Raw genomic sequence first — 57,671 nt, 5'->3', positions numbered from 1 at the left:
CCAAATGTTGGGCATATGAGGTTACTGCCAGGTTATGGTCAATTTGTATACCGAACAAATTACTCAACATGGATGGGTAGAATGCCCCCACGTGGTTGAAATCTTGTTTTAAGGATTCCGTAGAAATCTCGTAAGGGTTGGTGTTCGTTTCCTCAAAGTCGTCGGTACATGCACTGACCGCAATGAGCAGAAGCGATATATATAGATACTTTTTCATATTAATATTTTTAGAAAGTTAGTTTAAGGTTGAATCCGTACGTTCCCGTAGAAGGAAGGTTAAAGTTATCCAAACCCTGTGCATTTTGATTGGTACTAATGGCCAATTCAGGATCAAACGGTGCATCCTTGTAAAAGAAGAACAGGTTATTGCCGATAAAGGACAAACTTGCAGCCTTAATGGGAAGGTCCGTTTTTGATAAATCGAAATTGTACCCAATCGAAAGCTGGCTCAACTTGACATTTGTTCTATCGTACACATAGGCTTCCCCTATACCGTTTCTGTCACCCACGGCCCTATACCATGTTTCCGGGTCCACACTGGTAACCGCGGTTCCGGTAGACTCATCATACCCGTTTACGACTACGGCACCGGCGTCGCGGGCATCTGCCGTAACTTGGGAAACACCATAACCATCAAGCATCGATTGGGTCTGGCTGAATACTTTTCCTCCAAATTTGGCGTTGATTAAGGCGCCAAAGGTAAACCGCTTATAACTTACGCTGTTGTTCCACCCAAGACTGGCCTTCGGATCGAGATTTCCTATTAACTCAGGTAAATCGGTTTTTCTAGGGGCTCCTTCACTAAAGAGAATTCTACCTTGGTCATCCCTTAAAAACTTGTAGACATAAAGGTCGTTGAATTTACCTCCTTCGACCAAACGGGAGTAGTATCCTTCGGAAGACCCAAGGTTAAAGATGCGCTCGTCATCAGGCCCTATGTCGATTACTTCGTTTTTGTTCGAAGTGAAATTGAAAGAAGAACTCCATTCAAAATTCTCGTTTTGGACGGGAATGGTGTTTAGGGTTATTTCAACTCCTTGGTTCAATATTTCACCTGCATTTATATACTCTTGTGTATAGCCCCCTTCTCCCGATGTGGTAGGAACAGCTATATACTGGTCTTCACTCTTGATATTGTAATACGTAAAATCAAGACCTAGCCTATTCTGGAAGAAACGCAGGTCGAAACCAAATTCAGAACTGGTGATGATTTCGGGTTTGGCATCCAAGAAAGGTCTTGTGGTGTTTCGGTTAACCCCTCCATTGGCCGTTATGGTGTTCTGTGGGTTGATTCTGTTGAAAGGGACCTCGTTACCCACTTGGGTCCATGATCCCCTAAGCTTGGCAAAACTGATGGCCTCGGGCATCTCGATCATTTCGTTCAAAAGGGCCGTAACACCTATGGAAGGATAAAAGTACGAATCGTTACCTGTCAAGGCCAAGGTTGAGGCCCAGTCATTTCGTCCCGACACATCCAAGAAAAGCATTTCCTTGTATCCTAGCTGTACGTTCAGGAAAACCCCTTCCTTGATTACGGTACCACTGGTGATCGATTGTACTTGAACATTGGTGGGCAAGTTTTGAAAATAGAACTCGTTAGGGTAGAGTAGTCCCAAAGTACCCGTGTTTACTTGCACACCTATACCGTATTCTGTTTTTTGGTAACTGGCACCTAATGAGGTGTTCAGGCTAAAATCATCACTTAAAGCAGTGTTGTAATTCAAGATGGCATCGGTGTAGATCAATTTGTCCTCGTATTTCTGATAGTCCCATGCCCCGTTCGGGTGTACATTGGTAGAGTTGGAGGTGGCGGCGTGTTCCTGTGTCTTTAGCACCGTCGCGTAATCGTAATTACCCCTAACCTGAATGTTCAAGTTGTCAAGAATATCATACTTAAGACTTAGGTTGCCAATAAAGCGATCTCTTTTGTCTTTTTGGGGTTCATTGTTGATAATCCAATAGGGGTTTGATTGGTGGTGGTCGGATACAAACCAGTTTTGGGCCATTATGTTCCTCGTCTCATCGAAGACTTCGTAATTTTCCTTGTAGTCGTAGAAATTCCTGTTTCTCGGAAAGAAATACAGACCGGTCAAGGGGTTGAGGTAATACCCCGAGGGCAGTCTGTTTCTACTGCTTTCGAATGCACCTATGACATTGGAGGTTACGGTTACCTTGTCATTGAACAGTTTGGTAGATTGTTTAAAGGTGAAGTTGTTCTTAAGGTATTTGTTCAAAGGCGTAATTCCGCTGGCACTGATATTGCCATATGAGAAATAGGCCTGGGTTTTTTCGGTACCGCCACTAATGCTTACCGAGTTAAAGAAATTGTGGCCGGTTTGGAAAAAATCCTCTACGTAATCACTTGCATAGTCACCCGGTGTTGTGTCCCAACTTTCCTTGGCAGAACCAATGGCCCCGTACTTAAATTGAAGGTCGGGCAATTCTAGATAGTGTTCAAAGGTATAACTACTATTGACTGTAACCGTGGTTTTTCCTTCCTTTCCGCTTTTGGTCGTAATAAGAACCACACCGTTGGCGCCTTGGCTACCGTATAAAACCGCTGCGTTTGCCCCCCGAAGAATACTGATGCTTTCAATATCGTCCGGATTGATGGCGGAAAGACCGTCACCACTATCGGTTCCTCCCCACATTCCAGGTTGGCCTCCTTTGTTGTTGGCCATGGGAATACCGTCGATAACGAAGAGGGGGGAACTGTCCCCACTAAGTGATTTGTTACCTCTCAAAAGAATTTTGGTAGACCCTCCCGCACCTGAGCTACTTTTCTTGATTTCGACCCCCGCGGTTTTACCTGACAGGGCATTCATAAAGTTAGGGTCGCGGGTTTTGGTCAGTTCGTCCGATTTAACAGTCTGTTGTGCATAGGTCAGTGTCTTTTCTTGTCTCTTGATTCCCAAGGCCGTTACGACGACTTCGTCGAGTTGACTGGCATCTTCTTCCATGGCCACATCAATAGTGTTCGAAGCGCCTACCGTTACGCTTTGGTTTTTGGTGCCCAAATAAGAAAACACGAGCACATCGCCCTCTGCGGCCTCGATGGTGTAGTTTCCGTCAAAATCGGTTTGGGTACCGTTGGTGGTGCCCTGTACCAAAACGTTAACGCCAGGTAGGGGTCCTCCGTTTGTCGCATCCGTGACCGTACCGGTCACCGTTTTGTTCTGTGCCAATAAGGGGAAGGTCCCTAAAATCAGCACAAAACATACCATTAGTCGTTTAATCATAATGTTGGTTTTTAATGAGAAGTTAGTTTAACATTTTCTTAAGATTACGTGAATTTAAACTAAAATTTTTATTAACCAAGCAGAATGGACATAAAAATGTGTTCGAGCACACTATCTTGTAAAAAACTGTGGCTTAATATTTTAATTTGGCAAAGAAGATTTCCTACGAATTCTATTCCTCCAAATAGTAATCGACGTTCTCCGAAGTTACTATGTCTATGGGAAGGAGCATGCGTTGGGGGACCCTTTTTCCGAAGAGGAAGAACTCGGCAAAATAGCTGATACCCAAGTAGGCCTGTCTTTTGGGTTTTTGATGGATCAGAAATTCAATTTGACCGTCCCTGAGGTAGGAAATATTTTCTTTTAACAGGTCATAGCCGACCACGGCGATATCCGTATTCTTTTGTTGCAAGACTTCGATGAACCTGTGGGCCTTTGAGTTGGTAATAAAAATGGCGGAAATGTCGGGATTTTGCCTTAAAAAGTGTAAGACATCACAATTGAACTTCCGTTGGTCGGAGCTCTCAAACGATTGAATTATGAATTGTTTTTTTTCGTTGCCCCGTTCTTCAAAGTACGACATGAAGCCATTTTCCTTAAGTTGCATGTGTGCTTCCTTGTCGATGTGGACAATGGCAACCTTCGATACGCCCCGTACGGCCTTATCGATCAGTCCGCCCGCCACCTTTCCGCTTTGGTATAGGTCCTGTCCTACGAATACTTCGTCGTTTAAGGTATTGATGTAGTTGTTGAACAAGGCTGTCCTAATTTTATTCTCCCTGCATTCCTTCAATATTTTTAACGATTCGTCTTGAAAGAGGGGGGCCATGAGAACTACGTCGGGCTTCGAGGCGAGTATCTCCTTCGATTTGCTTTCAAAGGATTGCCTTTCGTGGGGGTGGTAAAGAAATTTGTCTACCAAGACCCCAAAAGGCTTAAATTCGTTTATGGCTTCGCGAATACCTTGTTCCGCCGGTTTCCAATAGGGGTCGATTCGGCAATCGGGCATAAGTACGCAAATGCGATAAATCTTGTTCTTTTTTAGGGTGCGGGCGATCGGGTTGGGTTGGAAATCGATTTCGTTCAATACACTGTTCACTTTTTTATGGGCCTCTTTGGAAACCTTGCCCCTTTTGTGAAGTACCCTGTCAACGGTTCCCTTGGAGACACCCGCCATTTGCGCGATATCCTTTATCGTGTATTTTTTTTTGGTCATCTATGGTCTGGACTGGTTAGTGTATTGAGAGCATTTGGCCTATGCCATCGACTTCCAAAGGTAATTATATATCCGTATAAAAATCAAGTTTGACAAAAACAAAAATAAATGTAGCCTTTTTTAAGGGGTTATGGGCGGTTTTCTTAAAAAGCGGTCAAATCCTTCAAAAGCCAGGGAAATAACGATGACAAGGGCCGATCCAATGAAGTTTAACCAAAGGTATCCGAGCTTTTCGTCGCCGGAGGGGTATGTAAAGATCAGCGTGTAAAACAACACGAAAATGATGAGTTGGGTCAGTATCGCGGCAAAGAAAACGGCATTGCCTTTAACAAACTTGAAGAAGAAGGCCAATAAAAAAATGCCCAAAACATTGCCGTAGAATATAGAGCCGATGATGTTTACCAATTGGATCAAATTGTCGAAAAGACTTGCAAAACTGGCGATGAATATGGCAATGAGGCCCCAGATCAAAGTAAAGAATTTGGTGGATTTAACGTAGTGGTCTTCGGGTCGTTTTTCCTTCTTGTTGCGACGGTACAGATCCAGGGCGGTAATGGTTCCCAGCGCGTTCAGCTCGGATGCCGTAGATGACATGGCTGCCGAGAGTATGACCGCCAAGAGCAGGCCGATCAAACCTTTGGGAAGGTTGTTCAGTATAAAATGGATAAAAACGTAGTCTTTGTCGTTGGTCTCGACCGAATTGTTGGCCTCCTTGATCAAGGCCCTTGCAGCGGCCCTATTGGTGCTGTCCCGCCGGTTTAACTGTATAATTTGCTGTTTGGCATCTTCCACGGCAGTGTATTCCTTGAGCTCCAAGGCGGTCGAAAATTTGTTTTGCGCTATTTTTTTTGCCTCCTCCAGTTCTTTTTGCCCATTTTGCAGTATTTCATAGTCCTTGGCAAAATCGGACCCCATCACGGCCTCGGTAGCCGCCGGGTTAAAGTTGAGGGGCGAGGGATTGTATTGGTAAAATACAAATACCATTACCCCTACCAAGAGAATGAAGAATTGCATGGGGATCTTAAAGATACCATTGAACACCAGCCCCAACTGGCTTTCACGAACCGATTTTCCCGAGAGGTACCGTTGTACCTGGCTCTGGTCCGTACCGAAATAGGCCAGGGCCAAGAAGAGCCCCCCGGTTATTCCGCTCCAGAAGGTATATCGGCTTTTGGGATCGAAACTAAAATCGACAATATTCAGCTTGTCCGTAGCCCCGGCGATCTTTAAGGCCTTGCCCAGATTGATATCGGCGGGCAAATGGCCGAGAATGAAGAAGAACGTAATGAACATGCCCGTCATGATGATGAACATTTGCTGTTTTTGGGTAACGCTAACGGCCTTTGTACCTCCGGAGACGGTATAGATGATAACCAATACCCCGATGATGATGTTCAGGGTCCGAAGGTCCCAACCCAAAACAGCGGAGAGGATAATGGAAGGGGCATAGATCGTAATGCCTGCCGCCAGGCCCCGTTGCAACAGGAATAGGATCGCCGCAAGCGAACGGGTCTTAAGATCGAAGCGGTTTTCTAGAAATTCATAGGCCGTATATACCTTCAACCGGTGGTATATGGGCACAAAGACCAGACAAATGATAACCATGGCCAAGGGCAGTCCGAAGTAGAACTGAACAAAGCCCATGCCGCTGTGAAAGGCCTGGCCGGGCGTTGACAAAAAGGTGATGGCACTCGCCTGGGTGGCCATGACCGATAGTCCGATCGTCCACCATTTGGCATCCTTGCCGCCACCGACGTAATCGCTTACGTTTTTGCTGCCACGGGTGCGCCATACCCCATAAGCCACTATAAACAGCAGGGTACCCGACAATATGATCCAATCAAGTACGCCCATTTTATTTATACGACATCATTAGGTAAATAAAGAATAGCACATATAGAACGTTCAATACGAGAACAATGGTGTATTCCTTTTTCCAATTGAATTTATCAAGCATCTCTATCCTTTTATATCGGGTTGTTCGGGGGCATCGTTTTTTCCAAGTGACAGCATATTGGCGAACAGCTTGTAGGCACCGGGAACACCGGCAGGCAGTTCCCTAAAGAAACTTAGTCCCGTATAAATGTAATATCCCTTGCCATAGGGCGCTACCAATAAGCTTCCTTTTTTAGCCTTTTCCCCGGGGTCTTTCATCGACAATATAGGGGTAAATTCCTTAGCCCACCCATTTGGGAAATAAAGCCCCCTCTCCTGTACCCATCCATCGAAATCGGATTGAGTTATGCGATTGGGGGTATTGACCAATGCATGCCTTGGGGAAATGATCTCTACCTCCGAGTTTTCATCGGTTACCCGGTCGCGCGACAAGGTCAGCGGGTAAGGGGCGATGTTTTCAAATTGTTTGGCCCATCGGCCTGCCGTGTTGTACTGTATGATAAGGTTGCCCCCCTTCTTTACATAATCAAAGAGGTAGCGCTGTTTGAACTTGAGCTCATCGACCACATTATAGGCCCGGATGCCAACCACTACGGCATCGTAAGCATCTAGGGAGCCTTCGGATATCGTTTCCGGGGCAACCGTATGTACGGCATAGCCGATCTGCTTTAGACTTTCGGGTACCTTGTCACCGGCACCGGCGATATAGCCGATATGTTCACCGGTCTTTTGAATGTTCAGGCGCACTACCTTAACCTCGGATGGGAGTAGGACACTTTGTTTGGGGATGTGGTCGTAATCGATGGTGACCAGTTCTTTGTCGATCGATTTGCCGTTGAGGTCAAGAACCGGGGTCAGGGTACCTTGGTTTTCGTTCGGCGGGGGAGTCAAATGGAAATAAAGGGTCTGGGAATCCCCTTTCTTGGCTATCTCAAAGGACTGTAGGTCCGTATCCGCTATCCAGCCCTCCGAAGCTTGTAGGCGTACCGAACCTTTGACGTTGTCGGCATGGGCCGTTACGGTAACGGGTATTTTTTTGGGTTGGTCGTCGGCATAGATCAAAACCTTATCGGAAATGGCTACCGTTGCTTCCGGTAGTACTTCAAAGGGTTGAAAGATTTCCCCTTTGTCGGGTCGGGCAAAGCGGTACTTAACCGGTTTTTCAAAAACCAGGGTGTGTTCGCCGAATTCCACTTCGAAACGGGCATACAGGGCGCGGGGCGTTTCCGGTTTCCCGATCAACGTTTGGTCCGAAACCTTGTACATTCCCAGGCTTCCCCTTTCATTGAGCCAATAGGCGTTCGTGTACGGGGTATTCGGGGGAATTTCAAGGGCTATTTCAAAATTGTTCCTCTTGTTGGGGGCAAGTGGCGCCGCAGGCCTTATTTGGGCTTCGGTAGGGGAGATGCCGACCGATTTCAACCTTATTTGGGCCCCACTTCGATTGATCGCTTCAATGCTAACTTTGATGTCGCTGCCCGGGTTGCCCGACGGAGTGCTGGCGGAGGCTTCAAGATACAGTCCCGTAACCTGGGCGATCAGCTTTCCCAGTTCTTTCGATTTCAGCTTTTTCCAATGTTCGTCGTTGAGGGTTTGGAGCAGGGCATAGGCTTCCAAAAATTGGGGAAGGTGTTGCGAGGGGTCCTTAAAATTAAAATTCTTCTCGATCGGATATAGGATGGCGCCTATGGCCTCACCTCCTTCTATGCGCGACCAAGAGGTATCGATTCCGTCAAAGATATTGTTCCTGTCCTTGGGGCGCTCCCCTTTCAAAAATTCGATGTATTCATTTTCCGACCCCCTGGTCGATAAGCGTCCGAAACCTTGGCACAGGTGCTGGCTACTGGCCAAGGCCGCAATTTCGTTGTTGGAACGGCCCAAGGTAGGATAGTAAACGCCTATATCGAGGCTTGACATGTTCGATTTGTCGGCTTTTTTGAATTTTTCCTCGCTGCCGTAAAACCACCATGAGGTATTGAAAAAAATTCTCTTGGGCTGCCAAACACCGGTGTATTTTAGCTGTTCGGAATAGGCGTCGGGGTCGCTTGCCAAATCAAAGGCCTCTACGCTTAAGATGGCCGAGGAAGTGTGGTGGCCGTGCGTGGAGCCCGGGCTCCTGTGGTCGAAACGGTTGATGATCACATCGGGTTTAAAGTTCCTGATGGCCCAGACCACATCGCCCAATACGGCTTCCTTGTTCCAGATCTTGAGGGTTTCGTCGGGGTGTTTCGAATACCCGAAATCGTTCGCCCGCGAAAAGAACTGTTCTCCCCCGTCGACCCTTCGTGCGGCCAATAGCTCCTGGGTTCGCAAGACTCCCAAAAGTTCACGTAATTCGGGACCTATGAGGTTTTGTCCCCCGTCTCCACGTGTAAGCGATAGGTAGGCGGTCCGCGCCTTTACCTCGTTGGAGAGGTAGGATATAAGCCGGGTGTTCTCGTCGTCGGGATGCGCCGCAACGTACAGTGCACTTCCCAGAAAATTCAGCTTTTGAAGCGAATGGTATATTTCCGAAGAGTTATATTGGACAGGTGCTTGGGCATGGGCGATATTTCGGGAAAATAGTATTCCGACAATGAATACCAAGAGATAGCGCATAGTGTTGGTTTTAGTAGGTCGGACCCATAAAAAAAGTATAAGGGTACATAGTCAAAGATAGAAAGTTTAAAGGGCTCATGCCTTTTTTTAAAACTTCTTTAACAAAAAATAAATAGGTGAAAATCGGGTAAAACCGCAAAGTCCTGTTAGGCTTCTTCAGTTCCGTCGGGCCCGTCTTCCGTATTATAGATCAAGGTGACAGCCTTTTGCATGATCAAATTATTCGGGTAAACCAGTAATTCCCCGTTTTCTTTTCTTAGGCTGACATGGAAGGCTTTGATGTCTTCGATCAAATAGGGTTCTTCCGATTCGATGTCCTTGTCCAAGATCTTGACACGGTCGCCGATCTTAAAGGGGAAGGAGAAAAACAGGATAACGCCGGCGGTTATATTGCTTAAAATCGACCAGCTGGCGAAGAGGGCTACACCTATCACTGCAAAAACGGAAGAAAACAGTAGTCCGATTTCCCTGTAGTTAACGCCCCAAATAAAGGAGATGGCCCCGATGCCTATCAGTGATAGCAGGGTTGAGTAGTATTTGATGATCAGTAGGGTTCGGGCCTCTACAATGTTGCTGATCTTACCGATTTTTCGAATGGCCTTGTCGCCCAAAAACTTTAAGGTCAGGACAATGATCAAGGTTATGGCCGAGGCTATGATCTCGTGCTTGTAATTATCGACAAAGTCTTCCATAGGTTACAGTCCTAAACTATCGCGCAAAGATAGGTCCTTATTTCCATTTTGCCTCCAATAAGGGGTCTTTAAAGTACTGATTTTTGTAGCCGTGGAAGTCATTTGTTTCGCGTTTTCCCCATAGCCGCTGATAAACGTTTCCGACCAACCAATGATACTGTAAGGGAAGCTACTCGAGAAGTTGATTTTAAGGGAGCGCCGTAGCTCTGGAAAATCAATTTCGTAGGCGCTTGTGCCCGAATCTTTGGTTAAAGTCAAACGGGCATCGTAGGGCTTTAGTTCTTTGTGCGACAGCCTGATGTATTCCAATGAGGGGATAACTTTATGGTTCCCGACCGGAAGGTTGTCGGGGTTGATCCTGATTTTGTTCCACAACTCGTTTTCGAGTATGGTCTTGTTTAAGGTAAAGCTTTGGTCGGCCTCATTCTCAAAATAGGAGTGCGACATTACCTCAAAGGCGTCCCTGTTGTTGATTTGTGCATAGATTTGTCCGCACCACTCTTGGGCAGAAAAGGAAACCTTTATGGCGTGGTCGTTGTCGTAGACAGGGTAAAAGGTACTGCTCATGAGGGAGTAGGGGTAGATGCCTGTCAGGTACTTTTTGGTGGCGTTCAATTTTAAGACGGGAATATTGTCCGGACCATTGCCGTCGGCCTTCACTTGCTTTTCGGGCAGAAAGGGCTCGGTGACGTAGATCAAAACGGCCTTGCCGTCCCTGGTTTCGCCATACCGGGCTTGTTGTAGGCTGTAGGAGGTGATCTCGGCCTCCCCGGCGTACCAATAGGTCTTGAACTCTTGGGACAAGGGGACTATTTGTCTTGGGGGTTCGTTTTGGGCTATTTCTGTTTCCTCTACCTTTTCTTCCTTGGGCCGCTCTTTACAGCTTAGGATCAAAAAACCGACAAGAAATAGAAAAATTGATCGATGGAACGATAGGGTTTTCATGGTGTTTGTTTTGAAGTATGTCAATAGTAATACAAATTCATGTAATCCATTGATCTGTAGTTCTTCAAAATTAACCAAAAAGAACTACTTCACCATGTTTGCAAGCGTGCTATAGACCAATTGGGTGGGGAGGCCCACCACATTGGTGTACGAGCCCCGTATCTCTTCGATACCGATCAGGCCGATCCACTCCTGTATCCCATAGGCGCCCGCCTTGTCAAAGGGCCGAAAGTTCTCGATATAGTAATCGATTTCCGCCTCCGAAAGTGCCTTGAATTTGACCTGCGTGGTCTGTCGTACGGTATTTTGGACCTGAAGGGTCGTAAAGCAGACCGAGGTAATGACCTCGTGCCAGTCGTTCGACAGGGTCATTAGCATAGATCGGGCCTCCGAGGCCTCCGCGGCTTTTGCGAGCGACTTTCCCTTGTGCCATACCACGGTATCCGAAGTGATCAATATTTCATTTTCGGCCAGTGTGTTTTTATGGGCCGAAGCCTTTAAAACAGCGAGGTAATCTGAAATGGCACCTCCTTGCAAATGTTCGGGGTAGGTTTCTTCGACGCTTTTAACCCGTATTTCGAAATCAAGTCCCATCTCCTTGAGGAACTGCTGTCTTCGAGGTGATCCGGAACCCAAGATCAAGGTGTATGGTCTTAACTTGTCCTGTAACATGGTCTAATCGTTTGCCGCGCTGAAATTGGTCAGCCAATCGCCTTTTACTTTCAACACCTGTTCGATGACGTCGCGTACGCAGCCTTCGCCGCCATTTTTATGGGACACGTATTTTGAAATGGCCTTGACCTCGGGAACCGCGTTTTGCGGGCAAGTGGGCAGGGCCACGGTTTGCATCGGGGGAATGTCGGGAATATCGTCGCCCATGTACAACATGGTTTCGGGCGATATTCCATATATGTCCATGTACTCTTCGAGGGCATCCATTTTATGGTGGGCGCCGAGGTAGATGTCGGTCACGCCAAGGGCTTTTAGCCTGCTTCGGACCCCTTCGTTGGTGCCTCCCGAAATAATACAGACCCGATACCCTTTTTGAAGTGCGGTTTTAAGGGCGTAGCCGTCCTTGACGCTCATCTTTCGGAGCATCTCGCCTTGTGTGGTTATCATTAGGGTACTGTCGGTAAAAACGCCGTCTACGTCAAAAACGAAGGTGTCGATATCGTTCAGGTATTCTTTATAACTCTTTTCCATAAGTGTTTTCTATTGATTGGCTGAGCAGTTTGTATATTTCGATTTCCACGGGTTTTTTCAGCTGTGCCAAATGGGTGTCGATGGTGGATTGGTCGCCCCTCCGTGCCGGACCCGTCTGCGCTTGGTAGGGCGTCAAGTGGCTAAGTTTGTCAACAGTTTCCCCGATCAGCGGACGGAGCAGTTCGAACGACAGCTCCTTTTCTTTACAGATCTCATGGGCCAAGTGGTAGAGGTGATTGGTAAAATTGTTGACGAAGACCGCGGCCAGATGCAGTGTTTTTCGCTGTTCGGTACTTACTTCGTAAATCCTGCCCGTAATTTTTTGTGCCAATTGTTTCAGCAGGTCCAGGTCGCTTTGGGTATTGCTTTCAAGGCAAAGCGGCACCTTGTTAAAATCCATTGGGCGGTCTTTGCTAAAACTTTGTAGGGGGTAAAAAACACCGTGGCGCGGATGGGTCGCGAGGATGTCCATGGGGGTGGCGCCCGAAGTATGTACTACGAGTTTGTTTTTCGTGTTAAGTTGCTGTGATACAGAATTTATGGCATTATCGCTTACAGCGATGATGTAGATGTCGCTATCCGCTATGTCCTTAAAATCGGAGGTGGTGCTCCGGGCTTGGTCAAAACCTTGCAAGGCCGTGGTATTCCGGCTGACTACCTGTACGATATCAATTTCCCCATTCAGGGAAAAGGCATCGTGCAGATGCTTGGCGACACGGCCCGACCCAATAATACTTACGCTAATCATGCTGCGAAAATAAGCATATATTTTAGTTCGAATATCAATTGGGTATCTATCATTGACGTCGATGGTTTAAAAACAGGATCGGTGATAATTTTTAAGAATATTGTCGGTATTTTTAAGAACAATTAACAGTTATACCGTCCCTTTGGGTCCCTTAGTTCGTATCCAAATCATAAAAAGGGCGTATTTTTGCCTGCTGAAACCAAATTCAGCTCTTCCCAATGCAAAAATTCCAGAAATTATTGTTCTCTACCCGATTGATGGCCATGCTTTTTCTCGTTTTCGCCGTTGCCATGGCCTTTGGTACCTTCATCGAGAGCAAGTACAGTACCGAAACGGCAAGAATTTGGATTTACAACGCTTGGTGGTTCGAGGCGATCATGGTTTTCTTCGTTATCAATTTTGCAGGCAATATTAAAAGATATCGACTCCTGAGATGGGAAAAATGGCCGGTATTGTTGCTTCACCTTTCGTGGATCTTGATTATTGTTGGGGCCTTTATTACCCGATATATAAGCTTTGAGGGGATGATGCCCATTCGCGAAGGGCAGACCGAAAGGATCTTTTATTCCGATAAGACCTTTTTGACGGCCTATGTCGACGGCGAAATCGATGGGCAACAAAAAAGAAAGACCTTACAGGAAGATTTGATCGTAACGGCAGAGGATATTAAGTCGAACCTGCCTTGGAACTCCGATTTTAACGGCCAGCCGTTTACGATTTCCTATGTAGGGTTTATCGATGGGGCGAAAGAGGGGCTCATTCCCGATGAAAACGGAAAGCAGTACCTTAAGATCGTTGAGGCGGGAGATGGGCAGCGCCACGAACATTTTTTGGAAGATGGCCAGGTAGCCAATATTCACAACGTACTTTTTGCCTTGAACAAGGAGACCGAGGGGGCTATCAATATCTTTGTTTCCGACAGTACCTATCAGATCAAGAGTCCGTTCGAGGGCGGTTTTATGAGGATGGCGGACCAATTGCAGGGGCAGGTGGCAAAAGACAGCCTTCAGACCTTGCAGCTGCGTTCGCTCTACAATATGGCGGGCATGCAATTTGTTATTCCCGAACCCGTGGTCAAGGGATCCTATGGGGTGGTTCAGGTGCCCAGGGAAGAGGTGACCGAAGCTAGCCTTGATGCCCTGATAGTCGAAATTTCGTCGAATGGCGAAACGGTACAAAAAAAGGTGCTGGGGGGTAAGGGCACCGCTGATTTTACCGAACGTTTCAATGTTGGGGGGCTCGACTTTATGCTGAGCTACGGCTCAAAGGTTTATGAACTTCCCTTTGGTATTAAATTGAACGACTTTATTGCCGAAAAATATCCCGGTACCGAAAAGGGCTATTCTTCCTTTATGAGCAAGGTCACCATCGAGGACGAACGTCCTTTTGACTACGATATCTACATGAACCATATTTTGGACCATAGGGGATATCGCTTTTTTCAATCGAGCTTTCACCCCGATGAAAAAGGAACGGTACTGTCGGTCAACCACGACAAATGGGGAACATGGATCACCTATATCGGTTATTTTTTGCTTTATACCGGTTTGATGGGCATTATGTTTTTCGGAAAAACCCGGTTCAAGGATTTGGGCAAAGCCTTGGAAAAGCTAAAGTCAAAAAAAGCCAAACTCACTACCGCACTTATGGTGGGCCTGATATTGAACGTATCGGGACAGCATACGGCGGACGATGGACATGACCACTCGGTCCAGATGCCGACCCAATTGCAGATCGATTCCCTGATACGTACCACGGTCGTCTCCGTGGAGCATGCCGAAAAGTTCGGAAAATTGGTAATTCAGGATGATGGGGGACGGATGAAACCGATCCATACCTTTTCCTCCGAACTGCTCCGCAAGTTAAGCTTAAAGGACAAGTTTCGCGATATGGATGCCGATCAGGTGTTCCTGTCGATGATGCTCAATCCGCCGGCCTGGTACAATGCCGAGTTCCTGGCCATCGATAAAAAAGGACAGAACGATAGCTTGCGCCATGTTATCGGGGTGCCCGAAGGGAAGGAGTACGCCAAGGCCACCGATTTTTTCGACGAAAGGGGCAATTACAAGTTGGAACCCTACCTGCGTGCCGCAACGGCTACAAACAATCCGAACCAGTTTGAGAAGGACATCAAGGAGGTTAACATACGATTGAGCCTGTTGGATCAGGCATTAAGCGGTCGTATCGTGAAAATTTTCCCTTTGCTGAACGACGAGAACAACAAGTGGATATCGGCCGTGGAGTACCGCGGAGGCCAGTACCAGGTACACGATTCCCTTTATGCGAATTTTATCAAAAATTCGATGCCGTATTATTTGATGACCCTAAGGAAGGCCATTGAGAGCGACGACTATACCGATGCCGATAAGCTGTTGGAGGCATTTAAACAAAACCAAAAAAATCACGGCAGCGAAGTCCTGCCATCCGAGGCCAAGATCAATACCGAGGTAGTCTACAACAAGTTGAACATTTTTAACCACCTGTACCGCCTTTATGCCGTTGTAGGGGTACTTATGTTCTTCGTCCTTATCTTCCGTATTTTCAAAGATCGGTCCATTTGGCGGGTGGCTACCTACTTTTTTAAGGGAACGATCATCATAATGTTCCTATGGCACACGGCCGGCTTGATCTTGCGTTGGTATATTTCAGGCCATGCACCTTGGAGCGACGCCTACGAGAGTATTCTGTACGTGTCGTGGGCGACCATGGGCATGGGACTTCTCTTTGCCCGGAAGAGCGATATGACCCTGGCGGCCTCGGCCTTTGTTACCTCGATGTTGCTGTTTATCGCGCACCAAAATTGGGTAGACCCCTCTATCTCGAACCTGGTGCCCGTACTCGATAGTTACTGGTTGATGATCCACGTTGCCGTTATTGTCGGTAGTTATGGGCCGTTGATCGTTGGGGCCATCCTTGGCTTGGTGTGTCTGCTCTTGATTATTATGACCACCAAGAAGAACAAGAAGCGAATGGAACTGAACATTCAAGAACTTACCATCATCAACGAACTGGCCCTTACGGTCGGGCTGGTAATGCTTACCATAGGAAACTTCCTCGGGGGGCAATGGGCAAACGAAAGCTGGGGCCGCTATTGGGGATGGGACCCCAAGGAAACCTGGGCGCTTATTTCCATTATGGTTTATGCCTTTGTGATCCATGCCCGGCTGGTTCCCGGTCTTAGGGGGAAATGGACCTTTAACTTTTTGAGCCTTATAGCGGTAGGAAGTATCATGATGACCTATTTTGGGGTCAATTACTATTTGGTGGGACTCCATAGTTACGGTCAAAGTGGTGCCGCGGCCATTACCCCCGATTACGTATGGTACATTGCCCTGGGTATGCTGCTTATCGGGGCGATAAGTTATTGGAGATATAGGGTGAACTACGCTAAGAAGTAAGTTATCCGTTATTCATAAAAAAACAATTGTTGTAGTCTTCTTTTTGAAAAAGAGTTGATTTCAAGTCTATTTTTTATAGATTTATCACTTGGATCAATAAGGGGATGAAGACAACTCAAGACGATATTCAACTGCTTTGCGGGCTATATGAGGGTAAGGAGGCGTCCTTTAGGGCCATCTATGACAAGTACTTTGAGTCCTTGTTCCTCTATGCCATGAAGGTGCTGAACGACCGGATCGTGTGTGAAGATATAGTTCAAGATATCTTCGTATCCTTATGGACAAAAAGGAGGGAAGCCAAAATTACCTCACTTAAACCTTATCTGTTTCAAGCGGTTAAATATCAAATCTTCAATTACTTCAGAAACAATAAGTTCTCAAGGGAAGACCTAACGCGCCTGAACATAGTCGATGTTTCGATGAATGTTATCCAAAAATTGGAATACTCCGAGCTTGATCAAATGATCAGGGATACCGTTGTCAAACTGCCTAAAAGGTGCCGTCATATTTTTGTGCTGAGCAGGTATCATCATAAATCGAATAAGGAAATTGCCGAAGAACTTGAAATATCGGTACAAGCTGTAAAGAATCAAATTTCCAAGGCACTGGCCTTTCTACGCAATAACCTTCATCATGAGGAGGCGATAACGGCACTGCTACTACTTCTGTTTTAGTCCTTGTGGGATGGCTTGAATCCTAATTTAAAGTATCTCCGAACCGAAGCGGATGGGTTGTTGTAACTCATGGATTATATTCTTTTTTTTTATCAATTTGAAAAAAAAAACTTTTTTGGCGTGTACCATCTTAATATTTTGGGTACTTAGTTGTGAATGTCATTTTTTTATTCAGACGATAATGAACGCTAAAGCCGCAAAAAAATTATTTAAGAGGTACCTTAAGAATGAATGTACTCCCGAGGAGATAGCGTTGTTGGATCGATTTTTGGAATCTTATCAGGATAAGGAGGTTTTTCTCTCCGAGTTTAAAAATGGAGAAGGACTTAAAAAAGATGTTTGGCTTAAAATCGAGTCCCGAATAGCTTCTTCGAAGTCCAAGGGTTTCAACCTATACGGTTTTTTTAAGTATGCAGCCATCTTTATCGGTGTTCTCGGCTTGGTCCTGTTGTTCGATTATCTAGGTCAAGCGGAACGAACCGATTTGATCATGGATGATGATGCCATAGTCATTAAAACGGGCGATAACGCTACCAAACAGATACTTCTGGGAGGCAAGGAAACCATAACGGACGCCAATGGCAACCTCTTGGCCTCACAAAACGATAACCAATTGGTGTATCACCAACGGGAGCTTGACGAGTTGGTCTACAATGAAATAATCATTCCAAAAGGCAAAACCTTCCAAGTCGTTCTTTCAGACGGAACCCTGGTGCATTTAAACGCAGGCTCCTCGCTGAAATACCCCGTTAGTTTTTCCCCAAGCGAAGAGCGAAAGGTTTTTCTTGAAGGAGAGGCTTATTTTGAGGTTTTCAAGGATGACGAACACCGCTTTACGGTGGTGGCCGATAAAATGGAAGTACAGGTGTTGGGAACCCATTTTAATGTGAGCTCTTATCAAAATGAGACGGCCTACACCGTACTCGCCGAAGGTAGTGTTGCCCTAAGCCTGATGGACGGCGGGGACCGACCAATAATCTTAAAGCCGGGGCAGAAAGCGGCATTGGAAGGTGAAGCCGTAAAGGTTTCCCAAGTTGACGTCAAGGATTATATGGACTGGCGTAGCGGTAGCCTGACCTTTAAAAACGAGCCGTTCAGCACAATTGTGAAGAAAATAGAGCGACGGTATAATGTAACGGTCGAAAATACGTACAAGGAACTTGATAGCATTAGGTTCAGGGGCACCTTCGGGAACGAAACCATAGAAGACCTGTTAAATACCTTTAAGGAAAGCGCTGGGTTCGAATACGAAATAAGCACCAATAAAATACTAATTAAAAAACCGTGAAGATGATATGATATAGGGTAATGAAAAGAAAGGGGAACGCGGCCACGTTCCCCCTAATAAAGTGATTTCAATTTCAGTTAAAAACCAATCAAAATCCTTTAAAAATATGGAAAAAAAAACATTGTTTTTCATTTTGGTGAAAAACATACTCAATAAGAACCGTACAGTGAAAATTTCTCTCTTATTGTTCGCGTTTGCGCTATTCAACCTTCATGCGAATTCCTACTCGCAGAACAAGAAGGTTTCCCTGACCGCCGATAACGAAACAATCGAAAGTGTTTTAAAAAAAATTGAAGACCAAAGTCGATTTCGTTTCTTTTATAAGATTGGAAAATTGGATGTTTCCAAACGGGTTTCCCTAAATATAGACAGCCGCCCGATCAAGGAAGTCTTGCCCCTTCTCTTTAACGGCGAGGTAACCTATACTTTGATAAAGAACCAAATTGTTCTAAAACCAAAACATGGGAATGGAACTATTCAAACCGTTGGGCCTAGCATTGTTCGGGAAGAACAACAAATGGTGTCGGGTACGGTTACCGATCGATCCGGTCTGCCATTGGCCGGGGCCAATGTGATCGAAAAAGGTACGACCAATGGGGTAACCACCGATTTTGACGGGAACTTTAGTTTGGAACCGACTTCGGACGATGCCGTCTTGGTAATCTCATATATCGGCTTTGCTACAAAAGAAGTACAGCTCAATGGGGAAACGACGATTAATGTTCAATTGGAGGAAAGTGCCTCCGGCCTTGAAGAAGTTGTGGTCGTAGGCTTCGGTACCCAGAAGAAGGTCAATGTTATCGGGTCGGTTTCCCAGGTATCAAGCGACGACATCGAAAATAGGCCCGTTACCCAAGTGTCCCAGGCCATTACGGGCCAAATGCCTGGGGTTACCGTAATTCAAAGGTCGGGAAGACCGGGTGAGAGCAGTGGGAATATAAGTGTACGTGGGGTAGGTTCCTTTGGGGCCACGCCCGATGCACTTGTATTGATCGATGGAATTGCAGGTACTATGAACGATATCAATCCAGATGATATCCAATCCATATCGGTACTAAAGGACGCTTCTTCCGCAGCCATATATGGGGCCCGGTCGGCAAATGGCGTTATCTTGATCACCACAAAAAACGGAAATGAAGGCAAGTTTTCCGTTAGTTACAACAGTTATGTCGGATTTAACCGGGCTACGGAGCTTCCGGAATTCGTCGATTCCTGGGAATATGCCGAAATGTACAATATCGCATCGGGAAGCAATAGTTTTTCCGCTGAGGATATTGCCAAATATAGGGCCCAGGACGACCCCGATAATTATCCGAACACTAGATTTTTGGAAGACCTTTTTTCCAAACAAGGGGTACAGACCTCACATACCTTAACGCTTAATGGAGGGGATGAGCGAAACAAGTACTATGTTTCCGCCGGAATTTTGGAGCAAGACGGTATCGTTCCCAAAAATAGTTTTAGCAGATATAATGTTCGGATGAACCTGCAGAACAAATTGGGCGATAAGTTTGAACTCAGTACCCGGATGTTCGGGGCCATAGAAGAGCGCAACGAGCCTCAGGCTACGGCCAACAAGGGGAGCGCGGCCAATAGCTTTCAGGAACAACTCATACAAAACGCGGTTAGATATCCCGCAGTCTATTTAGGCCAGGCCTCCAATGGCGATTATGGGATCGGACCCGAAAGCGGGGGTACGCCCACTTCGTGGTTGGCATCCGAATCCTATTTGGTCAACCCCCGAACCAAGGCAGGGGTCAACATGAAACTTGATTATAGGCCTAATGACAATTTGGTCTTCTCGGCAATCGGGGGCTATAATTTTTCGCTTTTCGAACAACGCTCATATCTGGCATCCCAACGACTCAACGAAGATGTCTTGTTGGCCCAATCGCAACTAGATCAATTTAGCAATAAGGAGATTTTTAAGACCCTTCAGTTTACCGGGGAGTATTCAAAGGAGTTCGGCAGTCATGATTTTAGTCTTTTGGTGGGTTATTCTTTTGAAAATGAGGAGCTTTCGTTCTTTAACGGTTACAGGCAAGATTTTCCCAGTAACGATTATACCGTATTGGACCTGGGTAGCGCCGAAAATCAGCAATCGGGAGGGTATGATGCCGAGTGGGCGCTTCAATCCTTCTTCTCACGTCTTAAGTACAGCTTTGACCAGAAGTATTTGTTTGAGGCCACATTGCGCTATGACGGTTCGTCAAGATTCCCCGAAAGCAACAAATATGCGGTCTTTCCCGCTGCTGCATTGGGATGGAGGGTTTCGCAGGAATCCTTTATGCAGGATATTCCGTGGATTTCCAATTTAAAGCTTAAGGCCTCATGGGGTATCTTAGGAAATCAGAACATTGGCAATTATCCTTATCAAACGGTATTGGCATCGGGCCGGGACTATTCCTTGGGAGGAGGCCTGTCAACAGGAGCGGCCTATGCCACTTATACCGATGAGAACATAAAATGGGAATCTACCGAGACTACCGACGTTGGGTTCGAATCCGGCTTTTTTGATGGAAAGTTGACCTTTAACGCCACCTACTTCCACCGAAATACCACCGATGTACTGTTCAAGCCCTCTTCGAGCGTTTCCACCGTTTTGGGTGTGGGGATAAGCGAAACCAACACTGGGGCGGTTAAGAATACCGGTTGGGAGTTTGATATGGGGCATCGTAACACCAAAGGCGATTTTGGTTATTCCATAAATGGTAATTTCTCCATTATCGAGAACGAGGTCGTCACCCTTGGTCTAGGGAATGTGGAGCAACCAAACGGTTTCGTGGGCAATGGATCTGATCTCTTCATTGGATATCCGATGCAAATGTACTACGGCTATAAGACCGATGGGGTCTTTTTAAACGATGCCGAGGTGGGGGATTGGCCCGATATGTCCGCCGTAAATCCAACGGCCCAAGCGGGAGATTTGAGGTATAGGGACATTAGTGGCCCCGATGGTGTGCCCGATGGTCAGGTAGACCCCACGTACGACCGTACTTATTTGGGGAGCAGAATTCCCAAATATACCTATGGGGCCAACATTAATCTGAATTACAAAAACTTTGATTTCTCCTTGTTTTTACAGGGTGTTGGCGGTGTAAAGGGCAATTTGACCGGCTATGCGGGATATGCCTTTTTCAACTTGGGCAATATTCAAAGATGGCAGATGGAAGGAAGGTTTGACCCCGAAAACCCGGTCCGTTATCCCGACTATCCGAGGCTGGAGGTCATAACCAATAGTGGAACTGCCAATACCACGGTATCCGATTTTTGGGTGATCGACTCAGGGTATCTTCGGGTAAAGAATGTGCAATTGGGGTATAAAATACCCGATAAGACCGCCGATGTGATCGGTGTCGACCACCTGAGGTTTTATGTAGGGGCGGAGAACCTTCATTCCTTTAATTCCTATCGAACAGGATGGGATCCCGAAATCAATTCGGGCGGGTCTTACTACCCCATTTTGGCTACCTATACCTTTGGTGTAAACTTAAAATTTTAAGATTATGGATTCTCTATATAACAAATACCTATTTAAATTGAATTTTTATAGAAATGTATTCCTGGTGCTGGGCACCTTGGCTTTGACCGTTGCCTGCGATAAGGAACTCGAGCAATTTCCGAGCAATGCCTTTGCCAAGGATAATTTTTGGACATCCGAGTCCAATGCCAATATCGCCCTTACTGGGGCATACCGAGGAGCCATCGAATATGGTACCCAAGTGGTACCTTCCGATTGGTGGACGTATTGTGGGATTGTCTTTATGGAATTTGCCACCGATAATGCCTACGACCGAAGGGGGGACAACTCGACCCAAAATAGATTGACCAACGGGACCCTGCTTCCGAACAACAATGTTATCAAAGGGTATTGGGAAGGGTCTTACCAGCGAATTGCAATTTGTAACGATTTTCTTGAGAACGTCGATAATGTTCCCATTGACCAGGCAAAAATAGATCGAATGCGGGCCGAAGTGGTCTTTTTAAGGGCCACACAGTACTTCTACCTGTCCCAATTCTGGGGGAGCGCCCCTTTGGTTACATCTACCCTAAGCCCCGATGAGGCCAATAATGTTGACAAGGCCTCAAAGGCCGAACTCGTCGCTTTTGTTGAAAGTGAACTTTTGGCGGCTGTTCAAGACCTTCCCTCATTCGGGGAACTGTCCGGGGCGGAGGCGGGAAGGGCCAGTAAGCAGGCCGCACTGGCATTTTTAGGACGACTTTATCTCGGTGAAGAAAGATTTGACGATGCCTCGCAGGTCTACAGACAGATCATTGATATGGGAGAGAACATCATCGACCCGGAATATGCCACATTATTTACCCCGGCCAATGAGAATAGTGCCGAGAATATTTTCAGTAGCCAGTATTTTGGGGGGCAAGCGGGCAATGCATTGCCACAACACGCTTATCCGGCGGTAGCCTCGGGCTGGCACATTGTAAATCCTTTGGGCAGTTTGGCCGATGCCTACGGCTTTGACGATGGAACACCTCTGTCGTACGACGACCCACGATTTGACTATAATGATATGGGGGCCAACAGGGATCCCCGGTTCCGATATAACCTTATTTGGGACGGGGCGGAGTTCAGCGGCCGCATTTACGATTGCCATCCCGATCACAGCGAATCGGTCGACCAACTGACCTATTCCAAACAGGCCACACGTACCGGCTATGGTCTTCGAAAGTTTTTTGATGAGTCTTTCAATGGCAACCTACGTACCGATTACGGTGGCAATATTCCCATTATTCGATATGCCGAGGTTCTATTAAGCTATTTGGAAGCCGAGTTGGAAGCGGGCAAACCGATAACACAAGCCCTGTTGGACGAAACGATCAATGCGGTCAGGGGCAGGGCATCCGTCGGACTTCCCCCTATAACGGAAACCGACCCGGAAACGCTTCGTCCGATTTTAAGAAACGAGCGCAGGATAGAACTGGCACTTGAGGGCCAGCGGCTCTGGGATATCTTTAGATGGGGTATAGGCGATGAGGTATTGGTGGGTGATTTTTGGGGAGCACCCTTCCCCGATTCTGAACTTTATGCTACTACATCAAAAAAAATAGATCCCCAGTACCGTTGGTATGTGACCTCCAAGAACTTTAGGGAAGGTATAGATGACGTATGGCCCGTTCCTGAATCAGAAGTAAATGTCAATCCTAAACTGGGAAATTAGAAGATGAAGATAAAGAGAAGAAAATTTATGCAGAACCTAGGACTTGCCGTACCCGTATTGGCAAGTCCTTTAAATCCTATTTTGGCAAGTAACCCTAGGGAACGGACTCATATCCCACCTTTACAGGCCGAGCAGTTTAAAACCGACTTTGGCAAGTTGAACGAAAGGGTTTGGATAGGTAGTTCGTTTTGGGCCGTACCTATGGAAGACTGGGCAATTAAGAACCGCCGTCTTGAATTCTCGGGAGTCGAAAAACAATCGCGACTTCATATATTGACCTATGTTCTTGGTGAAGGTCAAGGCGATTTTACAATGGCAGCAAACTTGGGGCTACTAGAGAACAAAGGACATACGGGAGGCGTTGGTTTCGCCCTTGGAATAAGAGACCATACCGATCCCACAAGCGTCAAGGCTGCTTGCTACTTTGGGAAAGGGATTTCAATCGGGGTCAATCTCGAGGGGGATTTATATATTGATGATAGAAAAGAAACCCTTCCGATCGGATTTGATTTCGACAACTTTTACTTGCAAATGAAAGGGCGGAATACGGGAAACGGAACCCGGTTAACTATCGAAGCTAGGGATTCAATCGGAAAAAAAGCCATTCTCGAACATACGGTAAGTGGAGACTTGGTCGGATTGGTCGCCCTCGAAAACAAGGGAAAACAAAAAAAGGGGAGTGCCTTTTGGTGGGCCGACATTCAATTGTCGGGGACAAAGGTTCAATACAGACCGGAAAACGCTTTTGGACCTATCTTATGGGCCATGTATACACTCTCACGAGGGCAGTTGAAGCTCACGGCGCAACTGCCTCCTGTCGGCACCAAGGATTCGCAACAGGTAGAACTTCAGTTCTTAAGGAATGGAAAATGGATAAAGGCGGCAAAAGGTCAAATAGACCCGGTTTCATTTACATCGACTTTCACCGTTGATGACTGGGATGCGTCCGAAGATGTCCAATACCGCTTGCGTTATAGTTTGGATAAAAAATGGCATAGTTATGAAGGGGTCGTACGCCAAGAACCCTTAGGTCGCGCATTGATCTTTGGTGGACTAACGTGTCAGCACGCCATGGGCTTTCCGTACCGTCCACTTGTGGAAAACCTCGGCAAGTCGAACCCCGATATACTTTACTTTTCAGGGGATCAATTGTACGAAGGTAACGGGGGCTATCCCATCAAAAGAGAACCCGAAGACAAGGCCATATTGAATTATTTGGGCAAGTGGTATATGTTCGGTTGGGCCTTCGGCGAAATGCTTAGGAATCGACCGACCATCTGTACCCCGGACGATCACGATGTCTATCAAGGAAACCTTTGGGGCGAAGGAGGGGAAGGCATTTCGTTCGAAGAGTGGAAAAAGGTGCGGGACGCCCACGGTGGCCTCGTGCAAACGCCCAATTTTGTCAATGTAGTGAACAAGACCCAATGCGGCCATATGCCGGCAGCCTATGACCCTACACCGATGAAATCGGATATTAGTACATGGTACACCCATTTGGTCTATGGTAAGGTGAGTTTTGCCATTGTCAGTGACCGACTGTTTAAATCAGGCCCGGAGATGGTCAGGGAGGGAGAGGGAAGAATAGACCATTTAACCGAACCGGCAAAACCGGGTGAATTGGACGCTGACGATCTTTCTTTTCTCGGACAACGCCAGCTCGATTTTTTAACCGATTGGGTGGCCGATTGGAAAGGGGCGAACATGAAGGTTCTGCTTAGCCAAACCCTGTTCTCCAATGTGGGAACTCACCACGGACCGGAAAAACAGTTTTTGTTCGGCGACCTCGATTCGGGCGGATGGCCGAAATCAAAAAGGGACAAAGTAATTGAGACCATTAGAAAGGCCTGTGCCTTCCATATAAATGGCGATCAACATTTGCCCTTTATCGTCCAATATAGTGTGGACGAGCCCCGGGATGGCGGGTGGACTTTCTGTACACCGGCCATCTCCACAGGGTACCCCAGATGGGGACAACCCGATTCGGTAAACCTTCCTTTTACAGATCGCCCCGAACACGGTTTGCCGAACACGGGCTGCTACCGCGATGGTTTCGGTAATGATAACTATATTTATGCGGTCGGAAACCCAACCGATGATTTTGATGGCGAGACAAATCGCTACAAAAGAGCGCAAAAAAAGGCGTCGGGTTATGGGATCATCACTTTTGACACATTGGAACGTACCATTAAAATCGAAGCAATTCGTTTTTTGGCCGATTTAAATACGGATTCGGAGGCGAATACCTATCCCGGGTGGCCATTGACGATACGGCAATCCGATAATGACGGAAGAAGACCCATTGGTTACCTTCCCAAACTGGTAATGGCTACGCCCGATCAAGTGGTGAAGGTGGTTAATGAAGATACCCAAGAATTGGTGCATGCTATGCGGGTAAAGGGCAACACCTATATCCCAAAAGTTTATGAACAGGGTAAATATACCTTGGTTATAGGCGAAGGCGGCACCAAAAAGGAAATAAAGGGTATCGAGATCACCACTGACCCCCAAGAGGTGATTGCGGTTTAGACCAAGTAGGCCAAAAATTTTAAAAGTATAAATTGAGATTTAATAAAAAACAGTTCATGACAAGTTTGAGGAATTATTTTTTGAATGGCGCCATTCTGTTATTGGTGCTATCCGGCTGTAAGTCTAAGGAAGAAAAATCGCTCGTAAAGGACGAAGGTCCCAAACATCCCAATATCGTCTTTATTTATATGGACGATTTGGGCTATGGCGACCTTAGTTCCTACGGCGCTACCGAATTGAACACGCCCAATATCGATGCCCTGGCCGAGGGAGGGATCCGGTTTACCAATGGTTATGCTACTTCGGCGACCTGTACGCCAAGTCGGTATGCCATACTTACGGGGCGCTACCCTTGGCGAAACAAAGACGCCAAAATTCTTCCGGGCACGGCTCCCTTGATCATAGGCACCGATCAGATGACCGTTCCGAAAATGCTAAAGGAAAAAGGCTATGCCACGGGCATAGTGGGCAAATGGCACCTGGGCTTGGGAAGCGGAAACGTTAATTGGAACGAAAGGGTCGCACCGGGGCCCAATGAAGTCGGTTTCGATTATTCCTACATATTGGCGGCCACGCAAGACAGGGTTCCTACCGTGTACATTGAGGATGGCTTTGTCGACGGACTCGACCCCAACGACCCCATAGAAGTGAGCTACAAAGAAAATTTTGAGGGCGAGCCAACCGGATTGGACCATCCGGAGCTGACTACAATGAAGTGGCATCACGGGCATAATAACAGTATCGTTAACGGTATACCGCGTATCGGATACATGAAGGGGGGCGAGGCCGCAAAATGGAGCGATGTGGATATGGCCGATCATTTTTTGGCCAAGGCCAAAGCCTATGTGACCGAGCATAAGGACGGGCCTTTCTTTTTGTATTACGCCTTACAGCAACCCCATGTTCCAAGGACCCCGCATCCGAGATTTGCGGGCAAGTCGGGAATGGGACCACGCGGTGACGTCATTCTCGAGGCCGATTGGGTTGTCGGCGAATTCGTGAAGACTTTGGAGAAACAGGGCCTATTGGAGAATACCCTGATCGTTTTCTCTAGTGACAATGGTCCCGTGGTAAACGATGGGTACTACGACGAGGCCGAGGAGAAATTGGGCAAGCATACGCCTGCAGGTCCCTTGCGTGGAGGAAAATACAGTTTGTTCGACGCGGGTACACGGGTACCCTTCATCACGTATTGGAAAGGTAAGATCGCCCCGGGTACATCGGATGCCCTAGTATGCCAGGTAGACCTCCTAGCCTCCATGGCCGCTTTGGTCGGAAGTGATAAAAAAGGCGAGGACAGTGAAAACCTTTTGGATGCCCTAATGGGGAAAACGGACCAAGGAAGAAAGGAATTGGTATTGGAGGCCGGTTCAAGGACGGCGTTCCGAAAAGGGGACTGGGCCATGATCCCACCCTATAAAGGTGCTGCCGTAAACAAGCAGGTGAACATAGAATTGGGGAATGATAGCGAATACCAATTGTACAACCTTAAGGAAGATATGGGACAGACCAAGAACTTGGCCAAGGAAAACCCTGAAAAACTTCAGGAGATGATTCAAGGTTTTAAGGCGATAAGGGGCGAGAATAATACGGAAATCAAGGAATTGGAACTGAAGTAGCCCACAATAGGCCGACCCGCCGTCCCCGATTTTTGTCGCAAGACCTTTCGGAGTCTGATAATAACACTAACCGTTCCCGGTACAAAAGCTGCCCTTTTGGGTATATTGTGCAAGGAACGGTTCTTTGTTTTCGAAAAAAAAACGATATTTGCGCATCATGAAGTTATAGAAATTATGTTCCGTATAGATGTCAACGGGTAAAAACCCAAGATTGGGCGATGCTGTTTCGTTCCGTTTTGACACGTCTTCCTTTTTGTCAACATAATTTCACTTCAAATGCCACATTTAAACAAAATCACCTTAAAAAGACTGTTTCGGTATTTTATAATTGCCGTTACGGGCAAGGAAACAGAGTTTACTACCGGAAGCATCCGCAAGGCTATTTTTATGCTTTCCATCCCCATGATCTTGGAGATGATGATGGAGTCCATCTTTGCCATTGTCGATATCGCCTATGTTTCACAGGTCAGTGTAAACGCCGTCGCCACAATTGGTCTTACCGAATCGGTAGTTACCTTGGTCTATGCCGTTGCCATCGGATTGAGCATGGCGGCAACGGCCATAGTGGCCAGAAGAATTGGGGCCAAGGATGTAAGGGGTGCCCGCGAGGCGGCCGTACAGGCCATTGCCTTGGGCGGCCTGGTGTCGTTGATAGTCGGGGTATTGGGTTTTATATATGCCGAAAATATTCTGGCCCTGATGGGGGCGGAGCCCGACTTGATCGCCGAGGGCTCCGGTTATACGCGACTCTTGTTGGGCGGTAACATCACTATTTTGCTATTGTTCTTGATCAACGCCATATTCAGGGGGGCGGGTGATGCTTCCGTGGCCATGTGGGCCTTGGTGCTTTCCAACGGACTCAATATTGTTCTAGACCCCATATTTATATTCGGTTGGGGGCCCATACCGGAGTATGGGGTCATGGGTGCGGCCATCGCCACCAATATTGGTAGGGGAGCGGCCGTCTTGTTTCAATTGGCGGTATTGTTCTTCGGATGGAGCCGGATTAAAATCGGATTTAGTGACCTGGTGCTCCGTATTCCCGTAATGCTGAACTTGATCAAAGTCTCGCTAGGGGGCATCGCCCAGTTTTTGATAGGGACATCGAGCTGGGTCTTTCTGATGCGGATGATGGCGGAGTTCGGCAGTGAGGTGCTGGCCGGGTATACCATTGCGATCAGGGTCATGATGTTCACATTGATGCCTTCGTGGGGTATGAGCAATGCGGCGGCAACCTTGGTGGGCCAAAACCTCGGGGCCGAACGGCCCGATCGGGCCGAGAGTTCGGTCTGGATGACGGGAAAATACAATGCCTGGTTGATGGGGCTGGTTTCTTTGGTCTACCTTTTTTTTGCCCATGATATTGTGGCTTGGTTCAATACCAACCCGGTGGTAGTGGAAAACGGGGGGCTATGCCTGCAGGTCATAGCCGCGGGTTATGTATTTTACGCTTATGGCATGGTCGTTACCCAGGCTTTTAACGGAGCGGGCGATACCGGTACGCCTACCCAACTAAACCTCATAGCCTTTTGGTTGTTTCAGTTGCCCCTGGCCTATATGTTGGCCATTGTTTTTGATTTGGGGGCCATGGGCGTATTCATTGCCATTACGGCGGCCGAGGTGCTATTGGCCATCATCTCCATGGTGTGGTTTAAAAAAGGAAATTGGAAAAAGATCAAGGTCTAGTTGGCTTTTCGTAACTTTAGCCCTCTAAATCACGGAAAATATGCGGCATAATAAACTCGGCCTTAATACGATTTGTACCCATGTCGGGGAGGTAAGGGACGAACGGTATAAAGGAGCGGTTTCCCCACTTTATATGAGCAGTTCGTACGCCTTCGAAGATGTTGATGCAAAACGATATCCCAGATACTTCAACACCCCGAACCAAGAGGGGCTCGGTAAAAAAATAGCGGCTTTGGAGCATACCGAGGCCGGCCTGATATTTGGGAGTGGCATGGCTGCCATTACCACGTCGTTAATGGCATTTTTAAGGGCTGGCGACCATATCGTACTGCAACAAATTTTATACGGTGGCACCTACAACTTGATCGTAGAGGAGTTCGAGAAGTTTGGTATCGAATACTCGTTTACCGAAGGATGGCGGCCGGAGGATTTTGAGGAGAAGATTCGGCCGAACACAAAGGTGCTATATATCGAAACGCCCTCCAATCCGCTTTTGACGATTACGGATTTGGAGGCCATCGGAAAGCTGGGAAAGAAACATGGACTGATTTCAATGATCGACAATACCTTTGCGAGTCCGGTCAACCAAAACCCCATCGATTTTGGAATCGATATCGTCATACATAGTGCCACCAAGTACATGGGAGGGCATTCCGATATTCTCGCCGGGGCAGTGGCCTCGAACAAGGAAAATATCGCGCAGATCTTTGCCCTGGCAAAGAATTTTGGGGGCAGTCTTAGCGATTATACCGTATGGCTTTTGGAGCGAAGTATGAAAACTATGGGGATCCGCGTAAGGACGCAGAACCACAATGCCCAAAAAATGGCGGAATTTCTTTCGGCCAACGAGGATATAGCCAAGGTCTATTATCCAGGTTTGCCCGATCATCCGGGCCATGAAATTGCCAAGTCGCAAATGAAGGGGTTCGGGGGAATGTTGTCGTTCGAGCTGAACGAGGGTTTGGATGCCTCCCGATTTCAAAAAGCCCTGCAACTGATCAAACCGTCGATGAGTCTGGCCGGGGTAGAGAGTACGGTATTATCGCCCGCTTTGACCTCGCACGCCCTCTTGGGCGCCGAAGAGCGGGAGCGACAGGGCATCCGCGACGGATTGATCCGTTTTTCCGTAGGAATCGAGGAAGCCGATGACCTGATCGCCGATATAGAACAGGCCTTGCACAAAGTAAGGAATGGTGCCGTGGTTTCGACGAAGTCTTGATATTAGTAACGAAAAGCAAGGAATGAAATTGGATATATTGGCCTTTGGGGCCCACCCCGACGATGTGGAATTGGGGGCGGGAGCCACCATAGCAAAGGAAATAAAAAACGGTAAAAAAGTCGGAATAGTCGATTTGACCCGAGGGGAACTCGGTACAAGGGGTTCGGCCGAAATAAGGGCAAGGGAATCGGCCGCCGCGGCCAAGCTGCTTGGGGTTTCGGTACGCGAAAACCTAGGGTTTGCCGACGGGTTCTTTCGAAATGACAGGGAACACCAGCTCCAGGTGGTGAAAATGATCCGCAAGTACAAACCCGAAATCGTGCTCTGCAATTCGATAGAGGATCGGCATATCGACCATGGGCGGGGAAGCGGCTTGGTAAGCGACGCCTGTTTCCTGAGCGGCCTGGTAAAGATCGGGACCAGCCTGGGGGGCGATAGGGAACCCCAAGCTCCTTGGCGGCCGAAAGTGGTCTATCACTACATACAATGGAAGAACATCGAGCCCGATTTCGTGGTGGACGTTTCCGGATATATGGAAGCCAAGATGGAGGCCATAAGGGCCTATGCGTCACAGTTTCACGACCCGTCCAGCAAGGAGCCCGAAACCCCGATTACAAGCAAGAATTTTTTGGACAGCATCGATTATAGGGCCAGGGATCTGGGCAGGCTGATCAATGTAGATCATGCCGAAGGCTTTACCGTGGAGCGTTACCCGGCCGTTCGGTCGCTAGGCGACTTGATTTAAGCGATCGGACTTCATCGGTTTGTTCCTGTTCTTTTTATATTTGGGTACCGTAAAGTGAAAGGTGCTTCCCTTTCTTCGCAAACTGTTTACCCAAATGCGACCGTTGTTTTTTTCGACCATCTCTTTGCATAGGGGGAGCCCTAAACCGGTCCCTTTTTCATTATTGGTGCCGTAAGTGGTGATATTGGCATTTTGCGCGAAGAGCTTATTGATGGTTTCTTGGTCCATGCCGATCCCCGTATCCCGTATTGATATTTGCCAATGATCGTTTTTTTCGAGGGAAGAAATGGTGACCATGCCGTTTTGCGGCGTAAACTTAAGGGCATTGCTGATAAGGTTGCGAACCACGATATCGATTTGATTCTCGTCCGACCAGGCCATGGTGTCCGGATTTAAATGGTTGATCAGCCGAATGCCTTTGTTCTCCGCGGTTTCTGATAGGAGGTTGATATTGTCTTCGACAATAGATTCGAGGGCGACTACCGAAGGTTTGGTCACCGCTCCGTTCATCTGCGTCTGTCCCCACGAAAGGAGGTTGTTCAAGGTGAAGGAAATATGGTCGATGTCGTGCCTGAACTTGGGAATGAATTCCATGAACTCGTTCTGTCCGATCTCCCCTTCCTTGAACATCTTTAAAAGGCTTTGAAATGCCCCTATCGGTCCGCGCAGGTCATGTCCGATGATGGAAAACAACCGGTCTTTGGTACTGTTGATCTCCCTGAGCTCTACTTCCCTTTTTTCAAGGTCTTCGGTCTTTTCCTGCAGTTTTTTGTTCAGCTTTTTCTGGATTTTTTCACTTCGTTTCATCAATAGGGTAATGATGACGAATACTAAGAGTATGGCCAAGGCCGCATAGACATAGTTCCTTTGTGCGGCCAATTGTTTTTCATTCTCTTGGATCAGCGCCATTTTCTGCCTGTCGTGCTCCAGTTTGTTCTTGAACATATTCAGGCTGGTGCGATTTTCGGCCCGGGTCAAGGTATCGGTTAAAGATTGGTATATTTCGTGGTATTTAAGGGCCGAGGCAAAGTCCTTTTTGTTTTTATTGACCTTGTAGAGCGTGGCGGCACATTTTTGCTGACCTTCCTTAAAGTGTATCCGGTTCGAGATTTCAAGGGCCTCCAGGGCATATTTTTCGGCTAGGTTGTAATGCTCGAGTCCGAAGTGGGCTTCGGCCATTCCGTTATAAAGATCGATCTTGCCACGGTCGTCCTGTAGCTTTTTATGGAGCATTTCACTTTGGTTGTACCAGTAAAGCGCCCATTTGTATTTATTGTCCTTTAAATAGGTCTTTCCCTTGGTCTCATAGGCATAGGCCAACCAATCCATCACCCTGTGTTTCTCAAAAATCGCTATGCTGTTGTTTACATTGAACATGGCATAGTCCAGTTCTCCCATATCGGCATAGATCGAGGCAATATTGCTCATGCTTTCGGCCGAAATCACTTCATCGCCTATGTTTTCGTTGATTTTCTTTACCTTTTTATAAAAGATCAGGGCCTGTTCGTAATCTTTTTGCGCCGAATACAAATTGGCCACGTTTTCGTTCATTATCGATAACATGAGATCGGCATTGAGGGCCTTGGCCATGTCGATACCCTCCAAATAATGGGTAAGGGCTTTGGCATAGTCGCCCTTATATGAGAATTCGCCGGCCAAATTGTTTTTGGCACTTAGGGTGAGTTCCGGGTTGTTGATCGATAGACCGATATCCAGGGCCTTCGAGTAATGGTCGATCGCCCTTTCGTGCTCGCCCTTGTCGGAATAGTACCCGCCCATACCCATCAGGGCATGGCTTTCTCCCTTTTTGTAATCGATGGATTGGCTGTATTTCAACGCCAGTTTCGATAGGGTCATAAGACTGTCCGAACTGAAAAAACGCTGTGTTTTGCCCAGTTCGTTCAGCAAATCGATGTAGGTGGTATCCTTGACACTAAAACCGGGCGTTTTCCTCAATTTGTCGATTTCGATATGTAGACTGTCCTTGTTCGATTTTTGGGCCTGCAGGGAGGCATTGGACAATAAGAGCAAAAGAAGGGCACAGCCAAACCTGACCGGTTTGGGGAGATGAATAAAAAGTGCTTGACAGCGGTACATAATTTGGCCCTTATTTTCGACTAATTTAAAGGCAGATAGGGCTTGTTTCTAAATAATTGTTGTGAAACGCCAAAAAATGTGTGTTTTGTCATGTTATATATGTATTTCGTCGATGTTTTTGATTGACAGGAAGTTAATAGGTCATACAATACTTACAAATACGTACTTGTCACCGCGATAAAAAATATCGGCGTTTTTATTTTGAAAGATTGTTCAAAAAAAATTACCTTTGCCACCGCTTGCAAACCGAGGGAGGCGATTTCGATTCCATTGTGGTTGCCTGCACTGTCAAAAAACGGCAGGTCGGGTTTGCAAGGTAAAATGGTGGTTGTAGCTCAGCTGGTTAGAGCGCTTGATTGTGGTTCAAGAGGTCGCCGGTTCGACCCCGGTCTTCCACCCATTATTGTAAAAACGTCCCGCCCATCGGCGGGACGTTTTCATTTGATGCCTTTTATTTACGAAACCGAACCGTAGCGGGAATCAAAAAAAGGCCCTATCGTCAATGGACAGGGCCTTTATCAATCGGTAGGTCTGCGCTTTTTTAGTACTTTATTCCTGAACCTTGTCGACAATTATGCGTTGGTCTCTATTGGCGACCTCCCAAGCCGTATGGAAGACCAGCCGTGTGCGGTTCTCCAAAAGATCATAGTTGATTTTGTCAGGGGTATCGCCTGGTCTGTGGTAATCTTCGTGGGTACCGTTAAAATAGAATATAATAGGAATGTTGTTCTTGGCAAAATTGTAATGATCGCTGCGGTAGTAGAAACGATTGGGATCGTTCTCGTCATTAAAGGTATAATCGAGCTCAATATTCGTATACTTACGGTTGACCTCTTCGGAAAGGTCGTGCAAATCGGTGCTTAATTTATCGGAACCGATGAGATAGATGTAGTTGCGTTCGCCCGTCCGTTTGGGGTCGATTCTCCCGATCATATCGATATTGAGGTTGGCAACGGTTTGCTCAAGGGGAAAAATGGGCTCTACATCGGTATAATACCTTGAGCCCAATAGCCCTTTTTCTTCACCGGTAACGTGTAGAAATACTATGGACCTTTTCGGACCTTGGCCCTGGTCGGCCGCTAGCTTAAAGGCCTGTGCTATTTCGAGCAGGGCCACGGTTCCCGACCCATCGTCGTCGGCCCCATTGTTTATCTCGCCATCGGCCGAGATACCGATATGGTCTAAATGGGAAGATAGGACCACATATTCCTCGGGTTTTTCAGAACCCTTGATGAACGCAACGACGTTCTCTGAAACCACTTCGTTGTTTTGGCTCCTTACGTCGATTTTTATCGGGGTGGCAATTTTTTGCGATTTGGCCTCCGTATCGATTTTGGGCACCAAGGCCTTGGCCAGTTTTGAGTTGATCCAAAAGGTGAAAAAACCGTCGGAGCCATCGGTCGAAAGCTCCATTCTACGGTTTTCATTGTTTTTCATCCAATCGAAACGGCCTTTAAGACGGGGAAAGTTGTTTTCGTCGTAATAGAACATACCCTTGGCCCCTTTGCTCGAAGCGAGTTCCATTCGCTTGCCCATCGATTCGGACATATTGCTCCATACCGATTTTTTTGAAGATCCCGAGATGATGTAATTGCCATTGGCATCTACGGGTTCACCGGCCTTGACAAGTATTATTTTGCCTTCCACGTCTATATTTTTGTAATCCGAATATTTGTCGGTCTCTATTCCGTATCCGGCATATATCATATCCTCGAATTCCCCCTGTCCTTCCGAAAACGTCAAAAAATCGGTTCCAAGTGGGTAGTTCACCCCATTTATGGTAATCGACCCACTTGGCAATTGGCTAACTTCCAAGGGCACGTTTTGAAAATAGTCACCGTCTTCTTTGGCAGCAGGTATCCCTAGGTTTTCATATTGGGACTTTAGGTATTCAACGGCCTTTTTCTGTCCGGGTTCTCCCGTTTCCCTTCCCTCAAAATCATCCGAGGCATAGATATACAGATGCTCCTTTAAATCTGCCTCGGTAATGGTCTTGGCAAACATTTCGGGATTCTGTTGCGTTTCGACGATTTCATTGTTGGTAGAAGCCGTTTTTTGGGAAGAATTGCAGGCCATGACCAATCCAATGGCCAGTACAACTGTTTTTTTCATGATCTTAATCTTTTTACGTGCGGTCCGGAGACGTTCTTTCTCAAGGAAAGAGTTTGTCGTATCGTGTAAATAACTGTTAATGGTCGTGTCAAAATTCTTCAAAAATAAGGAAAAGAAATAGAATATATCGGGATGGGGAAAATCAATTAAGTGGTGCTCCTTTTTAGGATTTTTGGTAACTTGACGATCTTAACGAAACCTATACCCTAGACCCATACACAAAATGAAAATCTCAAAAATTGTAGTGCTTGCCTGCTTCTTGGGGGCAAGTTTGGTAGCTTGTAAACAGAAAAAGGAAAAGATGGCAGACATTCCCATGAAAAAACAGGAAAGTAAACTTTCAAAGCATATAAACGTCAAAAATTTTGAAACGGTAATAGATGGCGATTCCGTTAATCTATATACCCTAAAAAACAAAAACGGCATCGAAGTGGCCCTGACCAACTATGGGCAGCGACTTATATCCTTGCATGTACCGGATAAAAATGGAAATTTCGAGGACATCGTATTGGGTTTTCCGGACCTAAAAAATTATTTGGCCAAAAAGAATTACTACGGGGCGACCATCGGTCGGTACGGCAACCGTATTGCCAAAGGCAAGTTTACCATCGATGGCAAGGAGTACGACCTGGCCATCAACAACAATGAAAACCACCTTCATGGAGGTATAAAAGGTTTCGAAAGCGTGGTGTGGAACGTCGATAGGGCTAACGACAGGGAAATAGTGTTTAGCAGGACGTCCCCCGACATGGAAGAAGGTTACCCCGGAAACCTGAACGTAACAGTGACCTATACCCTTACCGATGATAACGAACTCAAGATCAATTATCGGGCCTCTACCGATAAACCGACGTATGTGAACCTGACCCATCATTCGTTCTTTAATTTAAAAGGGGAGGGCAACGGCACGGTAAACGATCATGTCTTGATGTTGAATGCCGATAGCTATACCCCTGTTGACAGTGGGTTGATTCCTACCGGTGAAATTGCAAGGGTGGCCGGTACGCCCTTCGATTTTACACATCCGAAGGCGATTGGAAAAGATTTAAATGTAGAGGACGAGCAGTTGAAATACGGCAACGGGTATGACCACAATTTTGTATTGAACAAAACGCCCTTGAACGAAGACGGGCTCGTGTTGGCCGCCCGGGTGGTTGAGCCGTCCAGCGGTCGCACTTTGGAGGTTTTTACCGATGAACCCGGGGTTCAGTTTTACGGGGGCAACTTTTTGACGGGGGCCGATATCGGAAAAAGCGGAAAACCCTATGTGTTCAGGGGGTCCTTTTGCCTGGAGACCCAACATTTTCCCGATTCGCCCAATCAACCCGATTTTCCGAGTACGCGATTGGACCCGGGAGAAACCTATAGTTCCAATTGCGTTTACAAGTTCGGTGTACTTGGGCACTGAACGATGGTACCAAGGGGCCATGTCCCTGTCCGATAACTGCTACCCAAGTCCGATCCGACCCGAATATTGGTTTATATAGTATCAATTTGGGCTAAAAATAACCTATGGAATTGAATATAATGCCCCTAATTTTGTGAGAGCAAATAATTAAACAGATCGCTATGGAATTCGAATGGAAAGGGGTTATGCCCGCGGTTACTACCAAGTTTACCGACGACGACAGGCTTGATATCGATGCCTTTGCCAAAAATATTACGGCCCAAATCGATGCCGGTGTACATGGTATTGTATTGGGCGGTTCCTTGGGCGAGGCGAGCACCTTGACCCGGGAAGAAAAGAAGATACTGATCAAGGAAACCGTCAAGATCGCCAACGGAAAAATCCCCGTGGTCATGACCATTGCCGAACAAGCGACCAAGGAGGCCATAGCTGCCGCCGAAGAGGCAAAGGAAAGTGGGGCCGATGGCCTAATGGTCTTGCCTCCCATGCGCTATAAGTCTACCGACCTCGAAACGGTGACCTACTTTAAGGAGATTGCCCAAAGTACCGATTTGCCCATCATGATTTACAATAATCCGGTCGATTACAAGATCGAGGTAACCGTCGACATGTTCGAAGAACTTATGAAGATGGGAAATATTGGGGCGGTCAAGGAATCTACGCGCGACATCATCAATATAGGTAGGTTGCGAAATCGCTTCGGCGACGACCTGAAAATACTGACGGGTGTCGACCCATTGGCCTTGGAAAGTCTTTTGATAGGGGCCGATGGTTGGGTCGCCGGTCTGGTTTGTGCCTTTCCGGCCGAAACAGTGGCCATTTACGAGTTGGCCAAGGCGGGGTATACAAAACAGGCCACCGAAATCTACAGATGGTTCCTGCCCTTGTTGGAATTGGATATCAGTCCGCAACTGGTACAGAACATTAAGTTGGCCGAGGTTGCTACGGGCATCGGAACCGAAAATGTACGAAGGCCGAGGTTGCCCCTGCAAGGGGCTGAGCGTGAGCGCGTTCTAAAAGTTATCGAAGAGGGCCTGCGCACCCGGCCGAAACTTCCTGATTATAAAAACCTTAGGGACTTGTCCCAACAAGGCGCATTGTAAAGGGCACAAGGGACTTGCCGTAGGTGTGCTTGAAATTTGGGCGATGGTAAAGGAGAGGGAAGTCCCTGTACATTTGTACCCGATATGCTTGATTTTCAACCCCAAATATGCTAGATTTCGACGGAATACTATAAACCTCAAATACGGAACAAATGATTACAGGAAAGAATTATGTAGGATATGGGCTGTCGGCAAAAGGGGAGGCGACCTATGCAACCTTTGACCCCAAATCGAATTCGGCCACCGAATGGCGGTTTTACGAAGCGACCGCTGATGAAATCGATGGGGCCGCTAAAAAAGCGGCGGCGGCCTTTTTGGAGTACAAAAACTTTTCGGGTAAGCAAAAGGCGAAGTTTTTGAGGGCCATAGCCGAAGAAATCGAGGCCCTTGGCGATGAACTGATAGCCACCTATACCAAGGAATCGGGTTTGCCCGAGGGAAGGGCCATGGGGGAACGGGGGCGGACCATGGGCCAGCTGAAGGCCTTTGCCACCCTGTTGGAAGAGGGTTCGTGGGTAGAGGCTACGATCGATACGGCCCAACCGGATCGGAAACCCCTTCCTAAGATAGACATACGTAAAATGTTGGTGCCAATGGGCCCCATCGCCGTTTTTGGTTCCAGTAATTTCCCTTTGGCATTTTCAACCGCCGGGGGCGATACGGCCAGTGCCCTTGCCGCGGGTTGTCCGGTAATCGTAAAGAGTCACCCGATGCATGCGGCCACAGGAGAGCTCGTTGCCTCGGCCATCGTTAAGGCTGCCCGGGCAACGGGTATGCCCGATGGCGTTTTTTCGAATTTGAACAGTAGCGGTATCGAGGTCGGCAAACAATTGGTGCTACACCCCGAAATCAAGGGGGTGGGCTTTACCGGAAGCATAAAAGGGGGGACCGCCCTTTATAAATTGGCCTCGGAGCGCAAGGAACCTATTCCGGTCTTCGCCGAAATGGGAAGCATCAACCCGGTGGTGGCCCTTCCCTCGGCCCTTTCGGGGAAAGGCGCCGATTGGGCGGCCAAATACGCCGGATCCATCACCTTGGGAGCGGGACAGTTTTGTACCAATCCAGGACTAATATTGGGCATCGGGAGTACGTCATTCGATAAGTTCGTAAATACCCTTGGGGACGAAATCGAAAAATTGGCACCCACCTGTATGCTGCACCCCAATATCCACGAGAATTATGAAAAAGGAAAGAAGGCACTTTCACAACAGGAGGGAGTGCATGTCGTGGCCTCCTATGAGGCCGATAGCGCTCCAAATTACGGAAAGCAAAAGGTGCTTACCGTAAACGGGGAAGACTTTATGAAAAACCCCAAGCTCCACGAAGAGGTGTTCGGTCCGTTTTCGGTCGTTGTAAAATGTGCCGACGCCGGGGAGCTGACCGCGGTAATCGAGCAGCTCGAAGGTCAGCTTACAGGGACGGTTCTTGGGGAACCGTCCGAATTCAAGACGTTTTCGAAAACCATCGATGCCTTGCAGGGCAGGGTGGGTCGAATCATCTTTAACGGGGTGCCCACAGGGGTCGAGGTTTGCCCTTCCATGCACCATGGTGGGCCCTTTCCCGCAAGTACCGACAGTCGGTTTACTTCGGTAGGTACTTCCGCGATTAAGCGATGGGTAAGGCCGGTTTCCTTCCAAAATTGGCCACGGGAGTTTTTGCCCGAGGCCCTAAAGGACGATAATCCCTTGAATATAATGCGAATACTCGACGGTGAGCATACCCGGGCAAAGGTGGGCTGATCTTCCAAAGAACTTTAGCGCGAATGGCAAAATCTATCTTCAAGTGTATCGATGCCCATACCTGCGGTAATCCGGTCAGGGTGGTGGCAGAGGGAGCCCCCGAACTCATAGGTGCCAATATGAGCGAAAAAAGGCAACACTTTTTAAGGGAATTCGATTGGATCAGAAAGGGCTTGATGTTCGAGCCCCGGGGCCACGACATGATGAGTGGCAGCATGTTCTATCCGCCGAGCGACCCCCAAAACGACTTGGCCATTCTTTTTATTGAGACCAGTGGCTGCCTGCCCATGTGCGGACATGGGACCATCGGTTCGATTACCATCGGTATCGAGGAAGGATTGATCGTGCCCAAAACCCCGGGCAAGATTCGAATGGAGGCACCGGCCGGCCTGGTCGAAATCGATTATAAGATGTCGGGCAAGCAGGTAGAATGGGTGAAACTTACCAATGTCAAATCGTTTTTGGCGGCGTCGGAACTCACCGCCGATAGTGCCTACTTGGGCGAACTCGTTTTTGATGTGGCCTATGGCGGTAACTTCTATGCCATCGTCGATTCCCAACCCCATTTTAAGGGATTGGAGGAGTTTTCGGCAAGTCAATTGATCCAGTTCAGTCAAGACCTTAGGGAGAGGATAAACCGAAAATACGAGGGTCACTTCGTTCATCCCGAAGATACGACCATAAACGGTGTCAGCCATATCTTATGGACCGGCAAGACCATTTCGCCCCGGGCCACGGCAAGAAATGCGGTATTCTATGGCGATAAGGCCATTGACCGATCTCCCTGCGGAACGGGCACCTCGGCCCGAATGGCACAGTGGCACGCAAAGGGACGATTGAAGGTAGGCGAAGCGTTTGTTCATGAAAGCTACATCGGTTCGCAGTTTATCGGCCGGATCGAAAAAGAAACCAGCCTAGGGAACATAGAGGCAATCTACCCCAGTATTCAAGGCTGGGCCAAAATTTATGGACACAATACGATAAGCATAGACGATGAAGATCCCTACGCACACGGGTTCCAGGTAATTTAAACTAAGAAGCATTGGGTAAGAACATATTAATTATCGGAGGCGGGATCATCGGTTTAAGCTCGGCGTATTTTCTGCAGAAGGAAGGGCACCGGGTTACCGTAGTAGATAAGTCCGATATCACTTCGGGGGCCTCTTTTGTCAATGCAGGTTACATTACTCCCAGCCATATCATACCCCTTGCATCACCGGGGGTCATTGCCAAGGGAATAAGGATGATGTTCGATTCGGCGAGCCCGTTTTACATGAAACCGCGATGGGATACGGAGTTCTTTAAGTGGGTATGGTACTTTCATAAATCGGCCACCAAGGCAAAGGTCGAAAAGGCTATTCCCGTCATCCGTGATATCAACCTACTGAGCAGGGACCTCTTTACCGAGATAAGGGAATCGAAGGACCTGGGCACTTTTCAATTGGAACGCAAGGGGCTTCTTATGCTTTATAAGACCAAGGCCTCGTACGATCACGAAATGGAAGTGGCAAGAAGGGCCGGAGATATGGGTCTCGAAGTGTCGGAACTTGACAAAGGGCGATTGCAGGCCATTGAACCAAAGGTAAAGATCGATGCCGAGGGTGCCATTCATTACGAATGCGACGGACATATGACCCCGACGCAGTTTATGCCCAAAATGGTCCGCTATCTCGAGGAAGTAGGGGTGCGGATAAAAAGGAAGGAAGAGGTTTTGGACATCGTGGCCAGTGCCCAGGGCATCAGCGAGATCAAGACCGATAAAAATACCTATTCGGTAGATGAACTGGTACTTTCCGCCGGGTCTTGGAGCGGTAATCTGGCCAAGAAGTTACATGTGGAATTGCCCTTACAGGGTGGAAAGGGCTACCGGATCAATGTTAAGCGACCCACGGGTATCGGCTTGCCGGCCATATTGATGGAAGCCAATATAGCGGTAACACCCATGGTCGGCTTTACCCGATTTGCGGGTACCATGGAGTTTTCCGGACTCAATGCCGTGGTTAGGAAGGAGCGGGTGGCCGCCATTGCGGCGGGTGCGAAACGCTTTTATCCCGAAGTGGACATAACGGAAGAGGAAAAGGGATTGGCTAGGACCGGACTTCGACCGGTTTCCCCGGACGGCCTGCCCTATATCGGCAAATCGAAAAAGTTCAAAAACTTGACCTTCGCCACGGGCCATGCCATGATGGGGTGGAGTTTGGGGCCTGCTACCGGAAAATTGGTTGCTGAGCTTATCACCGGCAAAAAAACGTCGATGGATATCGCGCCCTTTGATCCCGGTAGAACGTTCTAGGCCGGCTGGATCAGATCCCAAAGGTTGCCGTAGAGGTCCTTAAAGACCACTACCGTGCCATAGGCTTCCTCCCGGGGGGCTTCGATAAAGGTTACACCCGATTTTTGCATCCTTTTATAATCTTCCCAAAAATTATCGGTATGCAAGAACAAAAACACACGGCCCCCGCTTTGCTTGCCTACGGCTTCCTTCTCTTGTTTCGATGCGGCCTTGACCAATAGTAGACTGCAGCCGTTGGAATCCCCCGGGCCGATAGTTACCCATCTCTTGCCTTCGTCGATCGGGGTGTCGCCAAGTAGCGTAAAACCGAGCTTTTGGATGTAAAATGCAAGGGCTTCGTCATAATCCGCTACCAATAGGCTTACTTGGGCAATGCTTTTGTGCATTTAATACGCTTTAAAATTCTTAATCCTTGTTGCTGCCCACTCTTCCTTTAAAATACCGTAACAGCAGGTATTTCTTTTATACCCATCCAATAAGTACACGTTCTTGCGCAAGGTGCCCTCCAAGATCGCCCCGAGCTTTTCCACCGCCTTTCGGGACCTGATGTTGCGTTCGTCGATACGAAACTCCACCTTTTCAAATCCCATGACCTCGAATGCATGATCGAGCATTAGCAACTTCATGTGCGAATTAAGGCCGCTGCCCTGAAACTCCCTACCGATCCAGGTCGAGCCGATATGGAGAACCTTGTTGCGCCGGTCGATATGCATATAACGGGTGGCCCCGGCATATTGCCCCTTTCCCTTATCGAAAACAATAAAGGGTATGGCGCTTCCCTTACCCTGTTGTTCGAGGGCAACCTCTACATAGTTTTTCAAGGCCTTGGGCGTAGCGATATCGGAAGGGGAGTACTGTACCAGTTTTTCTTGGGAGGCAATGGGTAAAAGTTCCTTGTAGTTATGCAAGGTAAGGGGCGAAAGCCTGACGATCTTATTCTCAAGGGTAGGGGCCGTATTCATGGAATTAGGGAATTGATCAATTCTTTTTTCAGTTCGTGCCGACCCTCAAAAATAACCTTTTTGACCTCGTTTCCAAAGAGTTCCCCCGCTCTTTCTACTTCGGTCTTTAGGCGATGGGCATCGATATATTCGTCGTTCTCGCCGACCAAGAGGGTCACCTTTGTCTTTGTCTCCTCGAAAAAATCAAAATCATCAGGCTTGAGTTCCTTCGGGATGCCCCCGGCATAGAGAACCAACTGTTGGCACTTGACCCTTTTTTGGGCCACCCAACGCGTGGCAATGGATACCCCTTGCGAAAACCCCAAAACGATCACATTAAGATGTTCGGGAAGGTTTTCGCGAAGCATGATACTTTCGATATAGGCAATGACGTTTTCGGTTTCGCGGGCAGTTTCTTCCTTGGTCAACCAACTCGCCCCGACATGCCGGAATTGGTCATTGAGGTAATATTTCGAAGGTGCCTGGGGAGCTATAATATAGTTCTCTTCGGGGGGCAATTGATCGAAATGTTTGATAAAATAACGGCTTAGGTGACCCATGCCGTGGAAAACGACCCATAAGTTTTTGGTGTTTGCCGTAAGCTCGTTAAGGGTTGAATATGAATTGATACTGGTATACGAAATGGTTTTTTCTTGCTGTGCCATGGTAAAATCTATCTTCAAGTACGGGGTTAGTGATAGGCTATTGCTTAATTTTGCCAAAAATATAATTTATGGAGGGCTATAAAGAAAAGATACTGAAAGTTTGTAACAAGTCATCAAAAAACACGATGATGGAAACTTTGGAAATCGAATATACCGATGTGGGCACCGATTTTCTAAGTGCTAAAATGCCCGTTACCTCAAAGGTGCACCAGCCCGATGGCGTATTGCACGGCGGGGCCATGGTCGCCCTGGCCGAAAGTGTGGGCAGTATGGCCTCGTATATTTTTCTTGATGCCCAAAAATTCGCCATACGGGGGATCGAAATATCGGCCAATCACGTAAAAAGCGTTCGCGATGGTTTTGTATATGCCAAGGCCGTCCTTTTGCACAAGGGGCGTACCACCCAAGTTTGGGATATAAAGATCACCAACGGCGAAGACCAATTGGTCTCCATATGTAAATTGACTACCATCGCCTTGCCGAAGCAAAAATGACTGAAGCCGAATTCTTCGAGGAAATAAAAGCGCAATTTTCGCAAAAACTTCCGTTGGTAGTCTACCGAAAGCCCAAGGAAGATACGCTATGCAGTATTTTTCAAAATGAGGACAGCCTGCTGTCGGTAAATAATTTTGAGGAAACCGGATTCGTTTTTGCCCCCTTCGACCAAGAAGGCCCGGTTGTGCTCTTGAGGCCCGACCGATGCGGCAAGCTCCCGGGTTATACCCCCAGGGCCGGGTGCGCGAAGAAAGGTAGGCGCCCGGTTCTGTCCGCCCATGGAAAGGGGTTTCATCTCGATTTGGTGCGCAAGGGACTTTCGGAAATCCGTTCGGGGGTGTTCGACAAGGTGGTCTTGTCGCGTTCTTTTAGCATGCCCACCGAGGCCGAACCCCTCGACCTGTTCAAAAACCTTGTCGAAAAGTACCAAAACGCGTTCTGTTACCTATGGTACCACCCGAAAGTGGGCATGTGGCTGGGCGCTACGCCCGAAATTTTATTGAATGTGAGAAATAGGACGTTTACCACCATGTCCTTGGCGGGTACCCAGGTGTATAGGGGAGACGAAAACCCCGAATGGGGGGAGAAGGAATTGACGGAGCAAAAGTACGTGACCGATTATATTCTTGATGCCCTAAAAGGACGGGTAGACGATTTAAAACATGCCCGCACCGAAACCGTCAGGGCCGGTAAGCTGCTTCATTTACGGACCAAGATTTCGGGAAGGTTAAAAGACTCGAACCTGGCCGAAATTCTCAGTGCCCTACATCCTACGCCAGCGGTGTGCGGCTTACCCAAGGAAAGCACGCGAAAGTTCATCGTGTCGCACGAGGATTACCCCAGGGAATTTTATACAGGGTATTTGGGCGAACTGAATTTTCAGGTCGAGCGCAAACGAAACAACCGGGCTTCCAACCCGGAAGTACAGGTCTATAAGAGCATTTCAAGACAGACCACTTTGTTCGTCAATCTCAGGTGTTTGAAGTTGGAGGGCAGTGAAATCAAGATTTATGTGGGAGGTGGCGTAACAAAGGAATCCGATCCCGAAAAGGAATGGGAAGAGACCGTTTCAAAAAGTAGGACCATGTTGGATATTTTGTAGACCTAACATTTGGGTGGAGTTGATACAGCGTTGTACTTTTGTTGGCCATGAGATACTCTAGCATACCTTCGGCCCAGTTGGTGCTGCAGCACTGTAAGGCCAAAAACATCAAAAACATAGTTATTTCGCCGGGTTCAAGAAACGCTCCGCTGACCATCGGATTTTCCGAAGATCCCTTCTTTTCTTGTTTTAGCGTAGTCGATGAACGCAGTGCAGCCTTCTTTGCCTTGGGCATCGCACAGCAGCTTAGGAAGCCGGTGGCCGTGGTCTGTACCTCGGGCAGCGCCCTCTTGAACTATTATCCGGCCGTGGCCGAAGCCTTTTATAGCGGTATTCCCCTTGTGGTTATTTCGGCCGACCGGCCTACCTATAAAATTGATGTCGGCGACGGGCAGACCATTCGTCAAGAAAATGCCTACCACAGGCATATCGGCTACTCCGCAAACCTCAAGCAAGATGTGCTACATGCCGTGGACAGGTTAAAAAAATATGTTCCTGAATGGCTCGAAGGGGGGGCATTGCCCGAACTTCAGGAAAAGGTGAAGGCGTATAACGATGATGAATTGAACAAGGCCCTGAACCTGGCCTTGGAGGTAAAACTGCCCGTACACATCAATGTGCCGTTTGAAGAGCCCTTGTACGATACCCTTTCGGAAACTACTACCGTGGCGGCCCCACTGTTTCCTGAACGGAAAGAGCTCCCTGGAACGGGCGATATGCAAGGCTTTGTCGACCAGTGGAACGCTTCCGGCCGAAAAATGGTACTGGTCGGTGTCAACCCGCCCAAGGCAATAGAACGGCAGTATCTGGATATTTTGGCCACGGACCCCTCGGTCATTGTATTTACGGAAACGACATCCAACCTACATCACGACAATTTTTTCCCCAGCATCGACAGCATATTGGCGCCGATCGAAAAATCCGGGGACAAAGACGCGCTTTTCGACCGCTTAAGGCCCGACATCCTGTTGACCTTCGGGGGCCTGGTCGTGTCGAAAAAAATCAAGGCCTTTTTGAGGGAATACCGACCGGGGCAGCACTGGCATGTCGACCCGACCCGGGCCTTTGACACGTTTTTCTCGTTGTCGCACCATTTTGACATGGAGGCCAATTCCTTCTTCGGGCAATTTTTAAACAAGGTGCGTCCCCATGAAAGCGATTATTACGCCTATTGGAATACCAGAAAGGAAAAGTATAGGGAAAGGCGAAAGGAGTATTATGCGCAAATTCCCTTTTCCGACCTAAGTGTCTTTCACTCCATATTGAATGGGATCCCCGAAAATTACCAGGTTCAGTTATCGAACAGCTCGACCATACGCTATACGCAGCTTTTCGACATGCATCCGTCGCTAAGGGTTTTCTGCAACAGGGGTACGAGTGGCATAGACGGAAGCACCTCCACTGCGGTGGGGGCATCGGTCTATTCCAAGGAACCGACCTTGTTGATAACGGGCGATGTCAGCTTTTTTTATGACAGCAACGGCCTTTGGAACAATTATATCAGACCCGACTTTCGGATCATAGTGATCAACAATGGGGGTGGGGGTATTTTTCGGATCTTGCCCGGACACGAGGAAACCGAAAACTTCGAAACCTTTTTTGAAACCGCCCACGGGCTGTCGGCCCGACATTTGGGCAAACAATTCGGTTTCGATTATTCGGTCGCCGACGATCCAAACAGTCTGAAAAGTGAGTTGGAAAGTTTTTATTTGGCCTCGGGCGCCCCTAAAATACTGGAGGTCGTCACCTCGCGAATATTGAACGACAAAATTTTGCTCGGTTATTTTGATTTTATATCTTCGGCTCAATATTAACCGATTAATTATAAGAACACTAACTATTATGAGCAGTAAAAGAGACGATTTGATTGCTAAGTATGCAGCGGACATCAAGGAAAAATTCGGAGAAACCCCTGACATGGACCTTTTGACAAAGGTGACCATTGGCTTGGGGCCGGCCATTTACAACATTGATGCCTCAAAGGTTTCAGGTGGTGACCAAAAAGAGCTTGAGACGGTCAAAAAGAACTACCTGATGAAAAAATTGGGCATGGCGGACAGTCCCGAATTGATGGATGCCGTAAAAAGCGTATTGGATAAATACGGTTCGTCTAACAAGAACAAGCATAGGGCCGTTGTATATTACATGTTGTGCAAGCACTTCGACAAGGCTTCCATATACAACTAGAAATGCTTAACGAATTTAAAAAAGCCGGCCGTTCTTCAACGGGCGGTTTTTTTATACCCGATTTTTAAGATTACTTTTGTGCCATGATCGAACTAGGAAATTATAACGAACTCGAAGTCTTGAGAAATACCAGCGTAGGTTTGTTTTTGGGAAGCGAAACCGGCGTTGAGATTCTGTTGCCCAACAAATACGTCCCCAAAGAAATAAAGATTGGGGATAAAATTTCGGTGTTCTGTTATTTGGATCACGAAGAAAGGCCTATTGCCACCACTTTGACGCCCACGGTGCTGAGAAATCAATTCGGGTTCTTAAAAGTGGTCGAGGTAAACAAAATCGGGGCCTTTATGGATTGGGGGCTCGAGAAACATCTTTTGGTGCCCTTCAGCGAACAACGGGACAAAATGAAGGAAGGGCAGTGGTACGTGGTCCACTGTTATATGGACGATGTTTCGTTTCGACTGACGGCGTCCAATAAACTCGATAAATTCTTGGACAACGACAGCCTTACGGTGCGCGAAAGGGAAAAGGTAGACCTTCTGTTTACCCGGTTGACCGATCTCGGGTGGGAAGTCATCGTCAACAACAAACACAAGGGATTGGTCTATGCCAATGAAATCTACAAAAGGGTGGCCGTAGGCGACAAGTGCGAAGGGTACGTAAAGAAAATACGGGCCGACCATAAAATCGATATATCCCTACAACCGATAGGTCAGAACATATTGGAACCCGCAGCCCATTTGATTTATGAAAAGGTACAGGCCAACGGCGGATTTTTGGCCCTGCACGACAAATCGGCACCCGAGGATATAAAAAGGGAACTGCAGATGAGCAAGAAAACGTTCAAAAAAGGAGTCGGAACCCTTTACAAGGCTCGCAAAATAGAAATCAAGCCTGACGGAATCCAGGCCATTTGAATTAATTTTTGGGCTAACATCCTCAAAATTATGTGATTGGACCCTGTTTTGAAAACGTTTGGCAACACTAATCTATTTTTTGACCACAAAAAAATATAATTTTGCAACATTCAAAGTGTGTATTTCATCGATCTTTGGGTATTTTGGTTAACTTTAACGTTGAAACCCCGTAAAAACAATTTGACATATGCCATTTATTGAAGAAAGTGATCTTTTGGAATTGCATAAAGACATCGATAAGGCCCAAATTATAAACGAACGTCTTTTAGACCAGATCAAATTCAAAAATAAAGAAATCAAGAAAAGTAAGATCCAGCGGAACGTACTTGCTGGAATTACGGGACTGTTTCTAATAGGCACTTTGATTGTTTTTTCATTCACCGCAGGCAGAAGTGTATCCAACAATTACGACAGTCCGAGTAACCTACTGGTTTCAATCGATAGTTTGGATGCCATAAAATCACGTATCGACAACCTTAAGCAGCAGAACGAAGAGCTAAGCCTTGTCAGGGAATTTTACCTGGCCAAAAAGTTTTTGGAAAAGGAAACGATATATTCCGTGCAGGTCAAGTCGTTTGTAGATAATAACATGACGCTTGCCTCAGAGGCCTTGACGAATACGATGTTTGTGAAGACAAACCCTTTTTATTCCTATTCTCTGGGCAATTTTGAGACTTTGGAGGAGGCCCAGACCTTTAGAAAGCAGTTGGTAGACCTTGGTTTTTCCGATGCTTTTGTAGCCTCCTATAAAGACGGAAAAAGAATTCAAATAGAAGATCCTTTTTAGTTTTGACAAAAATTAAGGCATGGGTCAACGCGGCCAGATTGCGAACATTGCCCTTATCGGTTTCAGGTATCTTGGCAGGTACGGCACTGGGGCATTATTATAGTGAGTTTGACGGGGTTGTCTTTGTTCTGGCCCTTTTGACGACGGTGGCCTTTCAGGTAACCTCTAATTTTGCCAATGATTATGGCGATGGCGTGAAGGGAACCGACAATGATGATCGAATCGGACCAAAGCGGGCCCTTCAAAGCGGGCTATTAAGCCGCGGACAGCTAAAGACAGGAATTATTGTGGCCGTTGCAATCGATATTGCCCTGGTGATGGTGTTGGTTTATTGGGCTTTCGGCCTTGACAATATGATATATCCACTTGTGTTCGTGATGTTGGGCGGCGCCAGTATTTGGGCGGCGATCAAATACACGGTCGGAAAATCGGCTTATGGCTATAAAGGTATGGGCGATATTTTTGTTTTTGTGTTTTTTGGCTTGTTGGCGGTGATGGGTTCCATGTTCTTGTATACCCAATACCTAACAGGCCTGTCGGTTCTACCGGCCATCGCCATCGGCTCGCTGAGTGCCGCGGTGCTCAACCTGAACAATATGAGGGACCATAGTTCCGATAAAAAGGCAAATAAAAATACCCTTGTCGTGGCCATAGGGATGGAGAAGGCCAAAAAATACCACTTTGCCCTGTTGATTGTCGCATTTGTGGCTACCCTGTGGTTTTGTATGGTCGCTTTTAGCCACCGATCGGGCCTACTGCCCGTGTTGGCCTTCGTTCCGGTAAGCGCACATATGATTAAGGTATATAAGACAAAGGATGTCGAAAAGTTTGACCCCGAATTGAAAAAACTTGCATTAAGCACCTTCTTTTTGGCGGTATTGCTTTACATAAGTTGTAATAATTTTTTGTAAATTTATAAATGAACCTACTAAATACTACCCATTTTGGAACAACCAATTAAAATTCTTATCGTAGAAGACAATGTTATCATCGCCGATGACATGCAATCGATGCTCGAGGAAATAGGCTATGAAATTGTAGATAATGTTATTGTCTACGAGCAGGCCGAAGAGGTATTGAAGACACAACACGTAGACCTTGTGTTGATCGATATCATCCTGGCATCGGACAAAACAGGAATCGACTTGGGGAAACACATTCGTGAGAATTATGACATTCCCTTCATTTTTGTCACCTCCAATTCCGATAGGGCCACCGTCGAGAATGCGAAAACGGTAAAACCCAATGGTTATCTGGTAAAACCTTTTGAGCAACAAGACCTTTATACTTCGATAGAGATCGCCTTGTCCAATTTCACCCGTTCCGACAAATCGGCCGCACCACCGGCCCAGACCAACGAAGATGTGCCCATGTCGAACACCGTTCTGAAAGATTCGATATTCGTCAAGAAACAACATCTTTATTACAGAATCCAGTTCAGTGATATCAGGTTTATCAAGGCCGATAATGTTTACCTGGAAGTGAACACGGTCGATAAGAAGTTTCTGGTAAGGTCTCCCCTCAAAGATTATTTGGAAAAGCTGCCAAAGAACAAGTTTTATCGGGCGCATAAATCGTATATCGTCAATGTAGACCATATCGATGCCATAAATTCAAAGGATATAATGATCAAGGATACCTTGATCCCCATCTCAAAAGACTTTAAAGAATTCATCATTTCCGCAATGAACTCTTAAGGTACATTTAGTCGAAACAAAGGGGGGGGCGTGGCAGGCGTTCCCCCCTTTTTTTATAGTATGGAAAATCGACTATACCACAACAAAAGGGTAGTTCACAACATAATTTTTCAAATATGGGACAGAGGCATTACATTCGTCCTACGATCGATCGGTTAAAAGGTCGGTCGGTAATCCATAAATTTTTTCATTTTCATATAGTGTTCTCATAAAAGAGTCTTATCAAAGCCGATAAGGCTCTTTTAGGTTTAATACGAAAGCTTTTACTTATATATGGGGTGGAGGCCTATGTTGGATAGTGCAGGAAATATCATAAACCACGATCGACTCCATTTTACAACAGAAAACCAGTATTACACAACAATATTGGTAATCAGTATACCAACATATCATATTTTTATCTCTCAGGGGCTTTACCTTTTTTAAGGATCTTTATACTCTACTGGAAAATGTACCGGAAGGTACATGGATGTTCGATCAAAACCAGTTTGTAGTTTTTCCAAAGAACAAGTCTATTGTACTATAAGTTGCCAAGAGTTGCTTATAGAAAAAAAAGAAATTTAAGGTAACCATCAATATTGTATGTCAACTTTATATTTTTGCCTGACAAAATGAGCGGTACCCCCAGTGCAAAGAAGATAAGTTCACTATGTTAACAAGGTTCCATTTGGCTATAGTTTCCAACTTCGATATGAAAAGATTTGGCAAAAGTATTTTATGGACGGTAACGGCACTGTTGTTTACCGCTACTTCCTTGGCGCAAACCGAGGAGGATGCCAATGAGGAAAGCCTGTTTCATCAGTTTCAGGAATTTAAGACCGCTGATGAAAAAATGACTTTTTTCTTTAATGCGGAAGACCTATACCGCGAAAACTCGACTTACGATTGGTTGGAATTGGTAACGCTCAACCTAAATGCGGCCATAAAGAACAACGACAAGGAAGACATTAAGAAGTTCCAGCTGATGCAGGCCCGAATCTTTTACGATTTGGGTGATTATGACAAAAGTCTTGCCATAACCAAAGACCTTTACGAAGAGATAGAGGATCTTGACATTTATTTGGTTTCCAAATTGTTGGATTTGATGGATGACAATTATGGTCAGTTGACCATGTACCCGGAACAAATCGATATCCGAGAGAAAAAAAGGGATATGGGTATCATGGAAAGTGTTGCCTTCTACGATATTTATTCGAACCTGGGGATGTATCGTAAGGCCATGGACGATTATATTGCCAATGTAAAAAGGACTATCGAGGAGAACGATTTTTATGGCCAGGCGGAATATTATAACAACTTGGGAAATTACCTCAGGCTCGACGGTTCGACCCCTACGGCCCTGAGCTATTATAAAAAGGCCAAGGGGTTCGCCGATGTTTTTTTGGACAATGTTACCCGTAAAAAGTCGGAAAACGTGCTTCGGGAGGCCTTCCTTCTAAAAGGGGTGATAGAAGGCAATATCGGAAAATGCCATGTCGACCTGAAGGAGTATGAGCAGGCGATTCCCTATTTGGAAGCGGCGATCAACAGGATAAAGGAAAACAGTAACAATAACAGGGAGTACGCCTCCGAGATCACCGAGAACAGTTTGGCCATATCGGAGTGTTATCTCTTGTTAAAGAATTATGCCAAGGCCACCGATTACCTCAGTGACAACCTACAGACCAATACCACCGAAAACCTACTTAAGAAAAATCGCCTGTTGGCCCTGTATTACGAAATGACCGAAGACTATAAGAGCTCGGCTTCGTACCTGAGAAAGGAAATTAGAATACGCGATTCGATAAGCGAACACGAGTCCCAACTTCGTCAGCAGCAGCTCTCGACGGTGATGATGAAGAACTTGAAGTATAGCCAAGACATGTTGGCCGAGCAAAAACTGGCGCTGGAGAAGCAACGGAACGAAAATTTGGCCAAGGACAAAAGAAACAGTCTGGTGCTTATTTCCCTATTGTTCACCCTATTGGGGTTCGCAGGCCTCGTATATGCCTATCTAAAGAGTATCAAGAACCAAAGGCTTATCGCCGAACAGAAATATATAATTGAGAACTCATTGGTAGAAAAAGACTCCTTGCTCAAGGAAATACACCACCGGGTAAAGAACAACCTCCAAATGGTTTCGAGTTTGTTGAGCCTCCAGACCAAGAATACACGTAGTAAGGCCGCAATCGAGGCCCTTGAAGAGGGCAAGAGCAGGGTAAAGGCCATGGCCTTGATCCACCAGAAGTTGTACCAGAACGAAGATTTGTCGGTTATAGAAATGCAGAGCTATATTGAGAGTTTGATCAATAGTGTGCAGTCGGTATACAAAAAGGGAGGGCACAATATTAATATTACGGTCGATGCGGAAGGGGTCGAATTGGACATTGACCGAGCCATTCCGTTTGGCTTGATACTTAATGAACTGGTCTCGAACTCGTTCAAATATGCCTTTCCACATGGCGATGAAAACGGAAAAATATACATACACCTAAGAAAAAATGGGGAACACGAAGGGTATTTCGAGTATTCCGACAATGGTGTAGGCCTGCCCGAAGATACCGAAGAACGGGCCAATACCTCCATGGGTATCCGTTTGATGAACCGTTTGGCCAATCAGCTTCAGACGACCTTGAACATCGATAAGAACGGCGATGAAGGGGTGCGTTATTGGTTTAGTTTCAAGTAGGCGGCGCATCCGTTCCGGCCTAGGTAACCCGACTTTTCAATACGACTTTATAGAGTAACCTGGGCATCAGTCTCTTTAAATAAACGCCCCAAGTTTCCTTGCCCCCGATATATACCTCGAATTTTCTTTTCTCAATGGCGCGAATGGCCTTCGAGGCCATAGTAGCCACAGGCATTCCGTTTTTGGTGGCCTCGTCTTCCCTTCCTTGGGCCGAACCGTCGCCGACCAGGGCGTTTTTGGCTACATCGGTCCGTACAAAGCCGGGGCAGATGAGGCTTACGTCAATACCGTCCTTTTCGTGTTCCATGCGCAGCACATCGAAAAAACCGTGTAGGGCGTGTTTGGCCCCGCAATACCCCGACCGATAGGGCGACCCAAACTTGCCCATCAGGCTTGTAACCGTTACAAAATGGCCTTTTTGTTGTTGGATGAAATAAGGCAAGACGGCTTTCGTCAGCACCAAAGTGCCCAAATAATTGATGTCGATTAACTTTCTGAACACCTCAAAATCCGTTTCGACGATGAGCGAACGCTGGCTGATGCCGGCATTGTTGATCAAAAGGTCTATTCCGCCAAAAAACCCGGCCGCCGTCCGTGCCTTGGCGGCCATACTGTCAAAATCGCCTAGGTCCAGCGGAAGAACACGGACATCGCTTGGGTTGCTACACCGTGCTTTTACCCGGTTCAGGGCATCTTCATTGCGGGCCGAAATAACCAATCGGCACTCTTTTTCGCTTAGGGCGTAGGCCAATGCCTCGCCGATTCCCGACGATGCTCCCGTAATCCATATCCGTTTTTTTCCAATACGTGCCATTCGGCTGGTTTATGCCTAAAATATAGCTAAATTTGCCCTGAATCGATGAAGGCCCACTACAAAAAATACATACTGGATTTTAAACGCCCCAGCGGAACGTCGCGCGGCGTACTGACCCAAAAGGAAACCTGGTTCATTTCGATACGGGCCAATGGCCGGTACGGAATAGGGGAGTGCGGACTCCTAAAGGGACTAAGTGTCGATGACCGGCCTCACTACGAGGACAAGTTAAGGTGGGCATGCGAACATATCCATTGGGACGAGAAGGACCTGTTGGCCGAACTAAAGGAGTTTCCCAGCATACAATTTGGTTTGGAACAGGCGTTTCTATCGCTCCGGTCCGTCAACCCTTTTCTTCTTTTTGAATCCAATTTTACGAAAAGGGAAAGTCCCATACCGATCAACGGCCTCATATGGATGGGCGATGAGGGCTTCATGCACGAGCAAATCGCACAAAAGTTGGAGCAGGGGTTCCGCTGTATCAAAATGAAAATCGGGGCCATCGATTTTGATCGGGAACTGGCGCTGATAGCATCCATCCGCAAAAAATACAGTACCTCACAAATCGAACTGCGCGTCGATGCCAACGGGGCCTTCGGTTTGGACGATGCCATGGATAAACTTCACATATTGGCCCAGTATGGGCTACACTCCATCGAACAGCCCATAAAACAGGGACACTGGGACGAGATGAAAAGATTGTGCGAGGCCACCCCGTTGCCCATCGCCCTTGATGAAGAACTAATTGGTGTCTTTGATGTAACCGAAAAGGAAGAATTGCTACAAACCATTAGGCCGCAGTACCTGATTTTAAAGCCCAGTTTGGTCGGGGGCTTCGGCGGTAGCCAAGAATGGATCGATAGGGCCGAGGCCTTGGGCATAGGATGGTGGGTTACCAGCGCCCTTGAAAGCAATATAGGGCTAAATGCCATCGCCCAGTGGACCTACACCCTGCAAAATCGAATGCCACAGGGTTTGGGTACCGGCAGCCTGTATACCAACAATATCGATTCGCCGCTTAAAGTGGAAAACGGGCAACTGAGCTATGGGAACAACAAGGGCTGGGACATTGATCTAATAGAAAGGATATGTATATAGAACAGGCTTATAAAGGATTGAGTGATTCATGGCGCTATCTTGTGGGACTTTTGGTAGTGTTTTTCTTCTGGCAGATATTGGGAGCCTTTCCCTTGTTGGCGGCGCTTATGGCCAAGGCGGGCTCCCTGGCTGTCCTGGGGTCGGCCGATATGGGTATGATGGTCGATATTTTGGGAACCAACACCCTGCTTTTCCTTATGCTGTTGAGCTTTGTCATAGGCTTGATCAGTCTCTTCGTTTACGTCAGGTGGGTGCACAAACAGCGTATCGTAGAGCTTACGACATCGAGAAAGAAAATCGATTTTAAACGAATACTGTTCGCTTTTTCCGTTTGGGCCCTGGTTTCCACGGCATTTATTGTAGTGGATATCGTTCTTTCACCAGAGGATTATGAATTTAATTTTAAACTCGGGCCCTTTGTGGTCCTGGCCATTATTTCCATAGTGATGATTCCCTTGCAGACCAGTATGGAAGAATATTATATGAGGGGCTATATGATGCAAGGTCTGGGTATGGTCGCAAAGAACAGATGGGTGCCCTTAACGGTAACCTCCCTGCTTTTTGGTATAATGCATGTTTTTAACCCCGAGGTGGCCAAGATGGGCTACGGAATCTTAATTTTCTACATCGGTACCGGATTCTTTCTGGGAATACTAACGCTGATGGACGAAGGCTTGGAATTGGCCCTGGGTTTCCATGCGGCCAACAACCTTACGGCAGCCTTATTGGTAACGGCCGACTGGACGGCTTTTCAGACCGATTCGTTATATCGGGATGTCTCCGATCCGGTCTTGGGGTGGGACGTATTGGTCCCGGTCTTCGTTGTGTATCCCCTTTTGCTTTATATCTTTTCGAAAAAATACAAATGGTCGAACTGGAAAGACCGCCTGACCGGGCCGGTCGCATCCGAAGCGACCTTTTTAGCGGAGAACAATGGTGAACGCGAGCTATAATGCCCTTCATGGGCAATTCAGACTGAACGGCAACCCTTATTCGAAGGACGAACTCAAGGAAGTGGCCTATAGCTTGGTCAAGGAAGGGGAGGACTTTGAAAGGGCCATCGGCGATTTTTTGATCGATTGGTTGAACGACAGGCCGACCATAAGCGTACAGACCTCGGGGTCAACCGGAAAACCTAAATCCATCGTCTTGCAAAAACGGCACATGGTCAATTCGGCATGTGCCACGGGCGATTTCTTTCACCTTCGTCCCGGCGATACGGCCCTCTTGTGTTTGCCCGCCACTTATGTCGCCGGAAAAATGATGTTGGTAAGGGCCATGGTCTTGGGGCTAAGGCTAGATTATGTGAGCCCCTCGTCAAATCCGCTTGGCACCAATTCACCTTTCTATGATTTTTCTGCCATGGTGCCCCTGCAGCTCAAGAATTCCTTGGAACACCTTTCCTGCATAGGCACTTTGATCGTCGGTGGGGCACCGGTAAACCCTGAAATGTTGGGGCTGGTCAGGAAAAAAGGGGTGTCTACCACGATTTTTGAGACCTATGGGATGACGGAGACCATAACCCATATAGCCCTAAAACAAGTACATCCGACCGCCCAACTTCCAGAGACTGCCTTTACGGTGCTGCCCAAGGTCAAGATAAGTACCGATGCCAGGGGATGTCTGGTCATTGATGCCCCTGAAATTGCCGAAGGGCCGGTCGTTACCAATGACATGGTACGGATCGTCTCCGACCTCGAATTCGAATGGTTGGGGCGCTACGACAACGTAATCAATTCGGGCGGGGTCAAACTATTTCCCGAACAAATTGAGGCGAAACTGGGCAAGGTAATCGAGTCCCGTTTTTTTGTGGCGGGAAAGAAAGATGCCGGGTTGGGCCAAAAATTGATTTTGGTTGTTGAGGGAAATCCGAATACCGACCGACTTATTGAAAAAATACGGCAACTTCCCCTGCTCGATAAATTTGAAGTTCCCAAGCACGTTTTTTGCGTACCGCAGTTTAAGGAAACGGCAAGCGGAAAGGTTCAAAGAAGCGAAACCTTGGCGTCTATCGGTTAATTCGCATTCCCGGTTCGGGGTCAAACCTGTATGACCCCCATATTAAAATCCTTGGTTATGGGGGCGTGGTTCGCCGCCTCGATGCCCATACTGATCCACTTTCGGGTATCCAAGGGGTCGATGATGGCATCGGTCCACAAACGTGCCGCCGCGTAATAGGGCGAAACCTGGTTGTCGTACCGGTCCTTTATTTTGTTAAAGAGTTCGGCCTCCTTTTTTTCGGTAATCGTTTCCCCCTTTTTCTTTAGCGATGCCTTTTCAATTTGCAATAGCACCTTGGCCGCCGAGTTTCCGCTCATAACCGCAAGCTCTGCACTGGGCCACGCAACGATCAGCCTAGGGTCGTAGGCCTTGCCGCACATGGCATAGTTGCCCGCGCCATAGCTGTTTCCGACAACTACGGTAAACTTCGGAACGACCGAATTGCTCACGGCGTTTACCATCTTGGCGCCGTCTTTGATGATGCCTCCGTGCTCGCTTTTGCTTCCTACCATAAATCCTGTTACATCCTGTAAAAAGACCAAGGGAATTTTCTTTTGGTTGCAGTTGGCGATAAAGCGCGTGGCCTTATCGGCCGAATCGGAATAGATTACCCCGCCGAACTGCATCTCTCCCTTTTTTGTCTTCACCACTTTGCGCTGGTTGGCCACGATACCGACC

Annotated in this window: 44 protein-coding genes and 1 tRNA gene (2 of these 45 cut by a window edge); 28 read left to right on the top strand and 17 right to left on the bottom strand. The window is 47.3% G+C overall.

Features of this window, described 5'->3' with window-relative positions; all coding sequences use genetic code 11:
• The 10 genes from BUB37_RS16360 to BUB37_RS16315 form a co-directional block, all read right to left on the bottom strand.
• Positions 1-217, bottom strand: partial view of a SusD/RagB family nutrient-binding outer membrane lipoprotein gene (locus tag BUB37_RS16360; RefSeq protein WP_072994898.1) — the 5' end (the start) only. Its footprint begins 1,361 nt before the window's first position; the window shows 217 of its 1,578 coding nt (coding positions 1-217); the start codon lies at positions 215-217; the stop codon falls past the left edge of the window.
• Positions 218-227: 10 nt separating this feature from the next.
• Positions 228-3,239 (bottom strand): SusC/RagA family TonB-linked outer membrane protein, encoded by a 3,012-nt coding sequence (locus BUB37_RS16355; protein WP_212635314.1) that lies wholly within the window; start codon positions 3,237-3,239, stop codon positions 228-230.
• A gap of 172 nt (positions 3,240-3,411) precedes the next feature.
• Positions 3,412-4,455 (bottom strand): substrate-binding domain-containing protein, encoded by a 1,044-nt coding sequence (locus BUB37_RS16350; RefSeq protein WP_072994897.1) that lies wholly within the window; start codon positions 4,453-4,455, stop codon positions 3,412-3,414.
• Positions 4,456-4,575: 120 nt separating this feature from the next.
• Entirely contained in the window at positions 4,576-6,309 is a 1,734-nt protein-coding gene (locus BUB37_RS16345) for a sodium:solute symporter family protein (protein ID WP_072994896.1), read from the bottom strand.
• 105 nt (positions 6,310-6,414) lie between these two features.
• Positions 6,415-8,949, bottom strand: a complete 2,535-nt coding sequence (locus BUB37_RS16340) for a PIG-L family deacetylase (RefSeq protein ID WP_072994895.1) — start codon at positions 8,947-8,949, stop codon at positions 6,415-6,417.
• 146 nt (positions 8,950-9,095) lie between these two features.
• On the bottom strand, positions 9,096-9,641 hold the full coding sequence (locus BUB37_RS16335; RefSeq protein ID WP_072994894.1) for a mechanosensitive ion channel domain-containing protein: 546 nt from the start codon (positions 9,639-9,641) through the stop codon (positions 9,096-9,098).
• Between the two features lie 3 nt (positions 9,642-9,644).
• Positions 9,645-10,586 (bottom strand): septum formation inhibitor Maf, encoded by a 942-nt coding sequence (locus BUB37_RS16330; RefSeq protein ID WP_072994893.1) that lies wholly within the window; start codon positions 10,584-10,586, stop codon positions 9,645-9,647.
• Between the two features lie 84 nt (positions 10,587-10,670).
• Positions 10,671-11,258 (bottom strand): Maf family nucleotide pyrophosphatase, encoded by a 588-nt coding sequence (locus tag BUB37_RS16325; RefSeq protein WP_072994892.1) that lies wholly within the window; start codon positions 11,256-11,258, stop codon positions 10,671-10,673.
• Between the two features lie 3 nt (positions 11,259-11,261).
• Positions 11,262-11,789, bottom strand: a complete 528-nt coding sequence (locus BUB37_RS16320) for a KdsC family phosphatase (protein WP_072994891.1) — start codon at positions 11,787-11,789, stop codon at positions 11,262-11,264.
• Positions 11,773-12,537, bottom strand: coding sequence for a Rossmann-like and DUF2520 domain-containing protein (locus BUB37_RS16315; protein ID WP_072994890.1), 765 nt, complete (start codon positions 12,535-12,537; stop codon positions 11,773-11,775). Before BUB37_RS16315 ends, BUB37_RS16320 begins: the two co-directional genes overlap by 17 nt.
• A gap of 218 nt (positions 12,538-12,755) precedes the next feature.
• Here BUB37_RS16315 and ccsA point away from each other — a divergent pair, with 218 nt between their 5' ends.
• The 10 genes from ccsA to bshB1 all read left to right on the top strand — a co-directional run bounded on the left by ccsA (position 12,756) and on the right by bshB1 (position 30,872).
• Positions 12,756-15,935 (top strand): cytochrome c biogenesis protein CcsA, encoded by a 3,180-nt coding sequence (gene ccsA, locus BUB37_RS16310; protein WP_244526865.1) that lies wholly within the window; start codon positions 12,756-12,758, stop codon positions 15,933-15,935.
• A gap of 104 nt (positions 15,936-16,039) precedes the next feature.
• Positions 16,040-16,609 (top strand): RNA polymerase sigma-70 factor, encoded by a 570-nt coding sequence (locus BUB37_RS16305; RefSeq protein ID WP_072994889.1) that lies wholly within the window; start codon positions 16,040-16,042, stop codon positions 16,607-16,609.
• Positions 16,610-16,790: 181 nt separating this feature from the next.
• Entirely contained in the window at positions 16,791-17,897 is a 1,107-nt protein-coding gene (locus BUB37_RS16300; protein WP_072994888.1) for a FecR family protein, read from the top strand.
• Positions 17,898-18,003: 106 nt separating this feature from the next.
• Positions 18,004-21,399, top strand: coding sequence for a SusC/RagA family TonB-linked outer membrane protein (locus BUB37_RS16295; protein ID WP_072994887.1), 3,396 nt, complete (start codon positions 18,004-18,006; stop codon positions 21,397-21,399).
• A gap of 4 nt (positions 21,400-21,403) precedes the next feature.
• The gene (locus tag BUB37_RS16290; protein WP_072994886.1) at positions 21,404-23,074 is read left to right on the top strand and encodes a RagB/SusD family nutrient uptake outer membrane protein; all 1,671 of its coding nucleotides are present in this window, start codon (positions 21,404-21,406) and stop codon (positions 23,072-23,074) included.
• A 3-nt stretch (positions 23,075-23,077) separates the two neighbouring features.
• Positions 23,078-25,603, top strand: coding sequence for an alkaline phosphatase D family protein (locus tag BUB37_RS16285; protein ID WP_072994885.1), 2,526 nt, complete (start codon positions 23,078-23,080; stop codon positions 25,601-25,603).
• Positions 25,604-25,659: 56 nt separating this feature from the next.
• A complete protein-coding gene (locus BUB37_RS16280) occupies positions 25,660-27,222 on the top strand; it encodes a sulfatase family protein (RefSeq protein WP_072994884.1) in 1,563 nt (520 codons plus the stop codon).
• 276 nt (positions 27,223-27,498) lie between these two features.
• Entirely contained in the window at positions 27,499-28,908 is a 1,410-nt protein-coding gene (locus BUB37_RS16275; protein WP_072994883.1) for an MATE family efflux transporter, read from the top strand.
• Positions 28,909-28,948: 40 nt separating this feature from the next.
• Positions 28,949-30,127 carry a trans-sulfuration enzyme family protein gene (locus tag BUB37_RS16270; RefSeq protein ID WP_072994882.1) on the top strand — a complete coding sequence of 393 codons (1,179 nt, stop codon included), beginning with the start codon at positions 28,949-28,951 and terminating at the stop codon, positions 30,125-30,127.
• Between the two features lie 22 nt (positions 30,128-30,149).
• Complete coding sequence (gene bshB1, locus BUB37_RS16265; protein WP_072994881.1) at positions 30,150-30,872, top strand: bacillithiol biosynthesis deacetylase BshB1; 723 nt, start codon at positions 30,150-30,152, stop codon at positions 30,870-30,872.
• On the opposite strand, the gene BUB37_RS16260 is transcribed toward bshB1, so the two are convergent.
• Entirely contained in the window at positions 30,855-32,969 is a 2,115-nt protein-coding gene (locus BUB37_RS16260) for a tetratricopeptide repeat-containing sensor histidine kinase (RefSeq protein ID WP_072994880.1), read from the bottom strand. The two genes, bshB1 and BUB37_RS16260, sit on opposite strands and share 18 nt — an antisense overlap.
• Positions 32,970-33,292: 323 nt before the next feature.
• Between BUB37_RS16260 and BUB37_RS16255 the strand changes: the two genes are divergently transcribed.
• Positions 33,293-33,368: transfer RNA gene (locus BUB37_RS16255), tRNA-His, on the top strand.
• A 150-nt stretch (positions 33,369-33,518) separates the two neighbouring features.
• On the opposite strand, the gene BUB37_RS16250 is transcribed toward BUB37_RS16255, so the two are convergent.
• Positions 33,519-35,081 (bottom strand): M28 family peptidase, encoded by a 1,563-nt coding sequence (locus BUB37_RS16250; protein WP_072994936.1) that lies wholly within the window; start codon positions 35,079-35,081, stop codon positions 33,519-33,521.
• Between the two features lie 301 nt (positions 35,082-35,382).
• Between BUB37_RS16250 and BUB37_RS16245 the strand changes: the two genes are divergently transcribed.
• The 5 genes from BUB37_RS16245 (at position 35,383) to BUB37_RS16225 (ending at position 41,624) form a co-directional block, all read left to right on the top strand.
• On the top strand, positions 35,383-36,489 hold the full coding sequence (locus BUB37_RS16245; protein WP_244526863.1) for an aldose epimerase family protein: 1,107 nt from the start codon (positions 35,383-35,385) through the stop codon (positions 36,487-36,489).
• Between the two features lie 161 nt (positions 36,490-36,650).
• Positions 36,651-37,592: a dihydrodipicolinate synthase family protein gene (locus BUB37_RS16240; protein ID WP_072994878.1), complete on the top strand. Its 942-nt coding sequence runs from the start codon at positions 36,651-36,653 to the stop codon at positions 37,590-37,592.
• A 152-nt stretch (positions 37,593-37,744) separates the two neighbouring features.
• Positions 37,745-39,331, top strand: a complete 1,587-nt coding sequence (locus BUB37_RS16235; RefSeq protein WP_072994877.1) for an aldehyde dehydrogenase (NADP(+)) — start codon at positions 37,745-37,747, stop codon at positions 39,329-39,331.
• Positions 39,332-39,354: 23 nt separating this feature from the next.
• Complete coding sequence (locus tag BUB37_RS16230) at positions 39,355-40,362, top strand: 4-hydroxyproline epimerase (protein WP_072994876.1); 1,008 nt, start codon at positions 39,355-39,357, stop codon at positions 40,360-40,362.
• An 11-nt stretch (positions 40,363-40,373) separates the two neighbouring features.
• A complete protein-coding gene (locus BUB37_RS16225) occupies positions 40,374-41,624 on the top strand; it encodes an NAD(P)/FAD-dependent oxidoreductase (protein WP_072994875.1) in 1,251 nt (416 codons plus the stop codon).
• On the opposite strand, the gene BUB37_RS16220 is transcribed toward BUB37_RS16225, so the two are convergent.
• The 3 genes from BUB37_RS16220 to BUB37_RS16210 are packed head-to-tail and all read right to left on the bottom strand — an operon-like array spanning position 41,621 to position 43,248.
• The gene (locus BUB37_RS16220) at positions 41,621-42,010 is read right to left on the bottom strand and encodes a VOC family protein (RefSeq protein WP_072994874.1); all 390 of its coding nucleotides are present in this window, start codon (positions 42,008-42,010) and stop codon (positions 41,621-41,623) included. The genes BUB37_RS16225 and BUB37_RS16220 overlap by 4 nt on opposite strands.
• On the bottom strand, positions 42,011-42,586 hold the full coding sequence (locus BUB37_RS16215; RefSeq protein WP_072994873.1) for a GNAT family N-acetyltransferase: 576 nt from the start codon (positions 42,584-42,586) through the stop codon (positions 42,011-42,013). It abuts the gene before it with no gap.
• Positions 42,583-43,248: an alpha/beta hydrolase gene (locus BUB37_RS16210; protein ID WP_317616556.1), complete on the bottom strand. Its 666-nt coding sequence runs from the start codon at positions 43,246-43,248 to the stop codon at positions 42,583-42,585. The genes BUB37_RS16215 and BUB37_RS16210 overlap by 4 nt, the downstream gene beginning before the upstream one ends.
• A gap of 50 nt (positions 43,249-43,298) precedes the next feature.
• On the opposite strand from BUB37_RS16210, the gene BUB37_RS16205 reads away from it, so the two are divergent.
• From BUB37_RS16205 to BUB37_RS16165, 9 genes are all read left to right on the top strand, one after another.
• Entirely contained in the window at positions 43,299-43,724 is a 426-nt protein-coding gene (locus BUB37_RS16205; protein WP_072994871.1) for a PaaI family thioesterase, read from the top strand.
• Entirely contained in the window at positions 43,721-44,827 is a 1,107-nt protein-coding gene (locus BUB37_RS16200; RefSeq protein WP_072994870.1) for a chorismate-binding protein, read from the top strand. Before BUB37_RS16205 ends, BUB37_RS16200 begins: the two co-directional genes overlap by 4 nt.
• A 47-nt stretch (positions 44,828-44,874) precedes the next feature.
• Positions 44,875-46,641 carry a 2-succinyl-5-enolpyruvyl-6-hydroxy-3-cyclohexene-1-carboxylic-acid synthase gene (gene menD / locus BUB37_RS16195; RefSeq protein WP_072994869.1) on the top strand — a complete coding sequence of 589 codons (1,767 nt, stop codon included), beginning with the start codon at positions 44,875-44,877 and terminating at the stop codon, positions 46,639-46,641.
• Between the two features lie 28 nt (positions 46,642-46,669).
• Positions 46,670-47,014 carry a DUF2853 family protein gene (locus tag BUB37_RS16190; protein WP_072994868.1) on the top strand — a complete coding sequence of 115 codons (345 nt, stop codon included), beginning with the start codon at positions 46,670-46,672 and terminating at the stop codon, positions 47,012-47,014.
• Positions 47,015-47,097: 83 nt separating this feature from the next.
• Positions 47,098-47,928, top strand: a complete 831-nt coding sequence (locus tag BUB37_RS16185; protein WP_072994867.1) for a CvfB family protein — start codon at positions 47,098-47,100, stop codon at positions 47,926-47,928.
• A gap of 187 nt (positions 47,929-48,115) precedes the next feature.
• Entirely contained in the window at positions 48,116-48,715 is a 600-nt protein-coding gene (locus BUB37_RS16180) for an SPOR domain-containing protein (RefSeq protein ID WP_072994866.1), read from the top strand.
• 2 nt (positions 48,716-48,717) lie between these two features.
• Entirely contained in the window at positions 48,718-49,626 is a 909-nt protein-coding gene (menA, locus tag BUB37_RS16175) for a 1,4-dihydroxy-2-naphthoate octaprenyltransferase (RefSeq protein ID WP_072994865.1), read from the top strand.
• A 33-nt stretch (positions 49,627-49,659) separates the two neighbouring features.
• Positions 49,660-50,412, top strand: coding sequence for a LytR/AlgR family response regulator transcription factor (locus BUB37_RS16170; protein ID WP_072994864.1), 753 nt, complete (start codon positions 49,660-49,662; stop codon positions 50,410-50,412).
• Positions 50,413-51,103: 691 nt separating this feature from the next.
• Positions 51,104-53,080, top strand: coding sequence for a tetratricopeptide repeat-containing sensor histidine kinase (locus tag BUB37_RS16165; RefSeq protein WP_072994863.1), 1,977 nt, complete (start codon positions 51,104-51,106; stop codon positions 53,078-53,080).
• A 19-nt stretch (positions 53,081-53,099) separates the two neighbouring features.
• Here BUB37_RS16165 and BUB37_RS16160 read toward each other — a convergent pair whose 3' ends face one another.
• A complete protein-coding gene (locus BUB37_RS16160; RefSeq protein WP_072994862.1) occupies positions 53,100-53,894 on the bottom strand; it encodes an SDR family oxidoreductase in 795 nt (264 codons plus the stop codon).
• A gap of 45 nt (positions 53,895-53,939) precedes the next feature.
• On the opposite strand from BUB37_RS16160, the gene BUB37_RS16155 reads away from it, so the two are divergent.
• Genes BUB37_RS16155 through BUB37_RS16145 form a run of 3 tightly spaced genes read left to right on the top strand, consistent with a single transcriptional unit; the run spans position 53,940 to position 57,011 of the window.
• On the top strand, positions 53,940-54,992 hold the full coding sequence (locus BUB37_RS16155; RefSeq protein ID WP_072994861.1) for an o-succinylbenzoate synthase: 1,053 nt from the start codon (positions 53,940-53,942) through the stop codon (positions 54,990-54,992).
• The gene (locus BUB37_RS16150; RefSeq protein WP_072994860.1) at positions 54,983-55,945 is read left to right on the top strand and encodes a CPBP family intramembrane glutamic endopeptidase; all 963 of its coding nucleotides are present in this window, start codon (positions 54,983-54,985) and stop codon (positions 55,943-55,945) included. Before BUB37_RS16155 ends, BUB37_RS16150 begins: the two co-directional genes overlap by 10 nt.
• Complete coding sequence (locus BUB37_RS16145) at positions 55,926-57,011, top strand: AMP-binding protein (protein ID WP_072994859.1); 1,086 nt, start codon at positions 55,926-55,928, stop codon at positions 57,009-57,011. The genes BUB37_RS16150 and BUB37_RS16145 overlap by 20 nt, the downstream gene beginning before the upstream one ends.
• 20 nt (positions 57,012-57,031) lie before the next feature.
• On the opposite strand, the gene BUB37_RS16140 is transcribed toward BUB37_RS16145, so the two are convergent.
• A protein-coding gene (locus BUB37_RS16140; protein WP_072994858.1) for an acyl-CoA carboxylase subunit beta crosses the window boundary here: on the bottom strand, positions 57,032-57,671 show its final stretch. It continues 989 nt past the right edge of the window; only the last 640 of its 1,629 coding nucleotides appear in the window; the start codon falls outside the window, past its right edge — the gene reads right to left on this strand; it ends in the stop codon at positions 57,032-57,034.

Origin of the sequence: Pseudozobellia thermophila (genome assembly GCF_900141855.1) — a bacterium.
Lineage (GTDB): Bacteria > Bacteroidota > Bacteroidia > Flavobacteriales > Flavobacteriaceae > Pseudozobellia > Pseudozobellia thermophila.
The sequence above is the reverse complement of the archived record's forward strand: the minus strand, read 5'-3'. Positions and strand labels throughout refer to the sequence as shown.

Bases quoted from the DNA above. Each gene is read 5' to 3' on its own strand.
- BUB37_RS16330 (WP_072994893.1), bottom strand. From the start codon at position 10,586: ATGAAAACCCTATCGTTCCATCGATCAATTTTTCTATTTCTTGTCGGT.
- BUB37_RS16215 (WP_072994873.1), bottom strand. From the start codon at position 42,586: ATGAATACGGCCCCTACCCTTGAGAATAAGATCGTCAGGCTTTCGCCC.
- bshB1 (WP_072994881.1), top strand. From the start codon at position 30,150: ATGAAATTGGATATATTGGCCTTTGGGGCCCACCCCGACGATGTGGAA.
- BUB37_RS16345 (WP_072994896.1), bottom strand. From the start codon at position 6,309: ATGGGCGTACTTGATTGGATCATATTGTCGGGTACCCTGCTGTTTATA.
- BUB37_RS16305 (WP_072994889.1), top strand. From the start codon at position 16,040: ATGAAGACAACTCAAGACGATATTCAACTGCTTTGCGGGCTATATGAG.
- BUB37_RS16355 (WP_212635314.1), bottom strand. From the start codon at position 3,239: ATGATTAAACGACTAATGGTATGTTTTGTGCTGATTTTAGGGACCTTC.
- BUB37_RS16165 (WP_072994863.1), top strand. From the start codon at position 51,104: ATGAAAAGATTTGGCAAAAGTATTTTATGGACGGTAACGGCACTGTTG.
- BUB37_RS16260 (WP_072994880.1), bottom strand. From the start codon at position 32,969: ATGTACCGCTGTCAAGCACTTTTTATTCATCTCCCCAAACCGGTCAGG.
- BUB37_RS16320 (WP_072994891.1), bottom strand. From the start codon at position 11,789: ATGGAAAAGAGTTATAAAGAATACCTGAACGATATCGACACCTTCGTT.
- BUB37_RS16325 (WP_072994892.1), bottom strand. From the start codon at position 11,258: ATGTTACAGGACAAGTTAAGACCATACACCTTGATCTTGGGTTCCGGA.
- BUB37_RS16145 (WP_072994859.1), top strand. From the start codon at position 55,926: ATGGTGAACGCGAGCTATAATGCCCTTCATGGGCAATTCAGACTGAAC.
- BUB37_RS16230 (WP_072994876.1), top strand. From the start codon at position 39,355: ATGGCAAAATCTATCTTCAAGTGTATCGATGCCCATACCTGCGGTAAT.
- BUB37_RS16275 (WP_072994883.1), top strand. From the start codon at position 27,499: ATGCCACATTTAAACAAAATCACCTTAAAAAGACTGTTTCGGTATTTT.
- BUB37_RS16340 (WP_072994895.1), bottom strand. From the start codon at position 8,949: ATGCGCTATCTCTTGGTATTCATTGTCGGAATACTATTTTCCCGAAAT.
- BUB37_RS16300 (WP_072994888.1), top strand. From the start codon at position 16,791: ATGAACGCTAAAGCCGCAAAAAAATTATTTAAGAGGTACCTTAAGAAT.
- BUB37_RS16220 (WP_072994874.1), bottom strand. From the start codon at position 42,010: ATGCACAAAAGCATTGCCCAAGTAAGCCTATTGGTAGCGGATTATGAC.
- BUB37_RS16150 (WP_072994860.1), top strand. From the start codon at position 54,983: ATGTATATAGAACAGGCTTATAAAGGATTGAGTGATTCATGGCGCTAT.
- ccsA (WP_244526865.1), top strand. From the start codon at position 12,756: ATGCAAAAATTCCAGAAATTATTGTTCTCTACCCGATTGATGGCCATG.
- BUB37_RS16235 (WP_072994877.1), top strand. From the start codon at position 37,745: ATGATTACAGGAAAGAATTATGTAGGATATGGGCTGTCGGCAAAAGGG.
- BUB37_RS16205 (WP_072994871.1), top strand. From the start codon at position 43,299: ATGGAGGGCTATAAAGAAAAGATACTGAAAGTTTGTAACAAGTCATCA.
- BUB37_RS16285 (WP_072994885.1), top strand. From the start codon at position 23,078: ATGAAGATAAAGAGAAGAAAATTTATGCAGAACCTAGGACTTGCCGTA.
- BUB37_RS16250 (WP_072994936.1), bottom strand. From the start codon at position 35,081: ATGAAAAAAACAGTTGTACTGGCCATTGGATTGGTCATGGCCTGCAAT.
- BUB37_RS16295 (WP_072994887.1), top strand. From the start codon at position 18,004: ATGGAAAAAAAAACATTGTTTTTCATTTTGGTGAAAAACATACTCAAT.
- BUB37_RS16350 (WP_072994897.1), bottom strand. From the start codon at position 4,455: ATGACCAAAAAAAAATACACGATAAAGGATATCGCGCAAATGGCGGGT.
- menD (WP_072994869.1), top strand. From the start codon at position 44,875: ATGAGATACTCTAGCATACCTTCGGCCCAGTTGGTGCTGCAGCACTGT.
- BUB37_RS16240 (WP_072994878.1), top strand. From the start codon at position 36,651: ATGGAATTCGAATGGAAAGGGGTTATGCCCGCGGTTACTACCAAGTTT.
- BUB37_RS16335 (WP_072994894.1), bottom strand. From the start codon at position 9,641: ATGGAAGACTTTGTCGATAATTACAAGCACGAGATCATAGCCTCGGCC.
- BUB37_RS16245 (WP_244526863.1), top strand. From the start codon at position 35,383: ATGGCAGACATTCCCATGAAAAAACAGGAAAGTAAACTTTCAAAGCAT.
- BUB37_RS16200 (WP_072994870.1), top strand. From the start codon at position 43,721: ATGACTGAAGCCGAATTCTTCGAGGAAATAAAAGCGCAATTTTCGCAA.
- BUB37_RS16185 (WP_072994867.1), top strand. From the start codon at position 47,098: ATGATCGAACTAGGAAATTATAACGAACTCGAAGTCTTGAGAAATACC.
- BUB37_RS16190 (WP_072994868.1), top strand. From the start codon at position 46,670: ATGAGCAGTAAAAGAGACGATTTGATTGCTAAGTATGCAGCGGACATC.
- BUB37_RS16160 (WP_072994862.1), bottom strand. From the start codon at position 53,894: ATGGCACGTATTGGAAAAAAACGGATATGGATTACGGGAGCATCGTCG.
- BUB37_RS16155 (WP_072994861.1), top strand. From the start codon at position 53,940: ATGAAGGCCCACTACAAAAAATACATACTGGATTTTAAACGCCCCAGC.
- BUB37_RS16290 (WP_072994886.1), top strand. From the start codon at position 21,404: ATGGATTCTCTATATAACAAATACCTATTTAAATTGAATTTTTATAGA.
- BUB37_RS16280 (WP_072994884.1), top strand. From the start codon at position 25,660: ATGACAAGTTTGAGGAATTATTTTTTGAATGGCGCCATTCTGTTATTG.
- BUB37_RS16315 (WP_072994890.1), bottom strand. From the start codon at position 12,537: ATGATTAGCGTAAGTATTATTGGGTCGGGCCGTGTCGCCAAGCATCTG.
- BUB37_RS16270 (WP_072994882.1), top strand. From the start codon at position 28,949: ATGCGGCATAATAAACTCGGCCTTAATACGATTTGTACCCATGTCGGG.
- BUB37_RS16180 (WP_072994866.1), top strand. From the start codon at position 48,116: ATGCCATTTATTGAAGAAAGTGATCTTTTGGAATTGCATAAAGACATC.